Annotated in this window: 54 protein-coding genes, 1 pseudogene and 1 riboswitch (2 of these 56 only partly in view); of the genes and pseudogenes, 32 read left to right on the plus strand and 23 right to left on the minus strand. The window is 70.7% G+C overall.

Translation table 11 applies throughout. From position 1 onward, the window contains the following. From RTA_RS00525 to RTA_RS00535, 3 genes are all read left to right on the plus strand, one after another. On the plus strand, positions 1-608 hold the 3' portion of the coding sequence (locus RTA_RS00525; RefSeq protein ID WP_041674920.1) for a LysR family transcriptional regulator. Its footprint begins 295 nt before the window's first position; the window shows 608 of its 903 coding nt (coding positions 296-903); its start codon lies off the left edge, out of view; its stop codon occupies positions 606-608. 85 nt (positions 609-693) lie between these two features. Next, entirely contained in the window at positions 694-1,716 is a 1,023-nt protein-coding gene (locus RTA_RS00530) for a Bug family tripartite tricarboxylate transporter substrate binding protein (RefSeq protein WP_013899406.1), read from the plus strand. After that, the gene (locus RTA_RS00535; RefSeq protein ID WP_041674921.1) at positions 1,713-2,666 is read left to right on the plus strand and encodes a M14 family metallopeptidase; all 954 of its coding nucleotides are present in this window, start codon (positions 1,713-1,715) and stop codon (positions 2,664-2,666) included. Before RTA_RS00530 ends, RTA_RS00535 begins: the two co-directional genes overlap by 4 nt. A 14-nt stretch (positions 2,667-2,680) precedes the next feature. Here the strand turns inward: RTA_RS00535 and RTA_RS00540 are convergent, their stop codons facing one another. Together RTA_RS00540 and RTA_RS00545 are read right to left on the minus strand one after the other, a co-directional pair. After that, positions 2,681-3,127, minus strand: coding sequence for a MarR family winged helix-turn-helix transcriptional regulator (locus RTA_RS00540; RefSeq protein ID WP_226986098.1), 447 nt, complete (start codon positions 3,125-3,127; stop codon positions 2,681-2,683). Further along, positions 3,124-3,663 carry a flavin reductase family protein gene (locus RTA_RS00545; RefSeq protein WP_049871187.1) on the minus strand — a complete coding sequence of 180 codons (540 nt, stop codon included), beginning with the start codon at positions 3,661-3,663 and terminating at the stop codon, positions 3,124-3,126. The genes RTA_RS00540 and RTA_RS00545 overlap by 4 nt, the downstream gene beginning before the upstream one ends. 82 nt (positions 3,664-3,745) lie before the next feature. On the opposite strand from RTA_RS00545, the gene RTA_RS00550 reads away from it, so the two are divergent. The 5 genes from RTA_RS00550 to RTA_RS00570 all read left to right on the plus strand — a co-directional run bounded on the left by RTA_RS00550 (position 3,746) and on the right by RTA_RS00570 (position 8,197). Next, positions 3,746-4,531: an alpha/beta fold hydrolase gene (locus RTA_RS00550; RefSeq protein WP_013899410.1), complete on the plus strand. Its 786-nt coding sequence runs from the start codon at positions 3,746-3,748 to the stop codon at positions 4,529-4,531. Positions 4,532-4,610: 79 nt separating this feature from the next. Further along, entirely contained in the window at positions 4,611-4,874 is a 264-nt protein-coding gene (locus tag RTA_RS00555) for a hypothetical protein (RefSeq protein ID WP_013899411.1), read from the plus strand. A gap of 84 nt (positions 4,875-4,958) precedes the next feature. After that, on the plus strand, positions 4,959-7,301 hold the full coding sequence (locus RTA_RS00560; RefSeq protein ID WP_013899412.1) for a xanthine dehydrogenase family protein molybdopterin-binding subunit: 2,343 nt from the start codon (positions 4,959-4,961) through the stop codon (positions 7,299-7,301). A gap of 22 nt (positions 7,302-7,323) precedes the next feature. After that, on the plus strand, positions 7,324-7,722 hold the full coding sequence (locus RTA_RS00565; protein ID WP_041674922.1) for a DUF2784 domain-containing protein: 399 nt from the start codon (positions 7,324-7,326) through the stop codon (positions 7,720-7,722). A gap of 97 nt (positions 7,723-7,819) precedes the next feature. Further along, positions 7,820-8,197: an Hsp20/alpha crystallin family protein gene (locus tag RTA_RS00570; RefSeq protein WP_013899414.1), complete on the plus strand. Its 378-nt coding sequence runs from the start codon at positions 7,820-7,822 to the stop codon at positions 8,195-8,197. On the opposite strand, the gene RTA_RS00575 is transcribed toward RTA_RS00570, so the two are convergent. Further along, positions 8,190-9,533: a D-amino acid dehydrogenase gene (locus RTA_RS00575; RefSeq protein ID WP_013899415.1), complete on the minus strand. Its 1,344-nt coding sequence runs from the start codon at positions 9,531-9,533 to the stop codon at positions 8,190-8,192. The genes RTA_RS00570 and RTA_RS00575 overlap by 8 nt on opposite strands. 110 nt (positions 9,534-9,643) lie before the next feature. Between RTA_RS00575 and RTA_RS00580 the strand changes: the two genes are divergently transcribed. Next, positions 9,644-10,555 carry a LysR family transcriptional regulator ArgP gene (locus tag RTA_RS00580; protein WP_013899416.1) on the plus strand — a complete coding sequence of 304 codons (912 nt, stop codon included), beginning with the start codon at positions 9,644-9,646 and terminating at the stop codon, positions 10,553-10,555. Here the strand turns inward: RTA_RS00580 and RTA_RS20895 are convergent. Beyond that, positions 10,552-10,698: a hypothetical protein gene (locus tag RTA_RS20895; protein WP_013899417.1), complete on the minus strand. Its 147-nt coding sequence runs from the start codon at positions 10,696-10,698 to the stop codon at positions 10,552-10,554. The two genes, RTA_RS00580 and RTA_RS20895, sit on opposite strands and share 4 nt — an antisense overlap. 118 nt (positions 10,699-10,816) lie before the next feature. Here RTA_RS20895 and RTA_RS00585 point away from each other — a divergent pair, with 118 nt between their 5' ends. Further along, entirely contained in the window at positions 10,817-11,440 is a 624-nt protein-coding gene (locus RTA_RS00585; protein WP_041674923.1) for a TetR/AcrR family transcriptional regulator, read from the plus strand. A 1-nt stretch (position 11,441) separates the two neighbouring features. Here the strand turns inward: RTA_RS00585 and RTA_RS00590 are convergent, their stop codons facing one another. Genes RTA_RS00590 through RTA_RS00600 form a run of 3 tightly spaced genes read right to left on the minus strand, consistent with a single transcriptional unit; the run spans position 11,442 to position 13,765 of the window. Continuing rightward, positions 11,442-11,864 carry a universal stress protein gene (locus RTA_RS00590; RefSeq protein ID WP_013899419.1) on the minus strand — a complete coding sequence of 141 codons (423 nt, stop codon included), beginning with the start codon at positions 11,862-11,864 and terminating at the stop codon, positions 11,442-11,444. Positions 11,865-11,920: 56 nt separating this feature from the next. Next, entirely contained in the window at positions 11,921-12,751 is an 831-nt protein-coding gene (locus RTA_RS00595) for a metallophosphoesterase (protein WP_013899420.1), read from the minus strand. A 45-nt stretch (positions 12,752-12,796) separates the two neighbouring features. Continuing rightward, positions 12,797-13,765 carry a LysR family transcriptional regulator gene (locus RTA_RS00600; RefSeq protein ID WP_041674924.1) on the minus strand — a complete coding sequence of 323 codons (969 nt, stop codon included), beginning with the start codon at positions 13,763-13,765 and terminating at the stop codon, positions 12,797-12,799. A gap of 110 nt (positions 13,766-13,875) precedes the next feature. Here RTA_RS00600 and RTA_RS00605 point away from each other — a divergent pair, with 110 nt between their 5' ends. Together RTA_RS00605 and RTA_RS20900 are read left to right on the plus strand one after the other, a co-directional pair. Next, positions 13,876-14,307: a hypothetical protein gene (locus RTA_RS00605; RefSeq protein ID WP_013899422.1), complete on the plus strand. Its 432-nt coding sequence runs from the start codon at positions 13,876-13,878 to the stop codon at positions 14,305-14,307. Positions 14,308-14,325: 18 nt separating this feature from the next. After that, positions 14,326-14,469, plus strand: a complete 144-nt coding sequence (locus RTA_RS20900; protein ID WP_158307813.1) for a hypothetical protein — start codon at positions 14,326-14,328, stop codon at positions 14,467-14,469. A 51-nt stretch (positions 14,470-14,520) separates the two neighbouring features. On the opposite strand, the gene RTA_RS00610 is transcribed toward RTA_RS20900, so the two are convergent. From RTA_RS00610 to RTA_RS00615, 3 genes are all read right to left on the minus strand, one after another. After that, on the minus strand, positions 14,521-16,374 hold the full coding sequence (locus tag RTA_RS00610) for a phosphoenolpyruvate carboxykinase (GTP) (RefSeq protein ID WP_013899423.1): 1,854 nt from the start codon (positions 16,372-16,374) through the stop codon (positions 14,521-14,523). 345 nt (positions 16,375-16,719) lie between these two features. Then, positions 16,720-16,872: a hypothetical protein gene (locus RTA_RS21085; RefSeq protein WP_013899424.1), complete on the minus strand. Its 153-nt coding sequence runs from the start codon at positions 16,870-16,872 to the stop codon at positions 16,720-16,722. Between the two features lie 64 nt (positions 16,873-16,936). Next, positions 16,937-18,136 carry a threonine ammonia-lyase gene (locus RTA_RS00615; protein ID WP_041675831.1) on the minus strand — a complete coding sequence of 400 codons (1,200 nt, stop codon included), beginning with the start codon at positions 18,134-18,136 and terminating at the stop codon, positions 16,937-16,939. 118 nt (positions 18,137-18,254) lie between these two features. Here RTA_RS00615 and RTA_RS00620 point away from each other — a divergent pair, with 118 nt between their 5' ends. Continuing rightward, positions 18,255-20,552: an ATP-binding protein gene (locus RTA_RS00620; RefSeq protein ID WP_013899426.1), complete on the plus strand. Its 2,298-nt coding sequence runs from the start codon at positions 18,255-18,257 to the stop codon at positions 20,550-20,552. Between the two features lie 37 nt (positions 20,553-20,589). Here RTA_RS00620 and RTA_RS00625 read toward each other — a convergent pair whose 3' ends face one another. The 3 genes from RTA_RS00625 to recQ form a co-directional block, all read right to left on the minus strand. Then, positions 20,590-21,234, minus strand: a complete 645-nt coding sequence (locus RTA_RS00625) for an ATPase (protein ID WP_013899427.1) — start codon at positions 21,232-21,234, stop codon at positions 20,590-20,592. Positions 21,235-21,245: 11 nt separating this feature from the next. After that, positions 21,246-21,590: a type II toxin-antitoxin system prevent-host-death family antitoxin gene (locus RTA_RS00630; RefSeq protein WP_049871188.1), complete on the minus strand. Its 345-nt coding sequence runs from the start codon at positions 21,588-21,590 to the stop codon at positions 21,246-21,248. A gap of 68 nt (positions 21,591-21,658) precedes the next feature. Then, positions 21,659-23,524, minus strand: coding sequence for a DNA helicase RecQ (gene recQ, locus RTA_RS00635; RefSeq protein ID WP_013899429.1), 1,866 nt, complete (start codon positions 23,522-23,524; stop codon positions 21,659-21,661). A 58-nt stretch (positions 23,525-23,582) separates the two neighbouring features. On the opposite strand from recQ, the gene RTA_RS00640 reads away from it, so the two are divergent. Then, positions 23,583-24,629 carry a homocysteine S-methyltransferase family protein gene (locus RTA_RS00640; RefSeq protein WP_041674925.1) on the plus strand — a complete coding sequence of 349 codons (1,047 nt, stop codon included), beginning with the start codon at positions 23,583-23,585 and terminating at the stop codon, positions 24,627-24,629. Between the two features lie 48 nt (positions 24,630-24,677). Here the strand turns inward: RTA_RS00640 and RTA_RS00645 are convergent, their stop codons facing one another. Beyond that, positions 24,678-26,054 carry an alkaline phosphatase PhoX gene (locus RTA_RS00645; RefSeq protein WP_013899431.1) on the minus strand — a complete coding sequence of 459 codons (1,377 nt, stop codon included), beginning with the start codon at positions 26,052-26,054 and terminating at the stop codon, positions 24,678-24,680. 416 nt (positions 26,055-26,470) lie between these two features. Here RTA_RS00645 and RTA_RS00650 point away from each other — a divergent pair, with 416 nt between their 5' ends. Both RTA_RS00650 and RTA_RS00655 read left to right on the plus strand, forming a co-directional pair. Further along, the gene (locus RTA_RS00650) at positions 26,471-28,348 is read left to right on the plus strand and encodes an ABC transporter ATP-binding protein (RefSeq protein WP_013899432.1); all 1,878 of its coding nucleotides are present in this window, start codon (positions 26,471-26,473) and stop codon (positions 28,346-28,348) included. Positions 28,349-28,405: 57 nt separating this feature from the next. Next, the gene (locus tag RTA_RS00655; protein ID WP_041674926.1) at positions 28,406-28,627 is read left to right on the plus strand and encodes a hypothetical protein; all 222 of its coding nucleotides are present in this window, start codon (positions 28,406-28,408) and stop codon (positions 28,625-28,627) included. Positions 28,628-28,682: 55 nt separating this feature from the next. Here the strand turns inward: RTA_RS00655 and RTA_RS00660 are convergent, their stop codons facing one another. Beyond that, positions 28,683-29,774: a family 8 glycosyl hydrolase gene (locus RTA_RS00660; protein WP_226986099.1), complete on the minus strand. Its 1,092-nt coding sequence runs from the start codon at positions 29,772-29,774 to the stop codon at positions 28,683-28,685. A 781-nt stretch (positions 29,775-30,555) separates the two neighbouring features. Then, positions 30,556-30,630, plus strand: a riboswitch (S-adenosyl-L-homocysteine riboswitch). 38 nt (positions 30,631-30,668) lie between these two features. Here RTA_RS00660 and metH point away from each other — a divergent pair. The 3 genes from metH to RTA_RS00675 all read left to right on the plus strand — a co-directional run bounded on the left by metH (position 30,669) and on the right by RTA_RS00675 (position 34,969). Continuing rightward, a complete protein-coding gene (gene metH / locus RTA_RS00665) occupies positions 30,669-33,404 on the plus strand; it encodes a methionine synthase (RefSeq protein ID WP_013899435.1) in 2,736 nt (911 codons plus the stop codon). A gap of 82 nt (positions 33,405-33,486) precedes the next feature. Continuing rightward, positions 33,487-33,945, plus strand: a complete 459-nt coding sequence (locus RTA_RS21400; RefSeq protein WP_013899436.1) for a glycine zipper 2TM domain-containing protein — start codon at positions 33,487-33,489, stop codon at positions 33,943-33,945. An 82-nt stretch (positions 33,946-34,027) separates the two neighbouring features. Next, positions 34,028-34,969, plus strand: a complete 942-nt coding sequence (locus tag RTA_RS00675; protein ID WP_013899437.1) for a YihY/virulence factor BrkB family protein — start codon at positions 34,028-34,030, stop codon at positions 34,967-34,969. A gap of 16 nt (positions 34,970-34,985) precedes the next feature. Here the strand turns inward: RTA_RS00675 and RTA_RS00680 are convergent, their stop codons facing one another. Next, positions 34,986-36,533: a YifB family Mg chelatase-like AAA ATPase gene (locus RTA_RS00680; protein ID WP_041674927.1), complete on the minus strand. Its 1,548-nt coding sequence runs from the start codon at positions 36,531-36,533 to the stop codon at positions 34,986-34,988. A gap of 294 nt (positions 36,534-36,827) precedes the next feature. Between RTA_RS00680 and RTA_RS00685 the strand changes: the two genes are divergently transcribed. The 4 genes from RTA_RS00685 (at position 36,828) to RTA_RS00700 (ending at position 40,907) form a co-directional block, all read left to right on the plus strand. Continuing rightward, positions 36,828-37,568, plus strand: coding sequence for a TorF family putative porin (locus tag RTA_RS00685; protein WP_013899439.1), 741 nt, complete (start codon positions 36,828-36,830; stop codon positions 37,566-37,568). A gap of 26 nt (positions 37,569-37,594) precedes the next feature. Continuing rightward, complete coding sequence (glnK, locus tag RTA_RS00690; RefSeq protein ID WP_013899440.1) at positions 37,595-37,933, plus strand: P-II family nitrogen regulator; 339 nt, start codon at positions 37,595-37,597, stop codon at positions 37,931-37,933. Positions 37,934-37,958: 25 nt separating this feature from the next. Beyond that, a complete protein-coding gene (locus tag RTA_RS00695; protein WP_013899441.1) occupies positions 37,959-39,434 on the plus strand; it encodes an ammonium transporter in 1,476 nt (491 codons plus the stop codon). Positions 39,435-39,653: 219 nt separating this feature from the next. Continuing rightward, a complete protein-coding gene (locus RTA_RS00700) occupies positions 39,654-40,907 on the plus strand; it encodes a M14 family zinc carboxypeptidase (RefSeq protein ID WP_013899442.1) in 1,254 nt (417 codons plus the stop codon). A 30-nt stretch (positions 40,908-40,937) separates the two neighbouring features. Here RTA_RS00700 and RTA_RS00705 read toward each other — a convergent pair whose 3' ends face one another. After that, positions 40,938-41,927 carry an asparaginase gene (locus RTA_RS00705; RefSeq protein WP_013899443.1) on the minus strand — a complete coding sequence of 330 codons (990 nt, stop codon included), beginning with the start codon at positions 41,925-41,927 and terminating at the stop codon, positions 40,938-40,940. A 7-nt stretch (positions 41,928-41,934) separates the two neighbouring features. After that, a complete protein-coding gene (locus tag RTA_RS00710; protein WP_013899444.1) occupies positions 41,935-42,930 on the minus strand; it encodes a tripartite tricarboxylate transporter substrate binding protein in 996 nt (331 codons plus the stop codon). A 123-nt stretch (positions 42,931-43,053) separates the two neighbouring features. Here RTA_RS00710 and RTA_RS00715 point away from each other — a divergent pair, with 123 nt between their 5' ends. After that, positions 43,054-43,944 carry a LysR family transcriptional regulator gene (locus RTA_RS00715; RefSeq protein ID WP_013899445.1) on the plus strand — a complete coding sequence of 297 codons (891 nt, stop codon included), beginning with the start codon at positions 43,054-43,056 and terminating at the stop codon, positions 43,942-43,944. A 2-nt stretch (positions 43,945-43,946) separates the two neighbouring features. Here RTA_RS00715 and RTA_RS00720 read toward each other — a convergent pair whose 3' ends face one another. Next, the gene (locus tag RTA_RS00720; protein WP_013899446.1) at positions 43,947-45,065 is read right to left on the minus strand and encodes a TauD/TfdA family dioxygenase; all 1,119 of its coding nucleotides are present in this window, start codon (positions 45,063-45,065) and stop codon (positions 43,947-43,949) included. Positions 45,066-45,233: 168 nt separating this feature from the next. Here RTA_RS00720 and RTA_RS21430 point away from each other — a divergent pair. After that, positions 45,234-45,350 (plus strand): annotated as a pseudogene (locus RTA_RS21430) (TfoX/Sxy family DNA transformation protein); the annotation flags it as partial. Beyond that, positions 45,316-45,504, plus strand: coding sequence for a TfoX/Sxy family DNA transformation protein (locus tag RTA_RS20015; RefSeq protein WP_264362066.1), 189 nt, complete (start codon positions 45,316-45,318; stop codon positions 45,502-45,504). The pseudogene RTA_RS21430 and the gene RTA_RS20015, both read left to right, overlap by 35 nt. A gap of 18 nt (positions 45,505-45,522) precedes the next feature. Here RTA_RS20015 and RTA_RS00725 read toward each other — a convergent pair whose 3' ends face one another. Then, on the minus strand, positions 45,523-46,212 hold the full coding sequence (locus RTA_RS00725) for a hypothetical protein (RefSeq protein ID WP_013899447.1): 690 nt from the start codon (positions 46,210-46,212) through the stop codon (positions 45,523-45,525). 75 nt (positions 46,213-46,287) lie between these two features. Here RTA_RS00725 and RTA_RS00730 point away from each other — a divergent pair, with 75 nt between their 5' ends. The 5 genes from RTA_RS00730 (at position 46,288) to RTA_RS00750 (ending at position 50,674) form a co-directional block, all read left to right on the plus strand. Continuing rightward, a complete protein-coding gene (locus RTA_RS00730; protein ID WP_049871191.1) occupies positions 46,288-47,223 on the plus strand; it encodes an SMP-30/gluconolactonase/LRE family protein in 936 nt (311 codons plus the stop codon). A 60-nt stretch (positions 47,224-47,283) separates the two neighbouring features. Beyond that, complete coding sequence (glcE, locus tag RTA_RS00735) at positions 47,284-48,378, plus strand: glycolate oxidase subunit GlcE (RefSeq protein ID WP_013899449.1); 1,095 nt, start codon at positions 47,284-47,286, stop codon at positions 48,376-48,378. 5 nt (positions 48,379-48,383) lie between these two features. Then, positions 48,384-49,613, plus strand: a complete 1,230-nt coding sequence (glcF, locus tag RTA_RS00740) for a glycolate oxidase subunit GlcF (RefSeq protein WP_013899450.1) — start codon at positions 48,384-48,386, stop codon at positions 49,611-49,613. A 102-nt stretch (positions 49,614-49,715) separates the two neighbouring features. Then, complete coding sequence (locus RTA_RS00745; protein ID WP_013899451.1) at positions 49,716-50,138, plus strand: YciI family protein; 423 nt, start codon at positions 49,716-49,718, stop codon at positions 50,136-50,138. A 92-nt stretch (positions 50,139-50,230) separates the two neighbouring features. Beyond that, positions 50,231-50,674, plus strand: coding sequence for a hemerythrin domain-containing protein (locus RTA_RS00750; RefSeq protein WP_013899452.1), 444 nt, complete (start codon positions 50,231-50,233; stop codon positions 50,672-50,674). A 4-nt stretch (positions 50,675-50,678) separates the two neighbouring features. Here RTA_RS00750 and RTA_RS00755 read toward each other — a convergent pair whose 3' ends face one another. Next, entirely contained in the window at positions 50,679-51,566 is an 888-nt protein-coding gene (locus RTA_RS00755; protein WP_049871192.1) for a LytTR family DNA-binding domain-containing protein, read from the minus strand. Between the two features lie 141 nt (positions 51,567-51,707). Here RTA_RS00755 and RTA_RS00760 point away from each other — a divergent pair, with 141 nt between their 5' ends. Continuing rightward, positions 51,708-52,898: an acyltransferase family protein gene (locus RTA_RS00760; protein ID WP_013899454.1), complete on the plus strand. Its 1,191-nt coding sequence runs from the start codon at positions 51,708-51,710 to the stop codon at positions 52,896-52,898. On the opposite strand, the gene RTA_RS00765 is transcribed toward RTA_RS00760, so the two are convergent. Both RTA_RS00765 and RTA_RS00770 read right to left on the minus strand, forming a co-directional pair. After that, positions 52,835-53,320, minus strand: a complete 486-nt coding sequence (locus tag RTA_RS00765; RefSeq protein WP_013899455.1) for a glutathione peroxidase — start codon at positions 53,318-53,320, stop codon at positions 52,835-52,837. The genes RTA_RS00760 and RTA_RS00765 overlap by 64 nt on opposite strands. Further along, positions 53,317-54,088, minus strand: the 3' portion of a protein-coding gene (locus RTA_RS00770; RefSeq protein ID WP_013899456.1) for an EamA family transporter. Its footprint extends 173 nt past the window's final position; the window shows 772 of its 945 coding nt (coding positions 174-945); its start codon lies off the right edge, out of view; its stop codon occupies positions 53,317-53,319. Before RTA_RS00770 ends, RTA_RS00765 begins: the two co-directional genes overlap by 4 nt.

Below are 54,088 nucleotides of genomic sequence, written 5' to 3' on the forward strand. Positions count from 1 at the left end.
CCCTGTCGCGCACCGTGGCGCCGGCATGGCTGCAGCGGGTGCAACGCGCGGCGGGCGGCTTTCGTCTGCGCATCCTCACCGGCTCCATCCACGAGGGCGCCACGGCGCTGGAGCAGGGCGCGGCCGACTTCCTGCTTACCTTCTCGCACCCGCGCCTGCCGCTGCTGCTGGACGAGGCGCGCTTCGAGGGCCTGACCGTGGGCACCGACGAACTGGTGGCCGTGAGCGCGCCGCGGCCCGACGGCCGGCCGCTGCACGCACTGCCCGGCACCGAGCGCAGGCCGGTGCTCGTGCTGGGTTATGCGCCCACGCTGGCGCTGCACCAGATCCTGCAGGACGGCTTGGGCCGGCGCGCGCAGGCCGGGCGCGAGTTGCACCTGCGCACCGCCGTGGAGTCTGACTTCGCCGAGTCGCTGCACGAGCAGGCGCTGCAAGGCGTGGGCCTGGCCTGGCTGCCACGTGCGTTGGTGGCGACCGACCTGCAGGCGCGCCGCTTGGTTGCGGCCGAGGACGGGCCCGGCATCGCTTTCGAGATCCGCCTGCTGCGCCCGCGCCAGCCGCGCAACGCGCTGGTGCAAACGGTGTGGACAGCCAGCTCCGCAGGTTGAAGGCATCGCGCATGCCGGCATGCGCGATGCGCATGGCCCGGTCAAGGCGGCTTCCTAGACTGGGCCGCATCGACCGGAGCCCGCCATGACCCCTGCCACCCCGTCTTCACCCTTCCACTCCAACCGCCGTCGTATCACCGCCGGCTTGGCGCTGGCCGCCGCCGGCCTGTGTGCGCCAGCCGCTTTCGCGCAGGCCGCCTGGCCCGCCGGCAAGCCCATCACGCTGGTAGTGGGCTATCCGGCGGGCGGCAGCGTGGACTTGGTCGCGCGCATCGTGGCCGAGCCGCTGTCCAAGCGCCTGGGCACGCCCGTGGTCGTGGAGAACGCGGGCGGTGCCGGTGGCACCATTGGGGCACAGAAGGTGGTCAACGCCGCGCCGGACGGTTATACGCTGCTGCTCGGGTCCGGCAGTGAGGTCTCAATTGCCCGCTTGTTCAACAGCGCCGTGCGTTACGACGGCCAGACCGATCTGGCGCCCATCGGCATGATCGGCGTGACACCCATGGTGTTCGTGGCGGGCCCGTCGGCCGGCGTGAAGACCATCGACGAGGCGCTGGCCAAGTCCAGGCGTGAGCCGAACAAGCTCAGCTTCGCCTCCTCGGGCGTGGGTACGCCGCTGCACATGTCCGGCGAGCTGATCAACGTGCTGGCGGGCACTACCTTCCGCCACGTGCCGTACCGTGGTGCCGCGCAGATGGTGCAGGACCTGCTGGGCGGCCAGCTGGAGTTCAGCGTCTTCGTGCTGTCCTCGGCCCTGCCGCACATCGAGGCCGGCAAGATGACGCCGCTGGGCGTGACCACCGCGAGCCGCTCACGCTCGCTGCCGCAGGTGCCGGCGCTGGGCGAGCACCCGCGCCTGAAGGGCTACGACATGAACGTCTGGTTCGGCCTGTTCGGCCCGGCCAAGCTGCCGCAGCCCATGGTGGCGCGCCTGAACAAGGAACTCAACGCCATCCTGCGCGAGCAGGATGTCTGGCAGAAGCTGCAGAAGGCCGGTGTCAGCAACGAGGGCGGTACGTCCAAGCAGCTGGCCGATTTCATCAGGGCCGAGACGGCGCGGGTGCGCAGCGTGGTGAACCAGGCCGTCAGCACCGGCAAGACGTCGTGAGCCGTAGGTTGGCGCCGCATCAAGTCGAGATCGCGCCGCCCGACCTGTCGGCCTGGGCCGCGTCGCCCGTGGGCGTGCCCTACGTGCACGAGCGCGCCGGCGCGCGGCCGGGCCCCGAGGTGCTGCTCACGGCCCTGGTCCATGGCAACGAGTACAGCGGCGCCATCGTGCTGGACGCCTTCCTGCGCAGCGGCCTTACACCGCACAGCGGCCGCATCACCGCGGCGTTCTGCAATGTCGCAGCCTTCGATCGCTTCGACCCGGGGCGTCCGGACGCCTCGCGCTTCATCGACGAGGACCTCAACCGCGTCTGGGGACCGCGCCTCGACGCGCCGGGCACCAGCTGCGAGCTCCATCGTGCGCGCCAGCTGCGCCCTTTCGTTGAGCGCGCCAGCCACCTGCTGGACTTGCACTCCATGCACGAGCCTGCGCCGCCGCTGCTGGTGACCGGGCTGCTTGCGCGCAACATCGCCTTTGCGCAGGCCCTGCGCAGCGCGCCTCAGGTGGTGGCCGATGCCGGCCACGCGGACGGCGTGCGCATGCGTGACCACGGTGCCTTCGCCGACCCGGCCGGCGACCGTATCGCTTTGCTGCTGGAAGCGGGGCAGCATTGGGAGTGCCGGTCGCTGGCGACTTCGCGCGACGTGCTGATGCGTTTTTTGGTCGCCGTCGGCAGCCTGGCGCGCAGCGATGTGCCGCCAGGCTGGCTGGGCCCGGATGTCGACCCGCCCGCGCCGGTGCGGGTGACCGGGCGGGTCATCGCACGCTCGATGGACTTCAGGTTCGTGCAGGACTTCCGGGGCGGCGAGGTCATCGCCCGCGCCGGCACGGTGATAGCGCACGATGCCGGCGAGCCGGTCGCCACGCCCCATGAGGACTGCGTGCTGGTCATGCCCTCCGTGCGGCAGTTGCGCCCGGGTGTGACCACCGTACGGTTTGGGCGGCGCTGAAAGCACAACGGGCTCTAAAGAGCCACCAGCTTTTCCAGCAGCTGCCGCAGAGTCCGCTTCTCCATCGCGCCCAGCGCCCGCAGGATGCGGGCCTCGTGCTGCTTGGCCTCCTCCACCAGCGGCTTCACCACACGCCGGCCGGCCGCGGTGACGGCGACCAGCGTGCGGCGCTGGTCGGCCGCATCGGCGCGCATCTCCACCCAGCCCTGCTCGGCCATGCGCTGCACCAGCTTGGTCACGGTGGGCTGCTTGGACAGCACCTCGCGCGCCAGCTGGCTCACGGTGAGCGGCTCGCCGTCGTGCAGCGTGGCCAGCACCCGCCACTCGATGGGGCTCAGGCCGGCCGCACGCACGCGCTCGTCGAACTCCTTGTACAGCGCGTGGTTGGCCTGGCCCAGCAAATGGCCCAGGTAGTTGTCCACGAAACGCTCGCTCTGCGCCATGGCCGCACCCCGGCTCACAGCGGATGCTCGGTGTAGAAGCGCCCGCCGTGGAACAGCAGCGGCGGCGCGCCGGGCCGCCAGGTGCAGCGCTCGACCTCGCCGACGAAGATCACGTGGTCGCCCTCGTCGTAGCGGCTGCGGTTGAAGCATTCGAAGGTGGCGGCGGCGCCGGCGATCAGCGGCGCGCCGCACACGCCCGGCGTGGACTCCACGCCGCTCCAGCGGTCGGCGCCGCGCAGCGCGAAGCGCTCGGCCAGCGCCTTCTGGTCGGCCGCCAGCACGTTGATGGCGTAGTGCGTGCCGGTGCGGAAGGTGGCCAGCGAGGCGGCGGCCTGCGACAGGCTCCACAGCACCAGCGGCGGGTCCAGCGAGACCGAGTTGAACGAGTTGGCGGTCAGCCCCACGGGCAGGCCTTCGGCCGTGCGCATGGTGACGATGGTCACGCCGGTGGCGAACATGCCCAGCGCCGCTCGGAATTCCCGCGCGGAAAAGCTGGGCGGCTGGGCCTGGCGCATCGGCATCGTCACAAAGCTGGCGGCTGAGCTGGTTTGCATGAAGTTTCATGTAGTATGAACCGAAACCCGCTCCGCCGGAGCCCGCGCCATGGTCCGTTCGAGCCATGGGGCTTTCCGTGACATGACGATTCCCGCCTTCACCACACTGGGCGCCGGCCCCACCGTGCTGATGCTGCACGGCATCGGCGGCGGCCACCTGGCCTTCGCGCCGCAGGTCGAGACATTGGCGGGCTGCGGCTACCGTGCCGTGGCCTGGGACATGCCGGGCTACGGGCGCAGCGCGCCCATCGAGCCCTACACCTTCAAGGGCCTGGCCGAACGCTGCATCGCATTGATCGAGGCGCTGCGCTGCGGCAGCGTCGCCCTAGTGGGGCACAGCATGGGCGGCATGGTGGCGCAGGAGGTGGTGGCGCGGCGTCCCGAGCTGGTGAACCGGCTGGTGCTGTGCGGCACCTCGCCCGCCTTCGGCAGGCCTGAGGGCGACTGGCAGCGCGAGTTCATCGCCAGCCGCACCGCGCCGCTGGCGGCGGGGCAGGGCATGGCCGAGCTGGCCGCGACGCTGGTGCCGCGGATGGTCGGCCCCGGCGCGCTGCCCGAGGGCGTGCGGCTGGCGCAGCACTGCATGGCGCAGGTGCCGCCGTCCGTCTACCGCCGCGCGCTGGAATGCCTGGTCACCTTCGACCGGCGCGCCAGCCTGGCCGGCATCCACGTGCCCACGCTGCTGGTGGCCGGCGAGCACGACCGCGCCGCGCCGCCGGCGGTCATGAAGAAGATGAGCGGCGCGATCGCCGGCAGCACCTACCACGAGCTGTCCGGCATCGGTCACCTGCAGAACCTGGAAGCGCCGGACGAGTTCGATACCGTGCTGCTGCGTTTCCTGTCGTTGCCGCGGCAGCTGCTGCACTGAGGCGGCGCGGGCTCCGTTCTCCTACACCGGCGGCCGCGGGCCCGCCGTAGATTGGCTGCATCCCTCCAGGAGAGAACGCATGCCCGATCCCAAGGACAACACCAAGCTGAGCGGTGACACCCACCCGCCCGACGTGGAAAGCGACCTGCCGGTGCAGTCCGGCGCGAGCGACCCCCTCGGCGCCGTGGCCCAGCCGCGTGACCGGCCGGGGCAGTACGGCCGCGGGCGCGGCATCCCGAAGGCCGGCGTGCTGACGGAGGGCGGTGGCGACCAGGATGACGCACCCGGCGCCGATGCAGGTGATGGCGGCAGTGGGGGTGACGGCGGCGGCAGCGGCGACTAGTTTCCCGCCGGTCGAGGGCGTGGGTGGCGCGCGGGAGCCCGCGGTCCCGCGCACAATGGGCCTCCTGCTGGAGAGTCATTGAAGATGAGCGACGACACTGCCACCCCCGACCTCGCCACCGCCCGCTTCGGCAGCGGCCGCGCCGTGCCGCGCATCGAGGACGAAGGCCTGCTCAAGGGCCTGGGCCGCTTCACCGACGACCTGCTGCCCGCCGGCACGCTGCGGGTGGTATTCGTGCGCTCGCCCTATCCCCATGCGCGCATCGTCTCGGTCGACACCGCCCAGGCCCGGGCCATGCCCGGCGTGGCCCTGGTGGCCAGCGGCGCCGACCTGGCGCGCGCCGGGGTCAAGCCGCTGCCGGTCAACGGCAACTTCAAGCGCCCGGGCGGCGCGCCCGGCGCCTCGCCTCAGCGGCCCGTGCTGGCGCACGAGCGCGTGCGCTTCGTCGGCGAACCGGTGGCCATCGTGGTGGCGCAGTCGCTGCAGCAGGCGCGCGACGCGGCCGAGGCGGTGGGGGTCGAGTACGAGGAACTGCCGCAGGTGGTGGACGTCAGGCAGGCGGTGGACGGCGGCATCGTGGCGATCTGCGACCAGGCGCCCGACAACATCGCGGCCGAATCGCGCTATGGCGACGCGGCGGCGGCGCAGGCGGCGTTCGCCAAGGCGGCCCATGTGGTCGCGCTGGATGTCGAGAACCAGCGGGTCGTCGCGCTGTCGCTGGAGCCGCGCGCCGTGCTGGCCCAGGTGGCGGAGGACGGGCGCCTGGCCCTGCGCATGAGCACGCAGATGCCCTCGGGCGTGCGCAACGCCATCTGCGACAGCCTGGGCCTGCGGCGCGAGCAGGTGCGCGTGACGGTGGGCGACGTGGGCGGCGGCTTCGGCATGAAGACCGGCGCCTACCCCGAGGACCTGGCCATCGCCTGGGCCGCCTGGCAGCTCAAGCGCCCGCTGAAATGGGCGGCCGACCGCAGCGAGGAGTTCCTGTCCAGCCACCACGGCCGCGACGTGCGCCAGCATGCCGAGCTGGCGCTGGCGGCCGACGGCCGCATCCTGGCGCTGCGGCTGCGCTCGCTGGCCAACGTGGGCGCCTATGCCACCGGCACGGGCACGGCCATCCAGCTGCTGATCGGCCCCTGGGTGCAGACCAGCGTGTACGACATCCCCTGCATCGACTTCCACTTCGGCGCGGTGCTCACCAACACCGCGCCCACCGGTGCCTACCGCGGCGCCGGGCGGCCCGAGGCCATCTATCTGATCGAGCGGCTGATGGACGAGGCCGCGCGCCGCACCGGCATCGACCGCACCCTGCTGCGCCGGCGCAACTTCATCCGGCCGGAGCAGATGCCCTACAAGAACCCCATGGGCCAGACCTACGACGTGGGCCGCTTCGAGCACGTGATGGACCAGGCCCTGCGGCAGGCCGGCTGGGCCGGCTTCGACGTCCGCGCCGCGGCCAGCCGGGTCCGGGGCAAGTGGCGCGGCCTGGGCCTCGCCACCTTCCTGGAGTGGACCGGCGGCAATGCGCTGGAGGAGAGGGTCACCGTCTCGGTGCTGCCCGACGGCGTGATCGAGGTGTTCTCCGCGGTGAACCAGATGGGCCAGGGCATCGCCACCACGCTGGCGCAGCTGGTGGTGGACGTGTTCGGCGTGGACATCGACCAGGTGCGCGTGGTGATGGGCGACACCGACCGCGGCGACGGTTTCGGCAGTGCGGGATCGCGCTCGCTGTTCACCGGCGGCTCGGCGCTGCGTGCCGGTGCCGAGAAGACGTTGGATGCCGCGCGCGAGCTGGCCGCGCGCGAGCTGGAGGCCAGCGCCGCCGACCTGGAGTACGTCGCGGGCCGCTTCAGCGTGCGCGGCACCGACCTGGCCGTCGACCTGTTCGCGCTGGCCGGCAAGCAGCCGCAGCGGCGCATCCACCTGGAGAGCACCACCGCCGTGGCGGGACCGAGCTGGCCCAACGGCTGCCACATCAGCGAGGTGGAGCTGGACCCCGCCACCGGCGAGGTGCAGGTGGTGGCCTACAGCAGCGTCAACGACGTGGGCCGCGTGGTCAACCCCACCATCGTGCGCGGCCAGCTCGAGGGCGGCGCAGTGCAGGGCATCGGCCAGGCGCTGAGCGAGCGGATGGTGTACGACGCCGCGACCGGCCAGCCCATCACCGGCAGCCTGATGGACTACGCCGCGCCGCGCTTCGACGCCGTGCGCTGCGAGTTCGTCACGCGCATGGACGAGTCCACGCCGTGCAGGAACAACCCGCTGGGCGTCAAGGGCGTGGGCGAGCTGGGCACCATCGGCGCCACGCCCTGCGTGGTCAACGCGGTGGCCGATGCGCTGGCCCGCGCCGGCCGGGCCGAGCTGGCGCCGCGGCTGCAGATGCCGCTGAGCCCGGCGCGGGTCTGGGGCCTGCTGCACGAAGCGGACTGAAGACCCCGCCCGCTTGCCAGCGATGCCCTACCTGCTGCTCGCCGACCTGGTGCTGGCGCTGCACGTCGCCGTGGTGCTGTTCGTGGTCGGCGGGCTGGCGGCCATCGTGCTGGGCAATTTGCTGGGCCGGTGGCCGGTGGTCAATACGCTGCGCTTTCGCGTGGCGCACCTGGCTGCCATCGCGATCGTCGTGGCAGAGGCCTGGGCCGGGGTGGTGTGCCCGCTCACCACGCTGGAGATGGCGCTGCGCGCCCGGGCCGGCGCCGCGACCTATGCGGGCGGCTTCGTGCAGCACTGGCTGCAGGGCCTGCTGTACTACGAGCTGCCGGCCTGGGCCTTCACCACGGCCTACACCGTGTTCGGCCTGGCGGTCCTGGCCGCGTGGGCGTGCTGGCCGCCGCGCCGGCGCGCCGCCCCTTGAAAGCGCCGGGCGCCACCGCCATTTTGCGGATACGGTCCGCGGCCACGGTGGCCCGGGCCGGGTTGTCCATGTCCAAGCTTTGTTGAAGGAGGTCTGTATGTTCTTCGCACCCGCTTTGCGCACTGGAGAACTGGCGCGCCAACCCGGCGTTCTGGACTTCGGCCTGGAACGTTTCCTCAACGACACCTACCGCCACCTCGGCCGCGCCGGCTACGAGCTGCAGGAGGATGACAAGTCCTGGCTGCTGGCGATCGATGTGCCCGGCGTGGCCAAGGAGCACCTGGCGGTGCACGTGGAAGGCAACATGGTGAGGATCGAAACCTCGCGCGAGGCCAGCCGCCACTTCAAGGCGGCCTATGAGCTGCCGCAGGAGATCGACGTCGACGCCTGCGAGGCCAAGCTGGAGAACGGCGTGCTGATGCTGCGCCTGGCCAAGCTGCCGCAGGCGCAGGGCCGGCAGGTCCGGATCAGCTGATGGGCGCCCGGGCGGCCGTGCGCGGCCGCCCGCTTTCCTGCGAAGCACCAAAACCGTAGATGCCGAAATCCATCTGCGGCCGCTCGCCGCTGATCAGCTCGGCCAGCGCCTTGCCCGAACCGGCGCCATGGGTCCAGCCCAGCGTGCCGTGGCCGGCGTTGACCCACAGCTTGCCGACCTGGGTGCGGCCGATGTAGGGGATATTGGTGGGCGTGGCCGGGCGCAGGCCGGTCCAATAGCGCGGGTTGCCGCCCTGGTCTTCGCCGCGGGTGTCGCACACGCCCGGCAGCACCGCCTCGATGCGCTCGGCCAGCATGCGGCAGCGCGCCCGCGCGACGGGGGTGTCCAGCCGCGTGTCGAAGCCCGCCAGCTCGATGGTGCCGGCCACCCGCAGCTCGTCGCCCAGGCGGCTCATCGCGCACTTCACCTCGTCGTCGATGGTGCTGACGCTGGGCGCCAGCTCGGGCCGCAGGATGCGGAAGGTCGCGCTGTAGCCCTTGCCGGGGTAGATGGGCAAGTCGACGCCGACGCCGCGCAGCAGCGGGGCGCTGTAGCTGCCGCAGGCCACGACCACCGCATCGGCCTGGATCGAGCGTGCGCCGCCGGTGCTGCGATCGCGCACCCGCACGCCGGTGATCTCGCCGCCGGCCTTCTCCAGCCGCTCGATGTCGTGGCGGTAGAGGAAGCGCGCGCCGCGCGCGGCGGCCCGGTCGGCCAGCTGCTCGGTGAACAGGCGGGCGTCGCCGCTCTCGTCGCTCTCGGTATAGGTGCCGCCGACGATGCGGTGGCCGAAGGAGCGGAAGGCCGGCTCGATGGCCAGCAGCTCCTCGCGGCTGACCACGCGCCGGTCCACGCCGTAGCGGCGCATCAGCTCGGCGGCATGGGCGGCGTCGTCGAAGCCGGCCGGGTCGGTGAAGTAGTGGGCGATGCCGCGCTCCAGCCGCTGGTACCGGATGCCGGTGGCGCGCACCACCTCCTTGAGGGCTGCATGGCTGTAGGCGCCCAGGGCGACCAGCTGGCGCACGTTGCGCTCGAAGGCCTGGTCGTTGCACTGGGCCAGGAACTGCAGGCCCCAGCGCCACTGACGCCAGTCGAGCTGCGGCCGAAACAGCAGCGGCGCGTCGTTGCGGAACATCCACTTGAGCAGCTTGGCCGGCGCATGCCGGTTGGCCCAGGGCTCGCAATAGCTCACCGAGATCTGGGCCGCGTTGGCGAAGCTGGTCTCGCGGGCCGCGGCCGGCTGGCGGTCCACCACGGTCACGTCGTGGCCGCGCTCGATCAGGTGCCAGGCGGTGCTGGTGCCGATGATGCCGGCGCCGAGGACAAGGACGTTCATGGCGCACCAGTGTGTCCCAGCTTGTCCGCAAGCAACAGCCTCATTAAACTGCCAGCCAAAATATCAGCAGACCTTATGCAAGGACAGCCACCGGCGCGGCCGTTTCATTGATGAGCACCTTTGACCCCGATGCCCTGGAGTGCCTGGCCGCGATCGTGGAGGAGGGCGGTTTCGAGCGCGCGGCGCAGCGCCTGTCCATCACGCAGTCGGCGGTGTCACAGCGCCTGCGCGCGCTGGAGGCGCAGATCGGCACCGTGCTGATCGTGCGCAGCCGCCCCCTCAAGCCGACGGCGGCGGGGCAGTTGCTGCTCAAGCACACCAAGCAGCTGCGCCTGCTGCGCGCCGACCTGGAGCGCGACCTCAAGGAGCTGGCGCCCAGCTCCACCGGCAGCGGCCGCGAGGAGGAGCGCATCTCCATCGCCATCAACGCCGACAGCATCGCCACCTGGGCGCTGCCGGCGCTGGACGAGCTGGCGCGCCAGGGCCTGCCGCTGGAGATCATCACCGACGACCAGGACTTCACCCACGAATGGCTGCGCGAAGGCCAGGTGCTGGGCTGCGTCACCACGCTCAAGCAGGCGCTGCGCGGCTGCAAGGTGCTGCCGCTGGGTGCCATGCCTTATGTGCTGGTGGCCAGCCGCGACTTCGCGCGCGAGCACTGCCCGCAGGGGTTGACGCCGCACAACTTCCGCGAGCTGCCCTTCATCGCCTTCAACCGCAAGGACGACATGCAAAGCGAGTTCGTGGCCAAGGCCTTCGGCCTGCGCCGGGTCACGCTCAGCCAGCTGTTCGTGCCCAGTTCGGAAGGCCAGGTGCGCGCCGTGCTGGCGGGCTGGGGCGCCAGCGTGGTGCCCGAGCTGCTGGCCCGGCCGCTGCTGGCCCAGGGCGCGCTGGTCAACCTGGTGCCGCAGCAGCAGCTGCCCATCCAGCTGTACTGGCACTGCTGGAATCTCGAGTCCGAGGTGCTGGACGCCCTGACGGCGGCCCTGGCCCGAGGCGCGGCCGCGCTGGCCGCCGGCTAGGCGCCGCTGCCCAGGCCGCCGCCGAACGCCGAGGGGGCGAAGCTTTCGAGCATGGCGTCCGGCGGCGTCGCCCAGGCGAACAGCAGCGCCAGCAGCGTGGCGGCCAGCCAGGCCAGGGTGGACAGCCAGGGGGTTTTCATCATGGTCTCGAAGTCGTGACAGCGTCGATCCAGTGTCGTTGCAGCTCATTTAGTGGCAAGCCCCGGCTTGTAAAGAGCAGACTTGGGTTTGTTCACAACGGTAACGCGTAGAATTTGCCGGATGAACCCCCGTCCGCTCCCGAGCGCCAAGCCCTCCTTCAAGGAGCAGATGCTGGCTGCCCGCGAGGAAGCCATCGTCCAGAATGTCAACCGGCTGCTGGCGGAAAAGGGCTTCGAGGCCATGACGGTGGACGAGGTGGCGGCCGCCGTGGGCATCGCCAAGGCCAGCCTGTACAAGCACTTCACCAGCAAGGAAGACCTGGCCGCCGCGGCCATGGTGCGGATGCTGCGCCGCGCCCGCCAGTTCCTGGACGCGGTGGATCCCGCCCTGTCGCCTCTGGACAAGCTGCGGGCGGCGGTGCGCTGGACGCTGCAGGTGCAGCTGGAAGGCCAGATGCCGGCGCTGCCCAGCCAGAACTCCAGCCTGCGGGCGGCGCTGATGGCCAACCGCGATTACCTGGACACGCTGATGGAGATCAGCGACGAGCTGGGCGGATGGATCGAGGCGGCCCAGAAGGAGGGCAGCGTCAATCCCAAGCTGCCGGCGCTGGCGGTGCTCTACACGCTGTACGCCCGCGGCTGCGACCCGGTGCTGGGCTTCCTGCAGTCGTCCGGCCAGCACAGCGACGAAGAGATCGTCGAGCTGGTCCTGAGCACCTGTTTCGACGGCCTGAGGAACCGCTAGTTCACCTCACGAGCAGCACCGGCACCTTGGAATGCGCCAGCACGCGGTTGGCGACCGACCCCATCACCAGGCGGCCCAGCGCACCGTGGCCGTGCGAGCCCATGATCACCAGGTCGTAGCCGTTCTGGTCGGCGAAGTCGCCGATGGTCTCGCCCGCCGAACCCGCCTTCCAGGTGCCGCTGGCGCGCAGGCCACGCGAGCTCAGGGCGGCAACGGCGGGTTCCAGCACCTTCTGCGCCTCTTCGCGGTAGTAGTCCTGGGTGGCCTGCGAGCCCACCACCGAGGCCGCATGGTTGGGTAGCGGCGTCTGGGCGTTGAACACGGTGTATTCATGGCTGTTGTCGAACAGCGCACGCTGCGCGGCCACGTAGTCGAGCATCTTGCGGGTGTACTCGCTGCCGTCCACGGCCAAGAGAATCTTCATCGCGACCTCCTTGTGCTTGATCCCCGCAAGCTAGCACGGCGGCAGCGGGTGCGGCGTCAGACAGTGGCGCGACGCTCCCGCTGGGCCAGGTCCAGCAGCAGGCCTTCCCGGAAGCCCTGCTGCTCGCCCTTGGACGCGTAGCCCAGGGTGTTGGCCACCACCCGGCAGCCGCCGGCCACGTAGTCCTGCTGGCAATGCAGATGGCCATGCAGCCACAGCCGCGCCAGGGGCAGCAGCTCATCGAGCGCGTTGCAGAAACCCGCGGTGCCCGGCACCAAGCCATAGCGCGGGTCGGCGCTGCGCAAGCTGGGGGCGAAGTGAGTCACTACCACGGTGGGTCCGTCGAAGGGTGTGGCCAGCGCCGGGCGCAACCACTGCTGGCAGGCCAGGCCCAGCTCGCGCCAGCCCTCGGCCAGCATCGGCTGGCCGTGGCGCGTGGCCGCCGCCTTGGTCAGGTAGAAGTTGGCGGCGCGGAAGGCCTTGTGCCGCTGCTTGAGCTGGCGCACCGTGTCCGGCGCGTCCCGTGCCAGTGCATCGAAATCGGTCCACAGGGTGGTGCCCAGGAACCGCACGCCGCCCAGCACCGCCTGTTCGCGCTCCAGCCAGGTGATGCCCAGGCGTTCGCAGGTCTCGCGCAGCCGCTGGTGCGTGGCATCGAAGTCCAGGTTGTCGTACTCGTGGTTGCCGGGCACGTACAGCACCGGCACCGGCCATCCCCGCCGCGGCGAGAAGCGCTCCAGGCCGAAGTCCTCGCCGGCCAACCGGCTGCCGGGCTGGTAGGAGCCGATGTCGCCGGCCAGCACCAGCGCGTCGGCGCCGGGCGCGGGCCGGGGGTGGTAGTCGGGATGGGCCTCCAGGTGCAGGTCGGACATCAGCTGGATCTTCACGGCACCGATTGTGGGGCGCCAGGCCCGGGGCGGCCTGCCGGGCGCTCAGGCCGGGGCTTGTAGGTCGAACGCCCGCTGGGCCGCCGCCGCCACCGCCAGCCGCAGCCAGGCATGGTCGCTGCGCTGGCCCTGGCGGCGGTGCCACAGCGCGGCCACGTGCACCGGCGGCACGTCGAACGGCAAGTCGCGCACCGCCAGTTCACTGGCCATGCCGGTGACGCCGACGAAGTGCCGCGGCAGCACCGTCAGCAGATCGGACACCGCCACCACCCGGCCCGCGGTGAAGAACTGGTTGACGGTCAGCACCACCCGGCGCGTGCGCCCCAGCGCGGCCAGCGCCTCGTCGATGAAGCCGTAGGGCCGGCCGGAAAAACTCACCAGCAGGTGGTGCGCCAGGCAGAACTGGTCCAGGGTGAGCGCACCGTGCGCCAGCGCATGGCCCTGGCGCATCACGCACACGTATTCCCCGTCGTACAGCCGCTGGTGGTCGAAAGCGGCCATGCCGCCGGCCTGGGCCTGGGCCGTCAGGTCGGCCAGCACCGCCGGGAAGAAGCCGACGGCCAGGTCGATCTGCCCTTCGTCGAGCAATGGGCGGGGGTCGCGCGTGGTCAGCGGCAGCACGCGCATGGACACGCCCGGCGCGTCCTGCTCGATGATGGCGACCAGGCCCGGCATCAGCTCGGCCGCCGTCGCATCGGCCATGGCCAGCATGAAAGTGTTGTTGGCTTGCGACGCCACGAAGTCGCCCGGGACCAGCGAGGCTTCGAGCTGGCGCAGCGCGTCGCCGACGGACGGCCAGAGCGCCAACGCGCGCGGCGTCGGCTCCACGCCGTAGCCTCTGCGCACCACCAGCTTGTCGCCCAGCGCCTCGCGCAGCCGGTTGAGCGCATTGCTGACCGCCGGCTGGGTCATGGACAGGTTGCGCGCGGCCCGGGTGAGGTTGCGCTCGGCCATCACCTGGTCGAATACCCGCAATAAATTCAGGTCCAGGGTGCGGAAGTTGGGTGCTTTCATCACGACTGGTGATGATAAGAATCACCAAACTAAATTGGATAAATATCAGGGCAAACCCTAGTATTGCCCTGTCGCCGGCCTTTCGGGCCGGTATTGAGAAGGGAACCACCATGGCCAGCTTTGTCCAGATCGACCATCCGACCGAACATCCGGGCGTCGTGCGCTTCGAGCGCGCCTTCCAGGCCTTGCGCGAAGGCGCACGCGGCGGCCGCAACGGCGCCAGCCTGCTGCTGGCGGCCATGGTGGCGGCGCTGCTGGTGGTGGCCAACCAGGTGGTGGACACCTGGACCGAGGGCCACCTGCTGGCGGCCTGGATCGTGATGTGGCTGGTGGCCTTTGCCGCCCTGGCCTTGCTGGCCGCGCCGGCCCGGCGTGGCGCCGCGAGCGTCCGCGCCGCTTTGCGCAACTGGCGCGTGGCGCGTCGCCAGGCCGCGGAAGACCGCAAGCTGTGGGACGTGGCCCTGACCGACGCCCGCGTGATGGCCGACATCAGCCGCGCCATGAGCACCGGTGCGGCGCGTGATGTGCGCGCCTACTACTAAGCTGGAGCGCGGCAGAGCATGATGGCCGTCTTTTCGCCGGGGTTCTGGCTGGTCGCCCTGGTCCGGCTGCTGCCAGGGCCGCTGCTGCGGCCGCTGGATGCCTGGTCGCACCGCGTGGCCCGTCGCCGGGCGGCGGCCCGGCGCGGGCAGCCCAGAAAGTAAAAAGCCACCCTCTCGGGTGGCTTTTTTTGGGGCGCTCTTTCCCCCTTCTTCTTAGGCCGCCAGACGTTTCTCGATCTGCGCCTTGGTCTCGCCCAGTTCCTGCGGCAGGTGGTAGGCCAGCTGCTGGAACAGCTCGGCATGCAGCTGCAGCTCCTTCTGCCAGGCGGCCTTGTCGATGCTGGTGACCGAGGCGAACTGCTCGCGGCTGAAATCGAGGCCGGTCCAGTTCAGCTCCTCGTAGGCCGGGCTGACGCCGAACACGTGCTCGGTGCCGGAAGCCTTGCCCTCGATGCGGTCGATCATCCACTTGAGCACGCGCATGTTCTCGCCGTAGCCGGGCCAGACGAACTTGCCGTCCTCGCCCTTGCGGAACCAGTTGGTGGTGTAGATCCTGGGCAGCCGGGCGCCCGAGGCCTCCAGCTTCCTGCCCAATTGCAGCCAGTGCTGGAAGTAGTCGCTCATGTTGTAGCCGGCGAACGGCAGCATGGCGAAGGGGTCGCGGCGCACCACGCCCTGCTGGCCGAACGCCGCGGCGGTGGTCTCCGAGCCCATGGTGGCGGCCATGTACACGCCCTCCACCCAGTTGCGGGCCTCGGTCACCAGCGGCACCGTGGTGGAGCGGCGTCCGCCGAAGATGAAGGCGTCGATCTTCACGCCGCGCGGGTCGTCCCAGGCCCCGTCCAGCGCCGGGTTGTTGATGGCGCCCACGGTGAAACGGGCGTTCGGGTGGGCGGCCTTGGCACCGGTCTCCTTGGCCAGCTGCGGCGTCCAGTCCTTGCCCTGCCAGTCGATGGCATGCGCCGGCGGCTCGCCGTCCATGCCCTCCCACCACACGTCGCCTTCGTCCGTGAGCGCGACGTTGGTGAAGATCACGTCGCGGCCGAGCGACTCCATGCAGTTCGGGTTGGTCTGGAAGTTGGTGCCGGGGGCCACGCCGAAGTAGCCTGCCTCCGGGTTGATGGCGCGCAGCGTGCCGTCGGCCTGGGGCTTGATCCAGGCGATGTCGTCGCCGATGGTGGTGACCTTCCAGCCCTCGAAGCCCTTGGGCGGGATCAGCATGGCGAAGTTGGTCTTGCCGCAGGCCGAGGGGAAGGCCGCGGCCACGTGGTACTTCCTGCCTTCGGGGCTGGTCACGCCCAGGATGAGCATGTGCTCGGCCAGCCAGCCCTCGTCGCGGCCCATGGTGGAGGCGATGCGCAGCGCGAAGCACTTCTTGCCCAGCAGCGCGTTGCCGCCGTAGCCGGAGCCGTACGACCAGATCTCGCGCGTCTCGGGGTAGTGGACGATGTACTTGGTCTTGTTGCAGGGCCAGGCGCTGTCGGGCTGGCCCGGCTCCAGCGGCGCGCCCACGGTGTGCACGCAGGGCACGAAGTCGCCCTCGACGCCCAGCACCTCGTAGACCGCCTTGCCCATGCGGGTCATGATCTTCATGTTGACCGCCACATAGGGGCTGTCGGACAGCTCGATGCCGACATGGGCGATCGGCGAGCCCAGCGGGCCCATGGAGAAAGGCACCACGTACATGGTGCGCCCGCGCATGCAGCCGTCGAACAGGGGCTGCAGCGTGGCGCGCATCTGCGCCGGGTCCATCCAGTTGTTGGTGGGGCCGGCGTCTTCCCTGCGGGCCGAGCAGATGTAGGTGCGGTCCTCGACCCGGGCCACGTCGCTGGGATCGGACCAGGCCAGGTAGGAATTGGGGCGCTTGACCGGGTCCAGGCGCTTGAAGGTGCCCGCATCCACCAGCTGCTGGCACAGGCGGTCGTATTCCTCCTGGCTGCCGTCGCACCAGTAGACGGATTCGGGCTGGCACAGGGCCACCATGTCGGCCACCCACGCGATCAGTTTCGCGTTCTTGACCCAGGCCGGGGTGGCCAGATTGAGCCCCTGCATCACGGGAGAGTTCATGTCCTAAAGCTCCTGAAGTTGAAACCTGATTTCCAAAAGGAGGAGCTCTGGCGAAGGACGAGCGGCACCTTTTGAAAATCGGGCTTGGCTCAGTCGGCGGGCGGGGAGTCGCCGGGTAGGCGACGGATGAGCGTGGAGGGTGTTCCACAGCCCCACAGGTCGGCTGGAGAAGCAATTCTAGGGAAGGTGCCTCGCGCCGGGTTCCGGCTGGGCCGCAATTTGATGCAAAACAGGCATGACGTTATGCATCGCAATTTGCCGCGCTGACACAAACCCATCCGCAAAAGAAAAGGCCCGCGCCCGTCGATGCGGGCTGCGGGCCGGGGTGCGCCGGAAGGCGGAGCTTCAGGCCATGTAGACGGCGATGAAGGCCAGCAGGAACATCAGCACGCCGCCGACCACCGGCAGCACGACGGGCATGGCATGGACGATGGCTTCGACGGCGTCCTGGGGTTGGTCGGGATCGTCGTGGGTGTGGCGCGGTTCGGGGCTGGACATGGTGGTTGGCTTCCTCTGGGTTCTGATGGCGCACGGGCGCGACCGGCCGATTTTACCGGCCCGCTCACTGCCGCTCGGCCTGGAACCCGGCGCGGCGCAGCGCTTCCAGCACGGCCTGGATGTGGTCGGGGCCGCGGGTCTGCAGCACCAGCTCGATCTCGACGTTCTGCGCCGCCAGCATGGTGAAGGCGCGCTGGTGGTGCACCTCGTTGATGTTTCCGCCCGCCTCGGCCACCGTGGCGGTGATGCGGGCCAGCGAGCCGGGCACGTCGCGCGCGCCCACGCGCACCCGCGCCAGCCGGCCGGCGCGCACCATGCCGCGCTCGATGATGGCGGCCAGCAGCAGCGGGTCGATGTTGCCGCCCCCCAGCACCAGGCCGACCTTGCGCCCGCGGAAGCGCCCGGGGTCCTTCAGCAGCGCGGCCAGGCCGGCGGCGCCCGCGCCCTCGACCAGGGTCTTCTCGATCTCCAGCAGCATGACGATGGCCTGCTCGATGTCGCCTTCGTCCACCAGCACGATGTCGTCCACGTGCCGCTCGATGATGGCGCGCGGCACCCGGCCGGGCGTGCCCACCGCGATGCCCTCGGCGATCGTGCTCTGTCCCAGCGGCAGCCCCTGGCCCTTCACCGCGTTGTACATCGTGGGAAAGCGCAGCGTCTGCACGCCCACCATGTCGATGCCGGGCTTGAGGCCCTTGGCCGCCACCGCCATGCCGGCAATCAGGCCACCGCCGCCGATCGCCACCACCAGGCAGTCCAGGTCGGGCACGGCCTGCAGCATCTCCAGGCCGGCGGTCCCCTGGCCGGCGACGATGGCCTCGTCGTCGTAGGGATGCACGAACACCAGGCGCTGCTGCTCGGCCAACACCAGCGCGTGGCCGCGCGCCTCGTCCAGCGTGTCGCCATGCAGCACGACCTCGGCGCCGAAGCTGCGCGTGCGCTCCACCTTCACGCCGGGCGTGAAGCGCGGCATCACGATCACCGCCCGCAGCCCCAGCCTTTGCGCATGGTAGGCCACGCCCTGGGCATGGTTGCCCGCACTCATGGCGATCACGCCGCTCGAGCGTTCCGCCTCGGTCAGCTGCGCCAATTTGTTGCAGGCGCCGCGCTCCTTGAACGAGGCGGTGAACTGCAGGTTCTCGAACTTCAGGAACACCTGCGCGCCCGTCAGCTGCGACAGCGTGCGCGATTCGACGCAGGGCGTCTCGGCGACCTGGCCCTGCAGGCGGGCCGCGGCGGCGTGGATGTCGGCGAGTTCCAGCATGGCGCGCATTGTCCGCGCTCTCCGGCACGAGCCGTAGCGCAATCCCCACAATGAGCGTATTCCATCTAACATCAACCGGCGTTATCGTGAGGTCACGCTTCAGCTGCTGGAGGCTTCGATGGTCAAGCGTTCGGTCGACGTGCAGATCCTTCCCTCACCGGGCCTGAAAGACGCGCCGGTGCTGGACCTGATGTGCTCGCACTTCGTGCTGACCCTGGCCGCCAAGCAGGGCAGCAAGTTCAACGTGCGCCGCGACCTCAACGGCCTGCTGTCGCTGGCCGGCCGCCACCTGGTCTGGCCCGCGCCCACGCTCGCGCGGCTGCGCGAGTTCCTGGGCCGCCGCTGCAAGGACAACGAGTTCTGGCGCGGCCACGAGCGCCTGTCCACGGCCGAGTTCCTGGAGCGGCACGGCGTCTGGCGCGGCCCCTACGAGGAGGGCACGCTGTTCTTCTACCTCGACGAGTACGCCAAGGACCAGCCCAAGGACCTGCTGTCCGTGCTCACCGTCACCGGCGACTGGCTCACCTCGGCGCTGAAGAAGCAGTCCACCCTGGTCGAGAAGAACATCGACGCGCTGTCCGGCCTGCTGCAGCTGAACCAGGCCGAGCGGGCGCTGCTGCTGTACGGCACGCTGGCGCGCTACCAGCGCGACCTGCGCAGCATCCTGGTGGAGTTCAAGGTCAACAACGCGCCCGAGGCCTATGCCGCCATCGCCGAGGTGGCCGGCGTCAACGCCGCCGAGGTCGGCGAGGCGCTGCGCGCCGGCTCGCGGCTGGAGCGCATCGGCCTGGTGGAGAACCTGATCTCCGAGCACAACATCACCGATCTGGCCGACCTGATGAAGGTCAGCGAGAAGCTGCCGCCGGTGCTGATGCGCGAGTACCGCGACCAGAACGAGCTGATGGCCGTGTTCACCCGGCCCTGCGCCAAGAGCGCGCTGTCGGCCGCCGACTTCGCCTTCGTACAGGAGGACGTGCAGGTGCTGTGCGCGCTGCTGCGCAACGCGGTCGCGCGCAAGGAGCCCGGCGTCAACGTGCTGCTGTACGGCCCGCCCGGCACCGGCAAGACCGAGCTGGCCAAGGTGGTCGCGCAGGCTGCCGGCCTGGAGCTGTTCGAGGTGGAGTACGCCGACCGCGACGGCAACTCGCTCAGCGGCCGGGACCGCTACCGCAGCCTGCAGATCGCCCAGGTGTTCCTCAAGGGCAGCGCGCAGGCGGCGCTGCTGTTCGACGAGGTCGAGGACGTGTTCCCGCCCATCTCCAGCGAGGCGGCGCAGCTGATGGCGCGCGCCGAGCAGGTGGTCGCGCCTACCAGCGGCAGCGTCAGCGGCAAGGCCTGGGTCAACCAGATCCTGGAGTCCAACGCCGTGCCCACGCTGTGGGTCACCAACCGCATCGAGCAGATCGACCCGGCCTTCCGCCGGCGCTTCGCCTACCACCTGGAGCTCAAGTCGCCGCCGCCCGGCGCGCGCGAGCAGCTGGTGCGCAAGACGCTGGAGGGCGCGGCAGTCTCGGACGCCTTCGTCGCCAAGCTCACCGAGCGCAAGGGGCTGACGCCAGCGCAGATCCGCACCGCCGTGCGCTTCGCCGGCCTGGCGCAGACCGACGCGGCCGGCACGGAGGCGCTGATCGAGCGCCAGCTGCGCAACGCCGACCAGGCCCTGGGCAACCGCAGCGCGGCGGCCGAGCGGCCCAGCGTGACCACCTACGACCTGGGCATGCTCAACGTGGAGACGCGCTTTCCGATCCCCCGCATCGTCGACGCGCTCAAGGCGCGCGGCCACGGCACGCTGTGCTTCTATGGCGCGCCCGGCACCGGCAAGACGGCGCTGGCCGAGCACATCGCCCGCAGCCTGGACAAGCCGCTGCTGGTCAAGCAGGCCAGCGACCTCATGAGCAAGTTCGTCGGCGAGACCGAGCAGAACATGGCCGCCATGTTCCGCGAGGCCGAGGCCGAGAAGGCCGTGCTGCTGCTGGACGAGGCCGATTCCTTCCTGCAGGACCGGCGCGGCGCCCAGCGCAGCTACGAGGTGACCGAGGTCAACGAGATGCTGCAGGGCATGGAACGCTACGCCGGCATCTTCGTGTGCACCACCAACCTGCTGGACCGCATCGACCAGGCGGCGCTGCGGCGCTTCACCTTCAAGATCCGCTTCAAGCCGCTGCTGGGGGCGCAGCGCGAACGGATGTTCGTCACCGAGGCGCTGGCCGGCGACGCGTCGCGGCTCACGCCGGAGATCGCCGCCCGGCTGGCCCGGCTGGAGCAGCTGTGCCCGGGCGACTTCGCGGCCGTCAAGCGCCAGGTGCACATCCTGGCCACCGAGTTCAGCCCCGAGGAATTCCTGGACCAGCTGGAGGCCGAGCACCGCATCAAGCCCGAGGTGCGCGAGGCCCGCAACATCGGCTTCCTGCAGTAGCTTTCTGTTCCCGGACCGGCAGGCGAACCTGCAGCCCTCATGCCGGCGCGGACAGGCTCAGTGCAGCTTCCAGCACGGGCCGCGCCCATGGCGGCGTGGCCTGCAGCGACGGCAGGTCATCGGCGGCAGGCCACAGCAGCCGCCCCTGATGCCAGTGCGCCAGCAGCCGCGGCTCGGGCACGGCTTCGCCGGGCGCCACCGTGGCGCTGTTGTCGTACAGCTGCAGCGCCGCCAGGTGGGGCAGCAGGGCGATCAGGTTCTCCAGCGCGGCGGGGTAGCGCTCGCGGATCTTGGGCTCGGGGATGTCGTGCCCGCCCGCAGCGACGCGCGCCTTGACCCGCGCGATGTGCGCCTCGGGCGAGGGCAGGCCGCAGAACCACACCAGCACGTCATGCGTGCGTGCGGCCTCGCGGATGGCCGCGGGCATGCTGCGCCCGGCCAGGGTGGTTTCAAACGCGTGGCTGTGCCCCTGCCGCACCGCTTCCTGCAGCCGGCGCATGCCTTCCTGCCACGCCAATCCATTGGCATGGGTCATGTCGCAGGCCGTCAGCTCGGCCAGCTCGCGTGCAAACGTATCGGGGTTGAACCAGGCCAGGCCGGCGCGCGTGAGCAGGTGGCCGCCGACCGAACTCTTGCCGGCGCCATTGACGCCGGCCAGCACGTACAGGACCGGCCGCGGCATCGGCCGTCACCTCAGTGGCTGGCGCCCGCCCGCACTTTTCCGTCCAGGCTGGGCGGCTGCGCCATCACGTCGCGAAGCCGCTCGCCGGCATCGGCCTGGGCCAGCGCGGCCAGCCTTCGGTCGAAGCGCTCGCGCAAGGCGTCCAGGGCGACGTCGTCACGGGCCTGGGCCCGCTCGATGGCCTGCACCAGCGCGTCGTACTCGCCGATGGACAGCACCACGGCCTCCGGCTGGCTGTGATTGGTGACCAGCACCTTGCCTTCGCGCCCCACGGTGCGCATCAGGCCGCGCCAGCCCAGGCGTTTGACGTCGGACGCGGGGGTCTGGGGGAGTTCGGCAAGCGCGGCAGTGGCCATGGATGAGTTCTGGAAAGTAAGCGCTGGGGGAAATATACCCTTTTTGGCCCATTTGGTATCGCACGGCGTCAAGTTCCCGCCGGCGCCTGTGCCACCACCCGCAACACCTCGCTGCCGTAGGCCTCCAGCTTCTTGGCGCCGATCCCGCTGATGCCCTGCAGGTCCTCCAGGCTGCGCGGCGCCTGGGCCGCGATGGCCGCCAGGGTGGCGTCGTGGAAGATGACGTAGGCTGGCAGGTTGTGCGCCCGCGCCACCTCGCCGCGCCAGGCCTTCAGCGCCGTGAAGCGCGCCTGGCCGGCGTCGGTGAGGCCGGCGGCCACAGCCGGCGGGGCGGAGCGGCTGCCCGCCGCGGCGCGGCGCCGGCCGCCGGAGGGCGCTGCCACGGTTTCGCGCAGCATCACGGCCTGCTCGCCCTTGAGGACCGCGCGCGAGCCCTCGGTCAGCTGCAGCGTGTTGAAGGCCTGCGCGTCCACCGCCAGCGCGCCGGTGGCGATCAGCTGGCGCAGCACCCCGCGCAGCTGCGCCTCGCTGAAATCGGCGCCCAGGCCGAAGGTGCTGACCCGGTCGTGGCCGAACTGCTTGACCTTCTCGGTGGCCTTGCCGCGCAGGATGTCCATGATGTGGCCCGCGCCGAAGCTGATGCCGCTGGCCTGCTGCACCCGGTAGATGGTGGACAGCAGCTTGCGCGCGGCGTCGGTGCCGTCCCAGACCTGGGGCGGCGAGACGCAGTTGTCGCAGTTGCCGCAGGGCCGGCTGTCCTCGCCGAAATAGCCCAGCAGCCGCACCCGCCGGCAGTCGGTGGCCTCGGCCAGCGCCAGCAGCGCGTCCAGCTTGCCGCGCATCACCTGCTTGAAGTCCTCGCCGGCCGGGCTCTCGTCGATCATGCGGCGCTGGTTCACCACGTCCTGCAGCCCGTAGGCCATCCAGGCGGCGGCGGGCAGGCCGTCGCGGCCGGCCCGCCCGGTCTCCTGGTAGTAGCCCTCGATGTTCTTGGGCATGTCCAGGTGGGCGACGAAGCGCACGTCGGGCTTGTCGATGCCCATGCCGAAGGCGATGGTGGCCACCATCACGATGCCGTCCTCGCGCAGGAAGCGGTCCTGGTGGCGCTGGCGCACCTCGGTGTCCAGGCCGGCGTGGTAGGGCAGGGCGGTGAGGCCCTGCCCGCTGAGGGTCTGCGCCGTCTCCTCCACGCGCTTGCGCGACTGGCAGTAGACGATGCCGGCCTCGCCGGCGTGCTCGCCTTCGATGAAGCGCAGCAGCTGCAGCGTCGGGTCCTTCTTCTCGACGATGGTGTAGGAGATGTTGGGCCGGTCGAAGCTGCTGACGAACTCGCGGGCATCCTCCAGCTGCAGCCGCTCGACGATGTCGGCCCGGGTCAGCGCGTCGGCCGTGGCCGTGAGCGCGATGCGCGGCACGCCGGCGAAGCGCTCGTGCAGCACGGTGAGCGCCCGGTACTCGGGCCGGAAGTCGTGGCCCCACTGGCTGACGCAGTGCGCCTCGTCGATGGCGAACAGCGCCAGTTGGCCGCGCTGGTGCAGCGAATCGAGCTGCGCCAGGAAGCGCGGCGTCGTGACCCGCTCGGGCGCGGCGTACAGCAGCGTGACCTCGCCGCGCAGCAGGCGCTTTTCCACCCCCGCGGCTTCCTCGCCGCTGAGCGTGGAATTGAGGAACGCCGCCTCCACCCCGGCCTCGTGCAGCGCGCCCACCTGGTCGTGCATCAGCGCGATCAGCGGCGACACGACCACCGTGATGCCGTGGCCGGCCCGCTGGCGGGCGATCGCCGGCACCTGGTAGCACAGCGACTTGCCCCCGCCGGTGGGCATGAGCACCAGCGCGTCGCCGCCGGCGATGACGTGCTCGACGATGGCCGCCTGCGGGCCGCGGAACTGCTCGTAGCCGAAGACTTCGCGGAGGATGGAAAGCGGGGCTTGCAAGATGGTCGGATTGTCGCCTGCCGCCCATGCAACGGCTTGTTCCTACAATCCGACGACCATGCAACCCATCGCCTACACCCGTGGCCAGGCCCTGCCCGGCCTGCTCGAACAGCGCATCGTCATCCTCGACGGGGCGATGGGCACCATGATCCAGCGCTTCCGGTTAACCGAAGAGCAGGTGCGCGGCGAGCGCTTCAAGGACCACGGCAAGGACCTGAAGAACAACGGCGAGCTGCTGTCCATCACGCGGCCCGACGTGATCCGCGACATCCACGAGGGCTTTCTCGCGGCCGGCGCCGACATCATCGAGACCAACACCTTCGGCGCGACCTCCATCGCCCAGGACGACTACGAGCTCGGCCCGCTGGCGCGCGAGCTGAACCTGGCCTCGGCGCGCGTGGCCCGCGCGGCGGCCGACAAGTTCTCCACCCCCGACAAGCCGCGCTTCGTCGCCGGCGCCCTGGGCCCCACGCCCAGGACCGCCAGCATCAGCCCGGACGTGAACGACCCCGGCGCGCGCAACGTCGATTTCGAGCAGCTGCGCGCGGCCTACTACGAGCAGGTGCAGGCGCTGGTCGAGGGCGGCGTCGACCTGCTGCTGGTGGAAACCATCTTCGACACGCTCAATGCCAAGGCGGCGCTGTTCGCGATCGATGAGTTCTTCGAGGCTTCGGGCGAGCGCCTGCCGCTGATCATCAGCGGCACGGTGACGGATGCCTCGGGCCGCATCCTCAGCGGCCAGACCGTCACTGCCTTCTGGTACAGCGTGCGCCACGCCCAGCCGCTGGCCATCGGGCTGAACTGCGCCCTGGGCGCGGCGCTGATGCGCCCCTACATCCAGGAGCTGAACCGGGCTGCGCCCGACACCTTCATCAGCTGCTATCCCAATGCCGGCCTGCCCAACCCCATGAGCGAGACCGGCTTCGACGAAACGCCCGAGGTGACCTCGCGCCTGCTGCACGAGTTCGCCGCCCAGGGGCTGGTCAACATCGTGGGCGGCTGCTGCGGCACCACCCCCGAGCACATAGGCGCGATCCGGCAGGCGGTGGCGCCCGAGAAGGCGCGCAGCCTGCGGCGGGATTTCTTCTACAAGGAAGCGGCCTGAGCTGCTGCAGCTGCACCGGCCGGGGCGGTCGGCGCAGCCTGCGCGTGCTCAGCGCTGTCCCTTGCGCCAGGGGCCCTCGATCACCAGCGTCAGGCCGGGGCTCTGGATGTTGACGAACATGAAGCGGCCGTTGTGCGAGAAGCAGCCGCCGCAGAACTCGCTGCCGTTGACCACGTTCTCGGCGACGCGGAACAGCTCGCCGTCGCTGTTGACGCCGACGATGTTGTTGCCGTTGCCCCCGTCCTCGTACATGTAGAGGCGCCCGTCCGGCCCCAGCGTGATGTTGTCGGGCGCTTCCAGCACGCCGCGGTCGGTGGATTCCACCACCAGCGCCAGCGTGTCGCGGGCCGGGTCGTACGCCCAGACCTGGCCGGCGCCGATGTTGCCGCCGCTGGTGCAGCAGAAGTAGATCTGCCCGTTGCCCCACCACGCGCCCTCGCCGCGGACGAATCTCGCGGCGCCCGCGGCCTGGCCCTGCGCGCGGGTGCTGTTCACGAACAGGTTGTCGACCGGATCGGGGTTGGGGATGTCGACCCACTCCACCGCCATGGGCTGGTTGAGCTTGTCGAGGAACTCGATGCCGGTGTTCGCCGAGGCGAAATCCCGCAGCCTGAGCGCCTGCAGTCGGCCGCCCGCGAGGAGCACCCCGCGCTGGTAGGGCACGTAGCGGTAGAACAGGCTGTCGGAGGTGTCCTCGGTCAGGTAGACGATGCCGGTGGCCGGGTCGACCGCCGCGGCCTCGTGGCTGAAGCGGCCCATGCCGGTGATGGGAATGGCCTGGGTCGGGCCGCTGGCGAGGGCCGGCACCTCGAACACGTAGCCATGGCGCTTCTGGTAGGTGGTCAGGCCGGCGTTCGGCACGGCCGTGGTCTCCTCGCAGCTCAGCCAGCTGCCCCAGGGCGTGGGACCGCCGGCGCAGTTGTTGTTGGTGCCGCCCAGCGAGGCATAGTGCCGCAGCAGCCCGCCATCCTCGCCCAGGACCAGCGTGCTGGTGCCTCCGTTGGCGTAGGTGTCGTACTTGAAGCCGGGGTCCACGTCCACGCCACGGGCGTTGCCGAACTTGATCTCGCGATTGTTCAGCTCGTGGTTGCGCACCAGCAGGGTGGTGCCGGAAGGGCCGCGGTAGCAGGCCATGCCGTCGTGGTCGCCCGGCACCAGCGTACCGTCGCTCATCATCTGGCCGGTGCAGGAGATCGCCCAGTAGCGGAATCCCGGCGGCAGCGAGATCAGCGGCCGGTCGCGGAAGTCGAACACGCCGGGGACGGCCAGATCGGCGGTGTTCAGCGGCAGGGTGGGGGTGAGCGGGCCGAAGCCGGGGCCGAAGGCCGGCGCGGCATGGCCGGCACGCGCGTACAGCGCAGCCAGCGGCGCGATCATCGTGCTCGTGCCAACCAGCTTCATGAAACTGCGGCGGGAGGGGGTCATGGTGGCTCCTGAAGGTATTGATGGGGGCGCCGGCAAAAGCCGGGAAGCCGGTGTCCGGGGGGCGTCCTGTTCGGGCGGGGCCGGCCGGACCGCCACCATAGGAAGCTGCTGTGTCAGTGTCGTGACGCCGGACCGTCGCATTTCAGCCACGCGCGCACGAAGTCTGACCACCCCAGGCGCGGCGGCGCGGGCGGGCTGGCAAAAGGCCTAGCGGGCCGACTTACGGATGAGCTTGAATCTGCGGGACCGCTGCTCCACGGGCGTGTGCCCAGCTACCGGTGCGCGGCCGCTTTGCCATGGTTGTTGTCTCCGACTGCTCGCCCGCCGAGCCAAGCCGCCTGCCCCCCCTCGAGCGCCCGCGTTGGCTGGAGCTCGCCCCCCAGGGGCTGCGGGACGCCTTCACTTCCGGGTTCGGCATGCCCATCGCCACGGTGCGGCGGGCGCTTCCCTGGCTGCACGGCTTCGGGCGCCCGATCGCCGCGGTGCTGGCCGTGGCGCTGCTGCTGGCCGCCGCCACCGCCGCGGCCCCGCTGGCCGTCATGTGGCTGGTGGACGCCCTCGGGCAGGTAGCCGCCGCGCAGGCCGCGGCGCCCGGAGCCGTCGCGCCGGCAGTGCTGCGCACCATCCTCCTGGCCCTGGCGCTGGTGGCGGCCACCGAGCTGGCCCAGGTGGTCCTGTCGCGGCTGTTCGAAGCCCACAGCTGGCGCGTCCGACTGGACATCGACTTCGCCCTGCGCGAACGCATCACGGCGCGGCTGCACCAGCTGCCGCTGTCCTGGCACCAGCGGCACACGGTGGGCGGCACGGTGAGCCGGGTCAACACCTCCATCAACGGTTTCGTGGCGGCCGTGATGGAGCTGGCCTTCAAGGCCCTGCCCGCGGTCTGCTACCTGGGCCTGGCGCTCGTGGCGCTGCTGCAGCTGGACTGGCGGCTGGCGCTGGCGGTCTGCGTCTTCGCGCCGCTGCCGGCGGTCATCGGCATGCGCGCCGCGCCGGAGCAGACGCGGCGCGACCGGGCGCTGCTGCAGCACTGGACCCGGATCTTCGGCCGCTGGACCGAGGTGCTGGGAGGCATCCGCACCGTCAAGGGCTTCGCGATGGAACAGGCCGAGGAGCGGCGCTTCCTGAAGGCGGTGGACCGGGGCAACGGCCTGGTCGCGCTCGGGGCCCACCGCGACGCAGGCACCCATGCGCGGCAGGCGCTGGCCGCCGCGGCGGCGCGGCTGTGCGTCGCGGGCATCGGCGCCTGGCTGGTGCTGCGCGGGCATGGCACGGTGGGGACGCTGGTGGCCGCGCTGCAGTTCGTGGGCGGGCTGTTCGGCCCCATCCAGGGGCTGACCAACGTCTACGCCACCGTGCGCCGGGCCAGCGTGTCCATGGACGCCATTGCCGAGATGCTGGACGCGCCCGACCCGCTGGCCGACGCGCCCGACGCGCGCGACCTGGTGGTGACGCGCGGCGCCGTGGCATTCGACGGCGTGTCCTTCGATTACGGCGACGGGCGCCCGGTGCTGCGCGACGTGACCCTCTCCATCGAGCCCGGCCAGACGGTGGCGCTGGTGGGCCCCAGCGGCTGCGGCAAGACGACCCTGGTCTCGCTGCTGGAGCGGCTGCACGCACCCACGGCGGGCAGCATCCGGGTGGACGGCGTGGACCTGCGCGCCTGCACCCAGCGCTCGCTGCGCAGCCAGGTGGGCACCGTGATGCAGGACGTGCACCTGTTCCACGACACCATCCTGGCCAACATCACCTACGGCACACCGGGCGCCACGCGTGCGCAGGCCGAGGTGGCGGCCCGCGCGGCCAATGCCCACGAATTCATCGAGCGGCTGCCGCAGGGCTACGACACCGTGGTCGGCGAGCGTGGGGCCGGCCTGTCGGGCGGGCAGAAGCAGCGCATCGCCATCGCGCGGGCGCTGCTCAAGGACCCGCCCATCCTGGTGCTGGACGAGGCGACCAGCGCCCTGGACAACGAAAGCGAGGCGCTGGTGCAGGCTGCGCTCAAGCGCCTGACCCAGGGCCGCACCACCCTGGTGGTGGCGCACCGGCTCTCCACGGTGGTGGATGCCGACCGCATCGTGGTCCTGCGCGGCGGGCAGGTGGACGCCGTGGGCACGCATGCCGAGCTGCTGGCGCAGGGCGGGTACTACGCGCGGCTGTTCGCGCAGCATGCGCGCGGCGGCCTGGTGGAGCCGCTCGGAACGCTGGCGCCGGCGGGCCGGCCGGCCGATGCGGGGATTGGCTCTCGGCCGAGCGCACGACCCGGCATGCGCAGGCGAGCGCTGCGGCGCTGACGCTGCGGGCTCTGCCCCTTCGCGCCGCGCCGCCGCGCGGCGCGTTATCGTGGTGTCATGCACCTTCGTGTCGACTGCCAGCCGCAGCGTGGTTCAGCCGAGGCCGAACCCTCGGTCATCTGGTTCGGCAGCCGGCGCGTGCCCGTCCTGTGCGTGGTCGACCGCTGGTGGGGACCGACCCGGCGCTGGTGGAAGGTGCAGACCGGTGAAGGAGCCTATGTGCTGCGCCTGGAGCAGGACACCGGTGAATGGACACTGGCGGCCGTGGTGCGCACGTAGCCGGACGGGCCGCGCCGGTGGCGCGGCCCGTCCGGCCTTGGCTAGGACGCGGGTCTTACGGCGTCCACCAGTTGCCCGAGGCCAGGAGCATCGGGATGAGCTGCAGCTCGGAGTCGTAGTAGTGGGTCGTGAAGTTATTGGTATTCCAAGACCACAGGTTGTTGAGGAAGGTCTGGAAGCTGGGGTCGACCATGGCGCCGGCCAGCACGGGGCCGACGATGCCGCCTGCCGAATAGGCGCGGCTGATCGCCGTGCCGTTGAGCTTGTAGCCGGTGGCGATGGACCCCGGGTTGCCGCCGCTGTCGGCCTGGAGGAAGCCCACCAGCTTCCGGCAGATTTCCCGCATCCGCTCGTCGCCCGTCATGACGTAGTCGCTGCCGTAGCGCCAGGGGCACCGGCAGGCATTGAAGAAGTAATCCCCGTCGGTGACGGTCCCGTCGCCCACGCCGGGGTTGCGGCCCGGTGACGGAGCGGGGCTGGTGTTCGTGTCCTTGCAGAAGTCGGGCACCAGGCCGATGCCGGGTGAATGATTGGCCTGCAGCGCCTGGAGGATGGCGATCTGCTTCTCCACCGCCGCGTCCCAGATGGCATCGCCGGTCGCCTTCTTGAAGGCCCGGAAGTGGCCGAACATGAAATCGGAGGTGCGGGACGTGTTCTCGGACGGACGGCCGCGCAGCCGGCCGTCCGGGTACATGAACCATTCCTTGATGGCATTGATGGTATTGATGGCTTCCTGCTTGTAGTTGACCTGGCCGTCCGAGCCCCACTGCCGGTCGGCCATCAGCAGGCCCAGCGCGATGTCCAGGTCGCCGTCGGTGGCGGGCCAGCCGTCGCCGCCGCTCCTGCCGTCCATCCACAGGCGCCAGTCCATCAGCGCCGGCTGGCGGGGGCCATAGGCGGGGCGGGCGCGCACCACCTTGAACAGGCCGTCGAAGTAGGTCCTGGCGTTGGGGTCGTGTCCGGCCATCACGGACATCAGGATCATGCCCATGCCCATGCCTTCGGAAACGGTGCGCACCGTGGGCGAGTTCGCGAACTTGATGACGTAGCCGCCTGGGGCGATGTTGTCGGTGCGGACCAGGTTCTCCCGCTTCCACGCGTCGTAGCAGCGCCGGATGGTGTCGTCCATCTGCTGCGGCGAGGCCACCGTCACCAGGGTGCCTGCGGCATAGGCATCCAGGCGTGAACCGAAGGCATAGCCAGTGCCCGAAAGAAGTTCTCCCGAAGACGAACGGGGGTTCGAAGTGGACGGTGCCGCACCGCCAGTGGTCGTGCCGGTGGCGCCATCGCCAATACCGCCATCAGCAACCTCAGCGCCACCGCCGCCGCCACCACCGCAACCGGTCAATGCAGCTGCCATCGCAGCGGAACCAGCCGTAAGGAATATGCGTCTTTTCATCTTCAGCAAAACGTAAAAAAGGGCTTGAGGGCGGCGTTGAAGCCGGTCCTTTCAACCTGTTGACAGATGAGCTGTGGCTTTGAGAAACCTGGCTTTCCCTGCCTGCCGCGGTTGCAACAGGCGGTTGAGCTCGGGGCCAACCTCAGCAAGAGTCGCGAATGTAGTAGGAGACGTCCGACAAACTCGTAGGCAGTTGCCTACAGAGGTAACTAAACTCGGTGATTGTTCGGCGAGACATTTTTCACGGAGAAGCGCGATCCACCGCTCTTCAATGCATGCGCATGCATCCAGCAGTGCGGATGAGATTCCGCATGCACACATGGCTCAACAAGCGATCCGCAGGCGTATGGAAGCGGTCGAACGCGCGTGGTGGATGGCACAACAGTACAACCCGATGAGCTTGAGCTTCTACAAAGCTCGCCTGCAAAAGTTACGTTTGCACGCGAACCTGAAGGCCTGTTTTCAGCGGAAACCGGCCTCGATCCGGGCGGATGGATGCCCGCCCACCGGCCTCTGGCTAGAATTCGTCCAACTCAAGGAGCGTTGCAGCGGCCGTCATATCGGCCGTCAGGCTTGAGCAAACCCGCAACGGCGCTCACCTCGGAACAACCGCCGGCCCGCCGGCATCCCCAGGTGAGTCGAATGCCCCCAGCCACACCCGCCGTCCCCACCCCGCCGCCCCTGCGCCTGGCCGGCCTGGAGCCCGTCGCCATCGGCGCCGGATCGCTGTTCGTCAACATCGGCGAGCGCACCAACGTGACCGGCTCCAAGGCCTTTGCCCGGCTGATCCTGGGCGGCCGGTTCGAGGAGGCGCTGGCCGTGGCCCGCCAGCAGGTCGAGAACGGCGCCCAGGTGATCGACATCAACATGGACGAGGCCATGCTGGACAGCAAGGCGGCCATGGTGCGCTTCCTTCAGCTCATCGCCAGCGAACCGGACATCGCGCGCGTGCCCATCATGGTGGACAGCTCCAAGTGGGAGGTGATCGAGGCCGGCCTGCGCTGCATCCAGGGCAAGGCCATCGTCAACTCCATCAGCATGAAGGAGGGCGAGGCCGAGTTCCGCCGCCAGGCCAGGCTGATCAGGCGCTACGGCGCCGCCGCCGTGGTGATGGCTTTCGACGAGAAGGGCCAGGCCGACACCTACCAGCGCAAGATCGAGATCTGCCAGCGCGCCTACCGCCTGCTGACGGAAGAGATCGGATTTCCGGCCGAGGACATCATCTTCGACCCCAACATCTTCGCCATCGCCACCGGCATCGAGGAGCACAACAACTACGCGGTGGATTTCATCGAGGCCACCCGCTGGATCAAGCAGAACCTGCCCGGCGCCAAGGTCTCGGGCGGCGTGTCCAACGTGAGCTTCTCCTTCCGCGGCAACGACCCGGTGCGCGAGGCCATCCATACCGTGTTCCTGTACCACGCCATCCAGGCCGGCATGGACATGGGCATCGTCAACGCCGGCATGGTGGGCGTCTATGACGAGGTCGAGCCCCAGCTGCGCGAGCGCGTGGAGGACGTGGTGCTCAACCGCCGCCCCGACGCCGGCGAGCGCCTGGTCGAGATCGCCGAATCGGCCAAGGGAGCGGCCAAGGACGAAGGCCGGCGCAACGAATGGCGCGCCGGCAGCGTGGCGCAGCGGCTGTCGCACGCGCTGGTGCACGGCATCACCGACCACATCGTCGCGGACACCGAAGAGGCCTACCAGGCCGTGCTCCGGCAGGGCGGACGACCGCTGCACGTGATCGAAGGGCCGCTGATGGACGGCATGAACATCGTGGGCGATCTGTTCGGCCAGGGCAAGATGTTCCTGCCCCAGGTGGTGAAGTCGGCGCGGGTGATGAAGCAGGCCGTGGCCCACCTCATCCCCTATATAGAAGAAGAGAAGAAGCAGCAGGAGGCAGCCGGCCAGGACGTGCGGGCCAAGGGCAAGATCGTCATCGCCACGGTCAAGGGCGACGTGCACGACATCGGCAAGAACATCGTCACGGTGGTCCTGCAGTGCAACAACTTCGAGGTGGTGAACATGGGCGTGATGGTCCCCTGCCACGAGATCCTGGCCAAGGCCAAGATCGAGGGCGCGGACATCGTGGGCCTGTCGGGCCTGATCACGCCCAGCCTGGAGGAGATGCAGTACGTGGCCAGCGAGATGCAGAAGGACGAGCACTTCCGCATCAGGAAGATCCCGCTGCTGATCGGCGGCGCCACCACCAGCCGGGTGCACACGGCCGTGAAGATCGCGCCGCACTACGAGGGCCCGGTGGTCTACGTGCCCGACGCGTCGCGCAGCGTGAGCGTGGCCCAGAGCCTGCTGTCCGACCAGGCGGCGCGCTACATCGCCGAGGTCGAGTCCGACTACGAGAAGGTGCGCCAGCTGCACGCCAGCAGGAAGCAGGTGCCGCTGTGGCCGCTGGCCAAGGCGCGCGCCAACAAGACGCCGGTGGACTGGTCGGCCTACACGCCGCCCGCGCCCAAGTTCGTCGGCCGGCGCCTGTTCCGCAACTTCGACCTGGCCGAGCTGGCCCGCTACATCGACTGGGGGCCGTTCTTCCAGACCTGGGACCTGGCCGGCCCCTTCCCGGCCATCCTCAAGGACGAGGTGGTGGGCACCGAAGCCGTGCGCGTGTACGCCGACGGCCAGCGCATGCTCAAGCGGCTGATCGAGGGCCGCTGGCTGACGGCCAACGCGGTGCTGGGGTTCTGGCCGGCCAACAGCATCAACGACGACGACATCCAGCTCTACACCGACGAGTCGCGCACCGAGGTGGCCATGACCTGGTGGGGCCTGCGGCAGCAGGCCGAAAAGCAGGCGGTGGACGGCCGGATGCGCCCCAGCCGGGCGCTGGCCGACTTCGTCGCGCCCAAGGGGATGGCCAGGGACTATGTGGGCGTGTTCGCCGTCACCGCCGGCATCGGCGTGGACAGGAAGGAGAAGTACTTCCTGGACGACCACGACGATTACTCGGCGATCATGCTCAAGGCCCTGGCCGACCGGCTGGCCGAGGCCTTCGCCGAGTGCCTGCATGAGCGGGTGCGCCAGGACCTGTGGGGCTACGCGGCTGAGGAGCAGCTGCCGCTCGATCAGCTCGTCGCCGAGAAGTACCGCGGCATCCGTCCCGCGCCGGGCTACCCGGCCTGCCCCGACCACAGCGTGAAGGCCGACATGTTCGCCCTGCTGCAGGCGCAGGACGTGGGCATGGGCCTGACCGACAGCCTGGCCATGACGCCGGCCGCCAGCGTCAGCGGCTTCTACCTCAGCCATCCCGACGCCAAGTACTTCAACGTCGGCAAGATCGGTCCCGATCAGCTGGAGGACCAGGCCCGGCGCCGCGGCGCCGAGCGCTCGCAGCTGGAGCGGCTGCTCGCCCCCAACCTGTGACGCATTGCACGGCGGGCGCGCCGCGCCCGTCGGCGGCACGGGCTGCTCAGCCGTTGATGGAGGGCACAACAGGAGCATCCCCATGAAGAGACTCGTCGCCGTTCTCATGCTGTCCGCCACGGCCGGCGCCTGGGCGCAGGGCGCCTCGCACCCGCACGGCGTGCCGCCCGGCCAGGCCAAGAAGCACGCTGCCGCAGCGGCCGCTTGCGATCTCTGCGGCACGGTCCAGAGCGTGCGCAAGGAAATGCGCAAGGGCGAAGGCGGCGCGGCGGGCATCGTGGCTGGCGCCGCGGCCGGCGGCCTGCTGGGCAACCAGATCGGCAAGGGCGACGGCAGGACGCTGGCCACCGTGGGCGGTGCCGTGGCGGGCGGCTTCGTCGGCAACGAGGTCCAGAAGCGGGTGACCACCAAGGAGATGTGGGTCACGCGGGTCAAGATGAAGGACGGCAGCGTCCGCAGCTTCGAGCAGGAGGCCAAGCCCGCCTGGACGGCCGGCAGCCCGGTCCGGGTCGACGGAAAGGTCCTGGTCGCGCGTCGCTGACCTCGCGCCAAGTCGGCTTGCACCTACGCAGGCTGCAAGGCGCGACCGATAGCGTCCCGCTGGGCCCGGTCCAAGATGGCGCATGGCCTGGACCGACCACCTGCCTGCCTGGGCGCTGAAGCTGGCGCGCACCGGGCGCCCGCTGTACCGCGCGTTCACCCTGTGGAGCGACGCGAACGGCATGCGCATGAGCGCGGCCATGTCCTTCTACGGCATCCTCAGCCTGGCACCCCTGCTGGTGCTGGTGGTCGCCATGCTGGGCTGGTGGCTGGACCGCGAGATGCTGGAGCAGAACCTGGTGAGCCAGATCGGCGGCATCGTGGGCGAGCAGGGCGCCAGCGTCATCCGCGAGGCGCTGGCCAGCGCGCAGGAGCCGTCGGAAGGCATCATCGCCTCGATCATCGGTTTCCTGGTGCTGCTGTTCGGCGCCACCGGCGTGTTCGGCGAACTGCAGGAGGCGCTGGAGCGCCTCTGGGTGCACGGCACCGAAACCGTGGCCCGGCAGAACTGGTGGTACACCGCCTCGCTGCGGCTGCGAGGCGTGGCCTACGTGCTGGCCTTCGGCTTCCTGCTGCTGGTGTCGCTGGTGATTTCGACCCTGCTCAACATCTTCTCGGGCTGGGCCGGCCAATGGCTGGCGGTGGAGGTGCTGCTGCGCCTCCTCAACGAACTGGCGACCTTCGGCATCTGCGCCGCGCTGTTCGTCGCGCTGATGCGGCTGAGCGCGGGCCCTAAGCCGCGCACGCGCTACCTGATCGCGGGCGCCCTGATCGCCGCCCTCCTGTTCATCGGCGGACGGCAGCTGATGACGGCCTACCTGTCCACCGCGGCGGCCGTGTCGGCCTACGGCGCGGCCGGCTCGCTGGTGGTGCTGCTGATGTGGATCTATTTCTCTTCGGCCGTGCTGCTGTTCGGGGCCGGCTGCGCCAAGGCGCTGGAGGAGGAGCGCGGACTGCGCCGGCCGCGCCCGCGCGGCCGGCCGGATGCCGGCGCCGCCGGCGGCGGGTACCAGGAAGCGGGCTGACGCAGGGGGGTAGGCTTCAGCCGGCGCCGTCCATCATGAGGCCGCGCCGGTACTGCACCGCCTCCGCCACGTGCGCCACCTGCACGCCGGCCGCGCCCTCCAGGTCGGCGATGCTGCGTGCGACCTTCAGCGCGCGGTGCGTGGCGCGCGCGCTCCAGCCCAGGCGGGCCGCCGCCGTCTGCAGGAATGCCGCCGCGGCCGCGTCCAGCCGGGCGTGCTGGTCGATCTCGCGGCCCGCCAGCGCCTGGTTGGGCTTGCCCTGGCGCTCCAGGGCGCGCCCGCGCGCGGCCACGCAGCGGGCGCGCACCGCGGCCGTGGACTCGCCCGGCGGCGCCTCCAGCAGCTCCCGCGGCGCCAGCGCCGGCACCTCCAGGTGCAGGTCGATGCGGTCCAGCAGCGGACCGGACAGCTTGCCCTGGTAGCGCGCCACCTGGTCGGGCGTGCAGCGGCAGGCCCGGTGCGCCGCGCCGCGCCAGCCGCAAGGGCAGGGGTTCATCGCGCCCACGAACTGGAAGCGCGCCGGGAATTGCGAGCGCCGCGCGGCACGGGCGATGGTGATGTGCCCGGTCTCCAGCGGCTCGCGCAGCGCCTCCAGCGCGGCACGCGGGAACTCGGGGAGCTCGTCGAGGAAGAGCACGCCCTGGTGCGCCAGGGAAATCTCCCCCGGCCGCGGCGGCGAGCCGCCGCCCACCAGCGCCGCCGCGCTGGCCGAATGGTGCGGGCTGCAGGTGGGCCGGCGTGCCCAGCGTTCCAGCAAGAACTGTCCGGCCAGGCTGGCGACCGCGGCGCTTTCCAGCGCCTCCTGCACCGTCATCGGCGGCAACAGGCCGGCGAAGCGCTGGGCCAGCATGGACTTGCCCGAACCGGGCGGTCCGACCAGCAGCAGGCCATGGCCGCCGGCGGCGGCGATCTCCAGCGCGCGCTTGGCCGCGGCCTGGCCCTTCACGTCGGCCAGGTCCGGGTAGACCGCGGGCGCCGCCGCGGGTGCCCCGCCCGCCATGCGCGACCAGCCCTCGCCGGGCGGGCCGTCGGCTGCCGCACTTCCCTCCGGCAGGAAGCGGCGCACCACGTCCAGCAGATGGACGGCGCGCCAGACCGCGGCGCCCGGCACCAGGGCCGCCTCTTCCGCGCTGCCGGGCGGCAGCACCAAAGCCAGGGCGGGCTCGGCGGCCTGCAGCGCCAGGCTCATGGCCAGCGCGCCGCGCACCGGCCGCAGCTCGCCCGACAGCGACAGCTCGCCGGCGAATTCGTGGCCGGCCAGCCGGCTGCCGTCGATCTGCCCGCTGGCCGCCAGGATGCCCAGGGCGATCGCCAGGTCGAAGCGGCCCGAGTCCTTGGGCAGGTCGGCCGGCGCCAGGTTGACCGTGATGCGCTTGTTGTGCGGGAATTCCAGGCCGGCGTTCTGCAGCGCCGAGCGCACGCGTTCGCGCGCCTCCTTCACCTCCGTCTCGGCCAGCCCCACCAGGGTGAAGCTGGGCAGGCCGTTGGCGAGGTGGACCTCGACCGTCACCGAGGCGGCCTCCAGCCCGACCAGGGCACGGCTTTGCACCAGGGAGAGGCTCAAGGCGACGTTCTTTCTTCCAGCAGGGGACTCCAGGACAACGCAAGCCGCGGGCCGCCCGGCGACCAGCGTCTCCTCCAGATGGAGGAGGAAGGCCGTCCCACCCAAGAAGGTGCATGGCGGACCTTGGTGCGGGCGTCCGCCTGCCTCGCACTGGCTTGGTGCGGCCAAGCGCCGACTAGCCCACCCCGCTCGACCGCAATACCCTGGACAGCCGCGCCCGTCTTGCTTGCCGGGCCATGGCATGCCTCCTGCTTAGTGGCCCTGCCCCAGGTCCCAACTCAGAACGGAGCAACCATGAAAGTCAAAACGATCGCCCTGCTGGCCGCACTGGCCGCCTCGGGCGGCGCCTTCGCGCAGGCCGCCGCGCCGGTGCCCGCGCCCGCGCCCGACTACACGCTGACCTTCAACGTGGGCGCGGTGTCGGACTACCGTTACCGCGGCATCTCCCAGTCGCGCAAGGACCCGGCGGTGCAGGGCGGTGCCGACTTCTCGCACAGCAGCGGCTTCTACGTCGGCACCTGGGCCTCCAGCATCAAGTGGATCGAGGACGCGGGCGGCGACGCCAAGGCCGAGGTGGACCTCTACGGCGGCTACAAGGGCACCGTGGGCGGCCTCGCCTACGACGTCGGCGTGCTGCGCTACCAGTATCCCCGCTCGGAACTGGCGGTCAGCCCCAACACCACCGAGCTGTATGCCGCCGGCACCTTCGGCCCCGCCACGCTGAAGTACTCGCACGCGGTCACCAACCTGTTCGGCTTCGACGACAGCGAGAACAGCTACTACCTGGACCTGTCGGCGACCTTCGACACCGGCCTGTGGGGCCTGACCCTCACGCCCCACGTGGGCTACCAGAAGGTCAAGAACTACAGCGACTTCTCGTACACCGACTACTCGCTGACGCTGGGCAAGGACTTCGGCAACGGCTTGACGGCCACGGCGGCCGTGGTGGACACCGACAACGACAACTACCGCGGACCCAACGGCGAGAACCTGGGCAAGGCCAGCGTCGTCGTGGGCGTCAAGTACACCTTCTAAGGGCTGCGGCCCGCGAGGAGAAATACATGAAACTGGTCACGGCCATCATCAAGCCGTTCAAGCTGGACGAGGTGCGCGAAGCCCTGTCCGGCATCGGGGTGCAGGGCATCACCGTCACCGAGGTCAAGGGCTTCGGCCGCCAGAAGGGCCACACCGAGCTGTACCGCGGCGCCGAGTACGTGGTCGACTTCCTGCCCAAGGTGAAGATCGAGGCCGCGGTGGCCGAGGACCTGGTCGAGCGCGTCATCGAGGCGGTCGAGGCCGCCGCCCGCACCGGCAAGATCGGCGACGGGAAGATCTTCGTCTACGACCTCGAGCAGGTGGTCCGCATCCGCACCGGCGAGACCGGCAAGGAAGCCCTGTAAACCACACGAGACTGAAAGAGACACCATGAGAAAGCTTCTCGCCTCCCTGGCCCTGGGCCTGGGCCTGCTGACCGGCGGCGGCGCCGTGCTGGCGCAGGCGCCGGCCGCCCCGGCACCCGCCGCCGCATCCGAGGCGGCCCCGGCGGCGGCAGCCCCAGCCGCCGCGCCCGCTGCGGCACCCACGCCCAACAAGGGCGACACCACCTTCGTCACCATGGCCACCCTGCTGGTGGTCCTGATGACCCTGCCCGGCCTGGCGCTGTTCTACGGCGGCCTGGTGCGCAGCAAGAACATGCTGTCGGTGCTGATGCAGGTGTTCGTGGTGAGCTCGCTGATCTACGTACTGTGGGTGCTGTACGGCTACAGCGTGGCCTTCACCGCCGGCAACGCGTTCATCGGCAGCTTCGGCAAGGTGTTCCTGGCCGGCGTCACGCCCGAGACCCTGGCCGCCACCTTCAGCAAGGGCGTGGTGATCCCGGAGCTGACCTTCGTCGGCTTCCAGGCCACCTTCGCCGCCATCACCTGCTCGCTGATCGTGGGCGCCTTCGCCGAGCGCATCAAGTTCTCGGCGGTGCTGCTGTTCGTGGTGATCTGGTTCACCTTCAGCTACCTGCCGGTCGCCCACATGGTCTGGTACTGGGACGGCCCGGACGCCATCACCGACGCCGCCTCGCTGCAGACCGTGACGGCCAATGCCGGCTGGCTCTGGGCCAAGGGCGCGCTGGACTTCGCCGGCGGCACCGTGGTGCACATCAATGCGGGCATCGCCGGCCTGGTGGGCGCCTACGTCATCGGCAAGCGCATCGGCTACGGCAAGGAGTCGCTGACGCCGCACAGCCTGACCCTGACCATGGTGGGCGCCTCGCTGCTGTGGGTGGGCTGGTTCGGCTTCAACGCCGGCTCCAACCTGGAAGCCAACGGCGTCGCCGCCCTGGCCTTCGTCAACACCCTGGTCGCCACCGCCGCCGCCACGCTGAGCTGGATTGCCGGCGAAGCGCTGGCCAAGGGCAAGGCCTCGATGCTGGGCGCCGCCTCGGGCGCGGTCGCCGGCCTGGTGGCGGTCACGCCGGCTGCCGGCTTCGTCGGCCCGATGGGCGCCATCGTCATCGGCCTGCTGTCCGGCCTGGTCTGCCTGTGGGGCGTCAACGGCTTGAAGCGCCTGCTGGGTGTCGATGATTCGCTGGACGTGTTCGGCGTGCACGGCGTGGGCGGCATCCTGGGCGCGCTGCTGACCGGCGTGTTCGCCTCGCCCTCGCTGGGCGGCACCGGCATCTGCAACTACGTGAGCAACAAGTGCGGCGACCCGGCCGACTTCCCCGGCATCGGCGCCCAGGTCTGGATCCAGTTCCAGGGCGTGCTCACCACGGTGATCTGGTCCGCGGTGGTGGCCTTCGTCGCCTACAAGATCGTCGACCTCGTGATCGGCCTGCGCGTGACGGAGGAGGAAGAGCGCGAGGGCCTGGACATCAGCAGCCACGGCGAGACCGCCTACCACCGCTGATGGCGGAAGGGGTTGCGGCCGCGGCGCTCGCCGCGGCCCGACATGCAGGAGAGTCTCCTTGGATGTTCAGCCCGCCAGAGCCTCGGCTCCGGCGGGCTTTTTTTCGGGAGGCTCCTCCAGGAGAACGGCTTGCGGCGACAAAGGTAACGTTTGGCAAAGGCAGTTGTCCTTCGATAACGGGTTCGGACAGCATGCCACTCCCACAACAGGAGACCCCGCATGAAGAAATTGTTCGCTAGTCTGGCCATGATGTCGGCGCTGGTGGCACCGGTCGCCTGGGCACAGAATGGCCCGGCCACTGTGCCCAACGGTCCGTACGGTGACAACGACAGCATCGCTTCGCTGCGCACCTATGCCCAGATGATCAAGGCTCTCGAGAGCAGCGCGAGCAACAGCGGTGGCGCGGTGCAGCTGCACTACGCGCCCTGGACCAGCAACACCGGGCGCAAGGTGCCGTATGTCGTCATCGGCAACGGTCCGACTGCGGCGCTGCTCATTGCGCAGCAGCATGGCGACGAGATGGAAACCAGCGATTCGGCGCTCAACCTGATCCGCACGCTGGGCAACAACTCGATGAGTTCGAAGGCGATCCGGGCCGCGTTGACCGTGGTGGTCGTTCCACGCGTCAACGTCGACGGCTTCGACGGCGAGAACGCGGACGGCACGCCGATCACCGACAGCGCCGGCCGCACCACGCCATGGCGGCAGAACTACGATCCTCGGTTCGTGGTCGGGTCGCTGCCGGCGTTCTACCAGCGCGGGCGTGGCTACGACATCAATCGCTATCACCCGTTTCGCCCGGAATGCCCGTTCGACAACCCGAACTTTCCCAACATCACGACCGGGGTCGTGAGCTGCGAGACGAAGGACATCGACAGCAAGGGACCGTACCTCGTCTCCGAAGGCAATCCGGTGCCCGAGGCAAAGAACATCCGCTGGATCAACGACCAGTTCAAGCCGGTGGTGGCGCTCGACATGCACCATCAAGGCACGCGTGTGAACGACGGCGAGATGGTGACGGCTTCGGCGCTGTATCCCACAGCCGGAGCGACGGCCGTTCGGTTGCAGAACGCGGGCGATCTCAACGCCGTGGCCCGCTTTGCCAGCGGCCAGACTATGGCCAAGCGGGTGGTGGTGCTGATCGCGCAGACGCTCGCGCAGTACCCCTATGCCAATCTGAGCCGCTATCCCGGCGGAACGGAGCCGGGCATCTCGCGCAACGCCTACGGCCTGCTCGGCTCGGGCTCGGTGCTGCTGGAGTTGCGCGGCGGCATCGGTACGAAGTCGGGCGGCTACATCCAGAAGATCGGCTACCACGCGTCGATGGCGATCGTCGAGCAGCTCGCCCGCGACCCCCTGTTGATGGCCTACGACCCGAACCAGGCCGACGTGCTGGTGGTGCCTGCGAATGGGATCGGACCCAACCCGGGCCCGGGCAGCGAGGGTGACGACGAGCACGACCACGGGGGTTGATGGCTGGAGCCGACGCGCCGTCGCAGGCTCCTAGGTCTCGAACAGGCGCGCCAGCGTTTCCGGGCGCACGCCGCCCTGCTGCAGCGCCAGCATCAGCACGATGCGCGCCTTCCAGGGCGAGAGGTCGCCGCTGAGCACCGCGCCCGCCTCCACCAGCAACGCGGAGGAGCCGGCGAAACCGTAGCCCTCGCGCGTGCCGCCCCGGGGGATGCGCGTGGACACCACGACCGGCACGCCCTGGCGCATGACTTCCACGATGGCCTCGTGCATCGCGCCGTTGACGTGGCCCGAAGCCACCGCCTCGATCACGACGCCGCGCGCGCCGGCGGCTTGGGCGGCGCGCACCAGGGCGCCGTCGGCGCCCGCGTACATGGGCACGATGTCCACGCGCGGCAGCTCGGGCGAGCGCAGCGGCAGGTGCAGCCGCCGCCGCGGCGAGCGATGGAAGGTGACGCGCTCGTTGACGACCGAGCCCAGGTAGCCCCATTCGCCCGACTGGAAAGTCTCGACGTCAACGGTGTGCGACTTCGTCGCCTCGCGCGCCGCGTTCACGTGTTCGTTCAGCGCCACCAGCACGCCGTGGCCGCGTGCCGCCGGCGCGCGGCAGATCCTGAGGGCCGTCAGCAGGTTGCGCGGGCCGTCGAAGTCGCGCGCCGAGGCGTTGCGCTGCGCGCCGGTGACCACCAGGGGTTTGTCGCTGCGCACGGTGAGGTCGAGGAACCAGGCGGTCTCCTCCAGCGTGGCGGTGCCGTGCGAGACGACCACCCCCGCGATGTCCTCGCGCTCCAGCAGGGACTGCGCCAGCGGCGCCAGCCCCGCCCATTGCCGGGGGCCGAGGTGCGGTGAAGGCACGCGGCAGAAGTCGTGCACTTCGACCTCGCCCGCCTCTTCTCCCACGGCCTGCAGCAGGTCCTGCCCGGAAAGCACCGGCATCGCCAGGCCGCTGGCCGGATCGATGCGCGAGACGATGGTGCCGCCGGTCGTGATCAATGCGCAGCGCTGCGGGGGGCCTGCAGCCATGGCGACCTCAGTCGAGCGAAAAGTTGGCGGACTTGACGACGGCGCCCCAGGTGCGGATCTCGGAGTCCACGTACTTCGCGAACTCTTCCGGCGTGCCGCCGACCGGGAAGCCGCCCAGCGACTCCAGGTGCTTTCTCACTTCCGGCGTCGAGAGGATGCGGTTCACCTCGGCGTTCAGCTTGTCGATGATGGGCCTGGGCGTCTTGGCCGGCGCCGCCAGGCCGTTCCAGGACAGCACGTGGAAATCGGGCAGCCCCGCTTCGGCGGTGGTGGGCACGTCCGGCAGTTCGGGCAGGCGCTTCGGGCTGGCCACCGCGATCGCTCGCAGCTTGCCGGACTGGATGTGCTGCCCCAGGCCCAGCGAGGTCATGAAGCCCATCGCGACATTGCCGGCCAGCAGGTCGTTGAGCGCGGGAGACGCGCCCTTGTAGGGGATGTGGAGGATGTCGATGCCGGCGCGGTACTTGAGCATCTCGCCGGCCAGGTGCGGCGAGCCGCCGACGCCGGTGGAGGCGTAGTCCAGCTTGCCCGGCTGGGCCCTGGCCAGGGCCACCAGTTCGTCGAGGTTCTTCGCCGGGACCTTGGAGCCCGCGACCAGCACGCTGGGGGAAGCCATGAACTGCACGATCGGCGCGAGGTCCCTGCGCGTGTCGTAGTTCAGCTTCTTGTACACCGACATGTTGGTGGCGTTGGCGATGGTTTCCACCAGCAGCGTGTAGCCGTCCGGCGCCGCACGCACCACCTGCTCGGTCGCGATGTTCGAACCCGCTCCCGGCTTGTTCTCCACGAGCACCGGCTTGCCCCAGGTCTGCGCTAGCCGGGTGGCCACGACCCGCGCGATGATGTCGGTGGGACCGCCCGGCGGGAAGCCGACGACGATGGTGATGGGCCGCGACGGGTAGCCGGCGGCGTCCTCGGCGGCGGCGACGGTCTGCGTTGCGGCAAGAGCCGCCAGAATCCCGGCAATGGCCCGGTTCACGGCCCGGCGGGTGGGCTGGTTCATGGCGTCTCCTGTTGATGCGTCCGGCGCGCGGGCCTGCGCCCGGGCGCTCCTGACCGAAAAATTCTAGGCCTCGCGTCCGGCGCATAAAGCCATATTTCTGCAACTGGCAATGAAGAGAAACTGATGAAGCTATCCTTCTTCGCGACGCTTGACGCGGTGCTGCGCACCGGCAGCCTGGCCGGCGCGGCGCGCGAGATGCACGTGACGCCGAGCGCCGTGAGCATGCAGATGAAGCAGCTGGAGACCCATTTCGGCCAGCCCCTGTTCGACCGCTCCGGGCTGTCGGTGCGCGCGCGCCCGATCGCGCTGGAGATCGCGGAAACGATGCGCGAAACGCTGGGTCGGCTGGAGTCCTTGCGCCGCCGCACCGGTGCCCGCGTGGAAGGCCAGGTGCGGCTGGGCGTGATCGAGACCATGCAGGCGACGCTGCTGCCGGCCGCCATGGTCTGGCTGCGCGCGCAGCACCCGGCCCTGCACGTGCGGCCCGTGCGCGGCCGCTCGGTCGAGCTGCTGGAAGCGGTGAAGGGCGGCGAACTCGACGCGGCCGTCGTTGTGCAGCCGTCCACCGGGGGTTCGCAGCGGCTGCTGTGGCATCCCGTGCTGCACCGGGAGCTGGTGCTGCTGGCGCCGCCCGATGCGGTGGAGGCGCGCGCGCCGGCGCTGCTCAAGGCCCACGAGTGGATCCGCTTCGATCCCGAAACGGGCACCGGTCGCCTGGCTGCCCGCTGGGTCCGCAAACACGCCCCCGGCGCCCGGCCCACCATCGATCTGCAGTCGGTGCACGCGATCGTGGCGATGGTGAGCGCCGGACTCGGCGTCTCCGTGGTGCCCGAGCCGGATGCCCGGACGGCGCAAGCGCACCGGGTGCGCATCGTGCGGCTGGGCCGGGACGCGCCGACGCTGCAGGTGGCGCTGGTGGCGCGGCCCGCCGACGCCGACGGCCGCAAGCTGCAGGCGTTGCGCGACGCGATGGCCGCGGCGCTGGTGCAGGCGGCGGGCGGCGCCCGCCGCTGAACTCAGGCCGCGGCCGCTTCCGGGAGCACGACGACCGTGCGCGGGATCAGCGGCATGGAGTGGTAGGCCGCCTGGCGCGTCTCGAAGTCGATGAAGTCCTGCGTCAGGTGGTCGCCGCGCAGGCCGCCGCGCACGGCACCGGCACGGGCGTCTCCGAAGTACACCGCCCACTGGGCGGGCAGCGGTTGCGAGGACGGCACGGCCAGCCACAGCCGGTACAGGTGGCGCTTCAGGTCGTGCTCCTCGTGGTCCTCGAAGTCCGTGCGCGAGTGCAAGGTCGCGTAGCTGTTGAGCAGCTGCAGATCGCCCCGCTCGAGCCACATCGAATAGCACAGCTTCGGGTCGGCCATGAGTTCGTCCAGCAGGTCCAGCGCCTCGATCTGCTCCGCCGTCAGGCGCGGCACCTCGGAGAAATCGCGCTGCGCCGCCATGACGTTCTTGCGGTTGGCGCGCGCCGCGAAATGCACCGGATCGTCGCCCAGCAGCGGCAGCATGTAGTACGGCGGCTTGCCCGGGCCCTGCGCGCCCTGGTAGCTGTGGTACCACGGGCCCTGCAGCACCGGGATCAGGTCGGGGCGCCGGCGCGCGATCTCGTCGCGCAGGGCGATCGAGCTCACCACCTTGCTTTCGCCGCCCTTGCGAGCCGTGCGCCGGCACAGCAGGGCCACGACGTCGCAGGAGTCGCAGTGGAAGTCCAGCGAGGCGTTGGTGTTGTAGCCGCGGCCGTTCCTGGTCTTGTAGTTGCCGCCTTCGTCGCGCACGTCCGCCATGAAGGCGCTGGCGCGGTTCTGGGTGCGGGCCGTGCCCATGTGCAGGCCCATGCCCCAGCAGGCGAGGCGCGCCTCGTCCTCGGTCCAGCGGTCGGTGGGCAGGCCTTTCATCAGGCACATGCCCCAGCGGCCCTGCGTCAGGCCGATCGCCTGGGCCAGGGCGGCGCGCGAGGCTTGCGGCAGCGGGAAGTCGGCCGGCGTCATCGCGGTGAATGCCTTTCCCGCCGCCCTGGCATGCAGCAGCGCCTGGTGGAAGCCCTCGGCGGCCTCGGGCGAGATCGGCAGGATCCAGGAAGTGTCGTTCTGGGCGGCGGCGGCGGTCCAGGCGCGGGGGTGGAGTGCGGTGCTCATCGGAAGGTTTCCTCGTGGGTGGCCCTCTGGGCTCGTGCAAGGAGAGTCTAGGGATGCCTTCGCTCAGGAAAAAGCGCGAAGTTCTTCAGTTCCGATGAAGATTTCCTGATGAAGTGAAGAAGGACGAAAAGATGGCTGCTTCGGCACGGGAGCTGCCATGATCGGCTGATGGCCGACGCTACGCCCATCGCACAACTGCCGAATCTCGGACCCAAGTCGGCGGTTCTTCAAGTGGCGGGCATACGAACACTTGCGGACCTGCGCAAGCTCGGGTCGGTGGCTGCTTACGCCAGGGCCAAGCTGCACTGGCCGACCTGTCTCCTTGAACCTCCTGTGGGCGCTGGAAGGCGCCATCACGGGCGAACGCTGGCAGGAAGTCGCTCGCCGCCACAGAACCAGCTTGCTGCTCGCGCTCGAAGACCACGAGCGGCGCGCGTAGAGCCAGCCCCCGCCGGCGTCAGGCGCCGGTTTCGTGCACGCGCGGCAGCGTCAGGCGGATGGTGTCGCCGTCACGCGCGAAGCCCATGCCCTCGGCTTGGGCCAGCGCCTCCACCTCCTGCGGCCGCAGCGGGCGGTAGGGCGGCTCGGCAGTCGTGGGCGCGGGCCCGTCGGTGGGCTCCAGCGACAGCACCAGCAGCGCGCGCGCCGGCTCCAGCTCGGCGGTGATGGTGATGTCGGCCGGCGCGCCCGAGCTGTCGGCCAGCAGCAGCAGCGAGGCCGGCAGCACGTGGCGCAGGCCGGCGCGCGGCACCGGCGCCGGCGCATGGCCCAGCTCGTCGCGCAGCGCGAAGCCGCGGAAGCTGAAATTGCTGCGCAACAGCGAGATGCATTCGCGCACCCCTTCCTCCAGCGAGACCATGCGGCCGGGCTCGGGCGCCAGCCAGGTGATCACGTCCAGGCAGGAGTGCACGGCCGCGCGCGAGAAGCTGTTGATCTTGGCCATGCCCTCCTGCACCTGCACCAGGTCGGGCGAGGGCGCCTTGAGCCGGCGCTCGATCACCTCGGTGATCATGCCGATGGGCTGCAGGTGCACCACCATCTCGTGGCGCATCGCGAAGGCGATGCGCCGAAGCAGGGCGTAGCGCGCGGCTTCCACCAGCGTCAGCTGGCCAGTGGAACCCGGGGAGGTGGTCGAGGCTTCTTCCATGGCGTGTTCCGTTGAGGGCGGATGTTACCGCCCGGCCCCGTGCCGTGCGCGCCGCGGGCACAATGGTTTTCAACCATGCAGGCAGCGGATTGGGACAACTTCACGGCGCAGGCGGATGAGCTGGGTGAATCGCCCTTCTGGCATCCGGATGAGCAGCGCCTCTACTGGGTCGACGTGCCCGGCCGCCAGCTGCGGCGCGCCGGCGCCGAAGGCGGCGACGCCGAGGGCTGGGCCATGCCCAGCGAGCCGGGCTGCATCGCGCCCGCGCGCGGCGGCGGCCTGGTCGTGGCGCTGCGCGACGGCATCTACCGGGCGCGGCACTGGGGCGGCGCCTTGCAGCCGCTGGCGCGCTTCGCGCACGACCCGGCGACCACGCGCTTCAACGACGGCAAGGCCGATCCGCGCGGGCGGCTGTGGGCTGGCACGATCTACGAGCCGCGCGATGCGCGCCGGGCCGAGCTCTACAGCATCGACTGCCGGCCGGACAACGGCCAGGGCGGCCGGCCGCTGATCCAGACCCAGGCCGGCAACGCCATCACCGCCAACGGCCTGGCCTTCTCGCCCGACGCGCGCACGGTCTACTGGGCCGACACGCCGCACCACGTGATCCATGCCTGGGACTGGGACGCCGAGTCCAACGCGATGCGCGGCCACCGCGTGTTCCGCCAGTTCGAGCCCAAGCCGCCCGGCTGGCAGCCGGGCCAGCCCGGCTATGGCGGGCGGCCCGACGGCGCGGCGGTGGACCGCGAGGGCAATTACTGGTGCGCCATGTTCGAAGGCGCCCGGCTGCTGCAGATATCTCCGGCCGGCGAGATCCTGCGCGAGCTGCCGGTGCCGGTGCGCTGCCCCACCATGCCCTGCTTCGGCGGGCCGGACCTGCGCACGCTGTACCTCACCAGCGCGCGTCGCGGGCGCCCCGGGCAGGAGCTGGCGGCGATGCCGCAGTCCGGCCGGGTGCTGCGGCTGCGGGTGGACGTGCCGGGGCTGCCGGTGAATTTCTTCATCGACTGATGTAGCAAAGCTCAAACGTCCGGCGCGGGGCCGGGCCGCGGGGCCGCTTACCATCGGCGCATGGACGCCGCCCTGTCATCCGCCGTCGACCGCATCCGCGAGGCCCATGCGCGCCGCCGCCCCTTGCGCATCCGCGGCGGCGGCAGCAAGGACTTCTACGGCGAGCCCAGCGAAGGGGAAACGCTGTCCACCGCCGGCCTGGCCGGCATCGTGAGCTACGAGCCCAGCGAGCTGGTGGTGACCGTGCGCGCCGCAACGCCATTGGCCGGCCTGGAGGCCGTGCTGGCCCGGCACGGCCAGTGCCTGCCGTTCGAGCCGCCGCATTTCGGCGGGGGCGCCACGGTCGGCGGGATGGTGGCCTGCGGACTGTCCGGTCCGGCGCGCGCCAGCGTGGGCTCGGTGCGCGACTACGTGCTGGGCGCCACGATCGTCAACGGCCGCGGCGAGCTGCTGGTGTTCGGCGGCCAGGTGATGAAGAACGTGGCCGGCTACGACGTCTCGCGTCTGATGGCCGGTGCCATGGGTACCCTGGGCCTGATCGCCGAGGTCAGCCTGAAGGTGCTGCCCGTGGCACCGGCCGAGGCCACGCTGAAGTTCGAGCTGGCCCAGGCCCAGGCGCTCGAGCGCCTGAACGCCTGGGGCGGCCAGCCCCTGCCGCTCAATGCCAGCTGCTGGGTGGAGGACGCCGGCGTGCCCACGCTGTACCTGCGGCTGCGCGGCGCGGCGGCGGCCGTGGAAGCCGCCTGCCGCCGCCTGGGCGGCGAGCGCCAGCCGGATGCGCAGTCCGACTGGCAGGCCTGCCGCGACCTGCGCCTGCCCTGGTTCGCCCAGCTCGGCGGGCGCGAGCTCTGGCGGCTGTCGGTGCCGCAGACGGCGCCGGTGCTGGAACTGCCCGAGCCGCCGCTGGTCGAATGGCACGGCGGCCAGCGCTGGGTGCGCTGCGCCCCGGGCCAGGGCCAGGAGCTGCGCGACGAGGCGCGTTCGGTCGGCGGCAGCGCCACGCTGTTCGCCACTGGCACGGGCTCCGGCGCGGTGACGCCGGCCGCACGCTTTCCCCCGCTGAAGCCGCCGCTGGACCGTATCCACCGCGAACTCAAGCGCGAGTTCGACCCCGCCGGCATCCTCAACCCCGGCCGCCTGTACCCCGACCTCTAGCTTCCATGCAAACCCAGCTCGCGCCCGAATTCAAGAACACGCCCGAGGGCCGGGAGGCCGAGGCCATCCTGCGCAAGTGCGTGCACTGCGGTTTTTGTACCGCCACCTGCCCGACCTACCAGCTCCTGGGCGACGAGCTGGATGGCCCGCGCGGCCGCATTTACCTGATCAAGCAGGTGCTGGAAGGCGAGAAGCCCACCGAGAAGACGCAGCTGCACCTGGACCGCTGCCTGACCTGCCGCAACTGCGAGAGCACCTGCCCCAGCGGCGTGCAGTACGGCCACCTGGTGGACATCGGCCGCAAGATCGTGGAGGAGCGGGTGCCGCGCGGCGCCGGCTCGCGCGCGCTGCGCTGGGCGCTCAAGGAGGGCCTGCCGTCCCCGCTGTTCGGCCCGGCGATGAAGCTGGGCCAGGCGGTGCGCGGCGCGCTGCCGGCGGCGCTGAAGAAGAAGGTGCCCGCGCCCCAGCCGGCCGGGCACTGGCCCGCGCGCGAGCATGCGCGCAAGGTGCTGGTGCTGGCCGGCTGCGTGCAGCCGGCCATGGCGCCCAACATCAACGCGGCGACGGCGCGCGTGCTGGACGCCGCCGGCATCCAGACCCTGGTGGCCCCGTCGGCCGGCTGCTGCGGCGCGGTGAAGTTCCACCTGAACGACCAGGACGGCGGCCTGGCGCAGATGCGCGCCAACGTCGACGCCTGGTGGCCCTGCGTGGAGGGCGGGCAGGTGGAGGCGCTCGTGATGAATGCGTCGGGCTGCGGCGTCACCGTCAAGGAGTACGGCCACCACCTGCGCCATGACCCGGCCTATGCCGGAAAGGCGGCGCGCATCAGCGCGCTCACGCGCGACCTGAGCGAGCTGCTGCCCGACCTGGTGCCGGCGCTGCAGGGGCGGGTGCGGCCGCCGGCCGGCGTGCTGGCGTTCCATCCGCCCTGCACGCTGCAGCACGGCCAGCAGCTGCGCGGCGGCGTCGAGAAGCACCTGGGCGCGCTGGGCTTCACGGTCCGGCTGGCCCCCGGCGAGTCGCACCTGTGCTGCGGCTCGGCCGGCACCTATTCCGTGCTGCACCCCGACCTGGCCGAGCAGCTGCGCGACCGCAAGCTGGGCCACCTGGGCGAGCTGGCGCCCGCAACCATCGTCTCGGCCAACATCGGCTGCATCACCCACCTGCAGTCCGGCACCGGCATCCCGGTGCGGCACTGGGTCGAGGTGCTGGACGCGGCGCTCGCACCGGCCTAGCCGCCTGCGCGCTCTGCCGCGCCATGTCGAGACTGGGGCCCGCCGTTCGTCGTGCAGTTGGAGCGCGCAAAATCCCTTGCGCCCGAACCCCAGGAGAACGACATGCGATTCATGGTGATCGTCAAGGCCACGGCCGACAGCGAGGCCGGCGTCATGCCCGGCGAGCAGCTGCTCGCCGAGATGGGCCGCTACAACGAGGAGCTGGTCAAGGCCGGCATCATGCAGGCCGGCGAAGGCCTGCACCCCAGCCGCAAGGGCGCCCGGGTGCGCTTCTCGGGCCGCGACCGGCAGGTGATCGACGGCCCGTTCGCCGAGACCAAGGAGCTGGTGGCCGGCTTCTGGCTCTGGCAGTGCGCCTCGCTGCAGGAGGCGATCGACTGGGTCAAGCGCTGCCCGAACCCCATGCCGGGCGACTCGGAGATCGAGATCCGCCAGATCTTCGAGTCCGAGGACTTCGGCGAGGCCTTCACGCCCGAGCTGCGCGAGCAGGAGGAGCGGCTGCGCAAGCAGATCGGCGGGTCGTAGGCCGTCGACTACGCCAACCGCCGCCGCGCGGACCTCGCGTCGCGCGGCCGGCCGGCGTACGGTGGGGCATCTTCACCCTCCAGGAGAACCCCATGGCCCAACAGGATGCCTGCACCTTGCTCGACGACGACCACAACCAGGTCGTGCGCCTGTTCCAGCAGTACAAGAGCGCGCACCAGGACAACCAGAAGCTGCTGCTGGCCCGGCAGATCTGCCACGAGCTGGACGTGCACACCCGCATCGAGGAAGAGATCTTCTACCCCGCCTTCCGCCAGGCCGTCGGCGACGAGGCCCTGGTCCAGGAGTCCGTTCACGAGCACCAGGAGGCCAAGGCGCTGATCGCGAAGATCGAGGCCGCCTCCCGGCCCGAGGACAAGGTGATGCTGGACCTGGAGGACGCCATCCTGCACCACGTGAACGACGAGCGCGAGAAGATGTTCCCGCAGGCGCGCAAGGCGCGGAACCTGGACCTGTTCCAGCTGGCCGACCAGCTGCAGCAGCGCAAGGCCGAACTGATGGCCGCGCATCCGGCGTGAGCCCTCAGGACGCCGCCGCCGTCCCCAGCGCCGCGCGGTAGCGCCGGCTGCACGGCACCTGGCTGCCGTCCTTCATGCGCAGCCGCGCATCGCCGCCGTCCAGCGGCTCGATCTCGGCGATGCGGTCCAGGTTGACCACGTAGCTGCGGTGCACGCGCACGAACCGGGCCGGGTCTAGCTGCTGCAGGAATTCCGCCAGCGTGGAGCGCAGCAGGTAATCGTGGCCGTTCACGTGCAGGCCCACGTAGTTGGCCTGGGCCTGCACCCACTCGATGTCGGCAACGGCGATCAGGAATTCCTTGCGCAGCTTGCGCACCAGGAAGCGCTCCGGCCGCGCGGCCGGCCCCGCCGCCACCGGCGCATCGGCCGGGGACTCGGGCGCGTCCAGCACCCGGGCCTCGCCTTGCAGCCGCAGCAGCAGCAGGCGCCAGGCCAGCACCGCGGCCAGGATCAGCACGTAGGTGCGCACGTCCTTCAGGTATTCGTAGCCGAAGGCGCGCAGCCAGCTGGGCGGCCCGTAGGCGATGCCGAGCAGGCCGAAGACCAGCCGGCGGGCACCCATCATCATCAGCACGTGGGCCGCGCTGAACGCGACCGTGGCCGCCAGGTGCCAGGGCAGGTGCCGGCGCAGGGTGTCCCAGCGCAGCGGGAAGCGGCGCTCGAACGCCAGCACCGCCGGGATCAGCAGGCCGATGGCCAGGGCGCTGGTCAGCTCCAGCAGCAGCGGGTGCCAGAACGGGACCGGCCGGCCCACGCTGCGCAGGTCCATCCAATGGGTGATGCTGTTGAATGAAAGCTGCACCGACAGCACCGCCACCCAGAAGCCGATCTCGGCCGGGCGGCGCCACGGCCGCAGGCCTGCGATCCAGGACGGGGCTGCCGGGGCGGACATGGCGCCAAGTCTAGGGCCGCGCAGCGCCTGGCCATCCCGCGCAGGCGGCCGCTCGTCCCAGGATGGCCTCCGCTGGTCCCTTTGCCGGCGCGCGGGGCGCGCCGCCGGGGAGCATGGGTGCCTTCACCACCTGGAGCAGCCATGCCCCGCCGCCACGACATCGATGCCTTGCGCGCCCTCGCCTTCGGCGGGGTCATCCTCTACCACCTGGGCATGTACTACGTGGCCGGCTGGGACTGGCACCTCAAGAGCGCGCATGCCGCCGGCTGGCTGCAGTGGCCCATGCGCGCGCTCAACCTGTGGCGCATGGACCTGGTGTTCCTGGTCTCCGGCGTGTCCCTGGCCCTGCTGCAGCGCCGGCAGCCGGGCGCCGCCGCGCTGCTGCGCGAGCGCAGCTGGCGCCTGCTGCTGCCGCTGGCCTTCGGCATGGCGGCCGTCGTGCCCTACCAGGCCTATGCCCAGGGCGTGGCCAAGGGGCTGGTGGCGCCCGGGTTCGGAGCCTTCCTGCTGCGCTACTTCAGCGGCGGCCCCTGGCCCGCGGGGGCGTTCGACGGCGCGCACGTGGGCATCACCTGGAACCACCTGTGGTTCCTGCCCTACCTGTGGCTCTACACCGCCCTGGTGCTGGCCGCCGGTCCCTGGCTGCGATCGGCCGCCGGCCGGCGGCTGCGTGCCGCCTTCACCGGCTCGCGCGGCGTGCGCCTGCTGCTGCTGCCGGCGCTGCCGCTGCTGGCCTGGTCGCTGCTGCTGTTCCCCCACTTCCCGCCCACGCGCGACCTGGTCGGCGACCTGTGGCTGCATGCCGTGTACTTCACCCTGTTCCTGTACGGCTGGTGGATCGGACTGGATGCCGGCTTCTGGGCCGAGGCGCGGCGCCTGCGCCGGACCTCGCTGGGCCTGGCGCTGGCGCTGCTGGTCCTGTACCTGGCCCTGCGGGCGGGGATGCGGCCGGCAGGGCCGCTGCGCCTGCTGCCGCGCCTGGCGGGCGACCTGTATGCCTGGGCCATGCTGCTGGCCATCCTGGGCTGGGCCTGCCACGCGCTCGATCGCCCCCGGCCCTGGCTGGCCTGGGCCAGCGAATCGGTCTATCCCTGGTACGTGCTGCACCAGACGCTGATCATCCTGCTGGCCGTGCAGCTGGCGCCCTGGCGGCTGGGGCCCATCGCCGAGCCGCTGCTGCTGCTGGCCGGCACCGTGGCAGGCTGCTGGGCCGCCACGGCCGTGATCCGGCGATCGCGGTGGCTGCGGCCGCTGTTCGGCCTGAAGCCTCAGGCGGCCAGCGCCGCCTCGATGTCGCCGGACAGCTTTTCCGGCTTGTCCAGGGGCGCATAGCGGCGGATCACCCGCCCGTCCTTGCCCACCAGGAACTTGGTGAAGTTCCACTTGATGGCCTGGCTGCCCAGCAGGCCGGGCGCCTCCCGGGTCAGCCACCGGTACAGCGGGTCCGCGTTGCCGCCGTTGACGTCGATCTTGGCCATCATGGGGAAGCTGACGCCGTAATTGAGCTGGCAGAAGCTGGCGATCTCCTCGTTGCTGCCCGGGTCCTGCGCGCCAAACTGGTTGCTGGGGAAACCCAGCACCACCAGGCCGCGCGGGCCGTAGGTCTGGTGCAGCTGCTCCAGCCCGGCGAACTGCGGCGTGAAGCCGCAGGCGCTGGCCGTGTTGACGATCAGCAGCACCCGGCCGCGGTACTGGTCCAGCGGCACGGTCTGGCCGTCGATGCGGCGGGCCTGGAATTCGTAGACGGCAGTCATGGAGCCGATTGTGCGCCGGCCCGGGCCGGCGCGCGCCCGGTGGGCCAGGCCGACCAGGCCGCGGCGGCTAGGATCAGCGCGCCGCCGGCCCCCGTGCGCCAGCCCGGCTCGGCCGCGCCCAGGGCGATCGAGCTGAGGCTGGCGAACACCACTTCCGACAGCATGACCAGTGCCGTGGTGTGCGCGGGCAGCCGCGCCGCGCCGTACTGCAGGGCGACGTTGCTGCACAGGAAGCCGGCCGCCAGGGCCGCCACCAGCACGGCGGCCGCGGGCCCCACGGCCGGCGCCGCCAGCAGGCCCTGCGCCGTGCCGAGCAGCGAGGCGGCCAGCGCCGTGGCCGCGCCGCCGCCGAACATGGCGACCACCCGGGCCGGCGCCGGCACCTCGCGCAGCCGGCGCAGCAGGATGTTGGTCAGCGCGAAACTGAAGCCGCCCAGCAGCGCCAGGCCGTCGGCCAGGCCGCGCGGCCAGGGCCAGCCGCCGTCGCCCGGGTGCAGCACCACCGCCACCCCCGCCAGTGCCAGGCCCAGCCGCAGCAGCGAGGCCGCGGTGGGCCGCTCGCCCAGCAGCGCCCAGGCCAGCAGCACCGACCAGGCCGGCATCAGGTAGAACAGCAGCACCACGCGCACCACGTCGCCGACGGTCACCGCCCAGTTGAATCCCAGGTTGGTCATGCCGGTGGCGACGGCCAGCAGCCACAGCAGTGGCTGGCGCCCCAGGGGACGCCAGGCGCCGCGCTGCGTCGCCAGCACGCAGGCCAGGGCCAGC

Source organism: Ramlibacter tataouinensis TTB310 (genome assembly GCF_000215705.1).
Lineage (GTDB): Bacteria > Pseudomonadota > Gammaproteobacteria > Burkholderiales > Burkholderiaceae_C > Ramlibacter > Ramlibacter tataouinensis.

Excerpts from the sequence above, each read along its gene's own strand:
- RTA_RS00585 (WP_041674923.1), top strand. The coding sequence starts at position 10,817 with ATGAACCCCCGTCCGCTCCCGAGCGCCAAGCCCTCCTTCAAGGAGCAG.
- RTA_RS00725 (WP_013899447.1), bottom strand. The coding sequence starts at position 46,212 with ATGGAAGAAGCCTCGACCACCTCCCCGGGTTCCACTGGCCAGCTGACG.
- RTA_RS00605 (WP_013899422.1), top strand. The coding sequence starts at position 13,876 with ATGGCCAGCTTTGTCCAGATCGACCATCCGACCGAACATCCGGGCGTC.
- RTA_RS00550 (WP_013899410.1), top strand. The coding sequence starts at position 3,746 with ATGACGATTCCCGCCTTCACCACACTGGGCGCCGGCCCCACCGTGCTG.
- RTA_RS00730 (WP_049871191.1), top strand. The coding sequence starts at position 46,288 with ATGCAGGCAGCGGATTGGGACAACTTCACGGCGCAGGCGGATGAGCTG.
- RTA_RS00590 (WP_013899419.1), bottom strand. The coding sequence starts at position 11,864 with ATGAAGATTCTCTTGGCCGTGGACGGCAGCGAGTACACCCGCAAGATG.
- RTA_RS21400 (WP_013899436.1), top strand. The coding sequence starts at position 33,487 with ATGAAGAGACTCGTCGCCGTTCTCATGCTGTCCGCCACGGCCGGCGCC.
- RTA_RS21085 (WP_013899424.1), bottom strand. The coding sequence starts at position 16,872 with ATGTCCAGCCCCGAACCGCGCCACACCCACGACGATCCCGACCAACCC.
- RTA_RS00760 (WP_013899454.1), top strand. The coding sequence starts at position 51,708 with ATGCCCCGCCGCCACGACATCGATGCCTTGCGCGCCCTCGCCTTCGGC.
- RTA_RS00700 (WP_013899442.1), top strand. The coding sequence starts at position 39,654 with ATGAAGAAATTGTTCGCTAGTCTGGCCATGATGTCGGCGCTGGTGGCA.
- RTA_RS00615 (WP_041675831.1), bottom strand. The coding sequence starts at position 18,136 with ATGCTGGAACTCGCCGACATCCACGCCGCCGCGGCCCGCCTGCAGGGC.
- RTA_RS00530 (WP_013899406.1), top strand. The coding sequence starts at position 694 with ATGACCCCTGCCACCCCGTCTTCACCCTTCCACTCCAACCGCCGTCGT.
- RTA_RS00625 (WP_013899427.1), bottom strand. The coding sequence starts at position 21,234 with ATGCCGCGGCCGGTCCTGTACGTGCTGGCCGGCGTCAATGGCGCCGGC.
- RTA_RS00560 (WP_013899412.1), top strand. The coding sequence starts at position 4,959 with ATGAGCGACGACACTGCCACCCCCGACCTCGCCACCGCCCGCTTCGGC.
- RTA_RS00575 (WP_013899415.1), bottom strand. The coding sequence starts at position 9,533 with ATGAACGTCCTTGTCCTCGGCGCCGGCATCATCGGCACCAGCACCGCC.
- RTA_RS00640 (WP_041674925.1), top strand. The coding sequence starts at position 23,583 with ATGCAACCCATCGCCTACACCCGTGGCCAGGCCCTGCCCGGCCTGCTC.
- RTA_RS20895 (WP_013899417.1), bottom strand. The coding sequence starts at position 10,698 with ATGATGAAAACCCCCTGGCTGTCCACCCTGGCCTGGCTGGCCGCCACG.
- glcE (WP_013899449.1), top strand. The coding sequence starts at position 47,284 with ATGGACGCCGCCCTGTCATCCGCCGTCGACCGCATCCGCGAGGCCCAT.
- RTA_RS00675 (WP_013899437.1), top strand. The coding sequence starts at position 34,028 with ATGGCCTGGACCGACCACCTGCCTGCCTGGGCGCTGAAGCTGGCGCGC.
- RTA_RS00745 (WP_013899451.1), top strand. The coding sequence starts at position 49,716 with ATGCGATTCATGGTGATCGTCAAGGCCACGGCCGACAGCGAGGCCGGC.
- RTA_RS00685 (WP_013899439.1), top strand. The coding sequence starts at position 36,828 with ATGAAAGTCAAAACGATCGCCCTGCTGGCCGCACTGGCCGCCTCGGGC.
- RTA_RS00720 (WP_013899446.1), bottom strand. The coding sequence starts at position 45,065 with ATGAGCACCGCACTCCACCCCCGCGCCTGGACCGCCGCCGCCGCCCAG.
- glcF (WP_013899450.1), top strand. The coding sequence starts at position 48,384 with ATGCAAACCCAGCTCGCGCCCGAATTCAAGAACACGCCCGAGGGCCGG.
- RTA_RS00650 (WP_013899432.1), top strand. The coding sequence starts at position 26,471 with ATGCCCATCGCCACGGTGCGGCGGGCGCTTCCCTGGCTGCACGGCTTC.
- RTA_RS00710 (WP_013899444.1), bottom strand. The coding sequence starts at position 42,930 with ATGAACCAGCCCACCCGCCGGGCCGTGAACCGGGCCATTGCCGGGATT.
- RTA_RS00715 (WP_013899445.1), top strand. The coding sequence starts at position 43,054 with ATGAAGCTATCCTTCTTCGCGACGCTTGACGCGGTGCTGCGCACCGGC.
- RTA_RS00600 (WP_041674924.1), bottom strand. The coding sequence starts at position 13,765 with ATGAAAGCACCCAACTTCCGCACCCTGGACCTGAATTTATTGCGGGTA.
- RTA_RS00580 (WP_013899416.1), top strand. The coding sequence starts at position 9,644 with ATGAGCACCTTTGACCCCGATGCCCTGGAGTGCCTGGCCGCGATCGTG.
- RTA_RS00705 (WP_013899443.1), bottom strand. The coding sequence starts at position 41,927 with ATGGCTGCAGGCCCCCCGCAGCGCTGCGCATTGATCACGACCGGCGGC.
- RTA_RS00755 (WP_049871192.1), bottom strand. The coding sequence starts at position 51,566 with ATGTCCGCCCCGGCAGCCCCGTCCTGGATCGCAGGCCTGCGGCCGTGG.
- RTA_RS00565 (WP_041674922.1), top strand. The coding sequence starts at position 7,324 with ATGCCCTACCTGCTGCTCGCCGACCTGGTGCTGGCGCTGCACGTCGCC.
- RTA_RS00630 (WP_049871188.1), bottom strand. The coding sequence starts at position 21,590 with ATGGCCACTGCCGCGCTTGCCGAACTCCCCCAGACCCCCGCGTCCGAC.
- glnK (WP_013899440.1), top strand. The coding sequence starts at position 37,595 with ATGAAACTGGTCACGGCCATCATCAAGCCGTTCAAGCTGGACGAGGTG.
- metH (WP_013899435.1), top strand. The coding sequence starts at position 30,669 with ATGCCCCCAGCCACACCCGCCGTCCCCACCCCGCCGCCCCTGCGCCTG.
- RTA_RS00555 (WP_013899411.1), top strand. The coding sequence starts at position 4,611 with ATGCCCGATCCCAAGGACAACACCAAGCTGAGCGGTGACACCCACCCG.
- RTA_RS00645 (WP_013899431.1), bottom strand. The coding sequence starts at position 26,054 with ATGACCCCCTCCCGCCGCAGTTTCATGAAGCTGGTTGGCACGAGCACG.
- RTA_RS00620 (WP_013899426.1), top strand. The coding sequence starts at position 18,255 with ATGGTCAAGCGTTCGGTCGACGTGCAGATCCTTCCCTCACCGGGCCTG.
- RTA_RS00610 (WP_013899423.1), bottom strand. The coding sequence starts at position 16,374 with ATGAACTCTCCCGTGATGCAGGGGCTCAATCTGGCCACCCCGGCCTGG.
- RTA_RS00765 (WP_013899455.1), bottom strand. The coding sequence starts at position 53,320 with ATGACTGCCGTCTACGAATTCCAGGCCCGCCGCATCGACGGCCAGACC.
- RTA_RS00750 (WP_013899452.1), top strand. The coding sequence starts at position 50,231 with ATGGCCCAACAGGATGCCTGCACCTTGCTCGACGACGACCACAACCAG.
- RTA_RS00570 (WP_013899414.1), top strand. The coding sequence starts at position 7,820 with ATGTTCTTCGCACCCGCTTTGCGCACTGGAGAACTGGCGCGCCAACCC.
- RTA_RS20900 (WP_158307813.1), top strand. The coding sequence starts at position 14,326 with ATGATGGCCGTCTTTTCGCCGGGGTTCTGGCTGGTCGCCCTGGTCCGG.
- RTA_RS00545 (WP_049871187.1), bottom strand. The coding sequence starts at position 3,663 with ATGCAAACCAGCTCAGCCGCCAGCTTTGTGACGATGCCGATGCGCCAG.
- RTA_RS00655 (WP_041674926.1), top strand. The coding sequence starts at position 28,406 with ATGCACCTTCGTGTCGACTGCCAGCCGCAGCGTGGTTCAGCCGAGGCC.
- RTA_RS00695 (WP_013899441.1), top strand. The coding sequence starts at position 37,959 with ATGAGAAAGCTTCTCGCCTCCCTGGCCCTGGGCCTGGGCCTGCTGACC.